The sequence below is a fragment of the Metabacillus sp. GQ13 genome, from assembly GCF_059758525.1.
Window position 1 is genome coordinate 173,014 of record NZ_JCAXET010000007.1, and the last position, 57,671, is coordinate 230,684.

The following is a 57,671-nucleotide window of genomic DNA, read 5'->3' on the forward strand; positions in this document are numbered from 1 at the left end:
GATAGTATTCTCAATATTTCAGCACAGCAACTAGAGGCTACATTCCGGACAAATATATTTGCTTTCTTTTACATGGTTAAGGCATGCTTACCTAGTCTGAAAAATGGAAGTAGTATCATTAATACGACGTCAATTACTGCTTATGAAGGGAATGAGAAATTACTCGATTATTCATCTACAAAAGGCGCAATTACATCGTTTACCAGGTCTTTATCTATGTCTTTGGTAGAACAAGGAATTCGAGTAAATGCAGTAGCTCCTGGACCTATTTGGACCCCGTTAATTCCAGCATCTTATCCTGCGGAAGATGTTTCAACGTTTGGAGCGGACAACGAAATGAAACGAGCTGGTCAGCCTTTCGAACTAGCTCCATCCTATGTCTATTTGGCTTCAGATGATTCAAGGTATGTGACAGGACAGGTGCTCCATGTTAATGGAGGAGAGTATCGAACTTCATAATCTGACATCGTTAAATAGTATACTAAGAATAATGTCTTATCACGTCAAATTTGAAAAAAAGTTGTCGAGTGACTGTGCATAACCTGTGGATAGTGGGTATAGTTTATCATATATATTGTGGCGAACGTGTGTACCTACACAAAATGTGGATAACAAATGTGGATATGTTGATAACTATTGTGGATAACTTGTTGCTAACTTTTCGGTAGGTTGTTAATATCTAAATTTTTAGAGCTTATTATAAATATAGATTTAATATAATGATTTTTTATAAGTGAAGTGATAAGTTATCCACATGTGTAAAAGTTAAAAGATTTAGTTAGTGCCATTTCAAAAGAATCATAAGAGCCTGATCCCTAACTAGAAGGCTCTTTTCTAAACGTAAGTTGCTCAAGTATTAATGAAAATCAACTTTTGGATTTTTATGAAGTAAATTCAAGCAATCTCCAGTGGGGTATCAGAATAATTTAGCGAAGAGAGCACGATGATAAACTTAAAACGTGTACATTTGTACTTTGTACGGAAAATAACAATCCTTGCGAAAACAGCCAATTAGAAAGAAGTCTGTATGAATGATGCTATCCATTTTGACACATTCTAGAATTTGAACCGGTTTTTTGGTCATTTATGATAGAAGCTAGTTTTCGGGCTCTTTCCGCTTAGTTACTTTGTTATATTCTCTGAGGAGAGCTCCAATTGTTACTATAAAAAACCAAAAAGTCGATTTTTATAAGTGTTGAGCTACAAACTTTTTAGAAAAGAGCTTAAAAGGACGTGTTTGGATGGAAAAGGAACAATATGATTGTATAATTGTTGGTGCAGGCATTGCTGGGCTGCAGGCCGCGATTCAAATGGGACGTTATCTTCATGATGTACTTGTAATTGATAGTCAAAATGGTAGGTCAAACATATGTCGGGGCTACCATAATATCCTTGGCTACCCTGATGGTGTAAGTGGACAAACACTTAGAGAAATAGGGCATAAACAAGCAAAGGATTTAGGAATCAAATTTTTAAAGGATCGAGTCAATGACGCAGAGAAACAAGACAAGTTGTTCCTCCTTCGAACGAACCAGGGATTAGAATTTGAGGCAAAAACACTGTTATTATCGACAGGTATCAAGGATAATATCCCGAATATAAACAATATCGAACCATGCTTAGGTATATCGATCTTTATTTGCCCCGATTGTGATGGTTATGAGGTAAGAGACAAGCATGTTTTGTTATTGGGTTCGGGGAAAGCAGGGGCTAACCTTGCACTAACGCTAACCTATTGGACAAAGCAGATTACCTTTATTAATCATGATTCAAAGGAATTCGATCAAACACTAAAAGATAAGCTTTCTAAGCAAGGTATTACCACAATAAATGAACCAATCGAAGCGGTTATTGCAGAAAATGGTTCATCGTTTAAAGGGGTCACCTTGAAAAATGGTCAAACTGTTAAAGGGGAAAGTGGATTTATCGGCTTTGGAGGTAACATCGTCCACTCGGAACTCGCTTCACAACTAGGTGTTGAACGAATGGAAAATAAACATGTCCTTGTTAATCCAAGAACGAAGGAAACGAATATAACCAATGTCTGGGCTGCCGGAGACATCGTTGCTCACTCAGAACAAGTAACAATCGCCATGGCTGACGGCTGTCAAGCAGCAATTTGGATACATAAAAGACTGTTAAATCAAAAGCGCAAGAGCCCGAATAGCGACGTATGAACTGGAGCACAACGCAATAAGATAAAGGAAACTTGATGACTTATCGTAAGGAGAAGGGTGAAGTTCACTAGACGCTGGGATCTGGAGCTAGATGCCGACAAAAGCGCAAAAGCCCGAACAGCGACGAATGATCTAGAGACAAATGATTTAAAAAGGGAGCAGGAGAAAATGAAAAAAGAAATAGAGGATTTATATGATGAGGTGTATGAGAAGATCGCCGATTATCATCAAAAATCACAACAATATACTAAACAGCTTTCAAATAGAGGTGAGGAACTAAGTGAGCAGGAGACGGAAAAGCTAGAGAGAATCGAATTTGCTCTTCAATCAGCAAAGGATATTCTTGAAAATATGATGACACCTGGAACGACGATGACGATCATGCATCAAAAAGGAACGATCCAGATTGATTTAACAAAATAAGCAAATGGTTATCTTGCCAATTTGCTTATTTTGTTTCCTCTTGTCTTATTTGACCAGGTGATTTCCCGATAAGTTTACGGGTCACTTTATTTAAATAGTTTGCATTTTTATAGCCAACTAATTGGGCGATTTCATCAACCGTGTATTTAGTGTGTTGTAATAGTTCAGTCGCTTTTTGAAGACGGATTGTTGTTAAGTATTGTACAGGTGTCAGACCTGTTTCTTTCTTAAATAGTCGTGTAAAGTGGTATTTTGATAATTTAGAGGCTTCAGCCATTTCTTCGGAACTAATATCATCTTGATAATAATTTCTGGCAAATAGCGCTGCGCTAATGACACCTTCTGACCAATCCTCCATAAGCTTATCAATATTTGATAGGTAGACATATAGTTCCATTATAAAATTGTAAGCAATACTTGAACCTTCATAGGCATTTGTGATCTTCTTTTCCTTCGCATTATCATAAATTTGCTTGATAAGCTTAATAGGAGTAGACTCCGGGTGAAAACGGACAATTTGATTCCCACATTTTTTAACGTGTTCCCAACAACGTTTTGCCTCATGTCCATAAAGAGTTAAATAGATGAATTCCCATTTTTCTGAGTTAGTTGGTAAATAATAATGATAGTTGCTAGGACTGCTAACAATAAATGCATGCCCAGCTTTTAAGGTATGAACATTTCCATCAATGTTTATTTCACCATGCCCGGCTATCGTGTATTGAAAAATGTATTTCCCCTGATCCTTTCGCTCTGTCCCACTCCAATGATAAAGAGATGATTGTTGTTCATCCCAACCTACAGACCAGATTTGCGCAACTGAATTGACATCATCAGTAAATCGAAAGGCAATAGCTCCAGTTTTTTTATCCATAGCAAATTAATCCCCCTTTCGTACCCTTTTTAGAATAGTAAAGCAAAAAAAGGGTGATTACCCCTAGTCTAACCTGTTTAAAAGAATAACAAAACCCTGAATAACGTAAAAAATAACAGCAAAAATGTACTGCTTATTAAATTTATTTTTACCATTGTATCGAAGCGATCAGGAATTTACAATGAAACTAACATCATTAAGGTTGGGAAATTGAAATCAAACAAGATTTACTAGTAGTCGGTAAGAGGGATCAACTCAAGAAGGACGAATATGGAAGATAAATTAGTAAAATGAAGGGTGACTAATATGAAAGAACAGATGTTGGAACAATTTATCAAGGTATTTAACAAAGACCATGACATTCGCCGTTTTTTTGCACCAGGTCGAGTTAATTTAATTGGAGAGCACACAGATTATAATGGAGGGCATGTTTTTCCATGTGCATTAACATTTGGAACATATGCTTATGTTTCTAAAAGGAATGATCGAAAGGTTCAATTGTATTCAATGAATTTTCCTGAGGTAGGGGTTATCTCGGTTTCTCTTAATGAACCATTAGAATTTAACAAAGAGCATGATTGGGCGAATTACCCAAAGGGAGTTATCAAGGAATTCACTGATAAAGGCATCCATTTAGATCAAGGATTTGATATACTATTTTATGGAAATATCCCAAATGGTGCAGGGTTATCCTCTTCGGCATCGATAGAGCTTGCGACAGCTGTGACACTACAAGCCCTATACGATACAACTTTTCCGAGGGTGGAATTAGTAAAAATGAGTCAACATGCTGAAAATGAGTTTATCGGAGTAAGCTGTGGGATTATGGATCAATTTGCGATTGGTATGGGCAAAGAAAATCATGCCATTTTGTTGAACTGTCAAAGCTTGGAGTACAAATATAGTCCGATTGAGCTTAAGGATGCTTCACTTGTAATTGCCAACACGAATAAGCGAAGAGCATTAGCTGAATCAAAATATAATGAAAGACGCTCTGAATGTGAGCGTGCGCTTAAAGACTTGCAAACAAAGCTTTCAATTAAATCATTAGGGGATTTAACAACCGAGCAGTTTGACAGCAATCAGCACCTTATCGAAAACGATATTGATCGCAAGCGTGCTAAACATGCAGTTTACGAGAATGTACGGACGATACTTGCAGTTGAAAAACTCAATAAAGGTGATATAGCAAGCTTTGGTCAGCTAATGTGTGATTCTCATTCATCATTACGAGATGATTATGAAGTGACTGGCGTCGAATTGGATGCCTTGGTTGAAGCGGCAATGAATCAAGAAGGTGTAATCGGCTCACGAATGACTGGAGCGGGCTTTGGCGGTTGTACAGTTTCAATCGTTGAAAATAAAAAAATAGAAATCTTTATCGAAGAGGTTGGTAAAAGCTACAAAGAAAAAACAGGTTTAACAGCAGAATTTTATGTAGCAAATGTAGGGGACGGAGCAAAAGAAATACAAGAATAAATAAACTGGGAGGGAATAACATGGCCGTTTTAGTATGTGGTGGTGCAGGATATATTGGTAGTCATACAGTATCTGAGCTTTTAGATCGTAATGAGGACGTCATCGTAGTAGATAATTTACAAAAGGGACATCAGCCAGCCGTTTTAGCAGGAGCAACACTATATACAGGAGATCTCCGTGATGAAGCATTTCTAAAAAATGTTTTTCAAGAAAATGAAATTGAAGCAGTCATTCATTTTGCAGCAGATTCACTTGTAGGTGAAAGTGTCGAAAAACCTCTTCAATACTATGAAAACAATGTCTATGGAACAATGTGCCTGTTAAAGGTGATGACGGAATTTGGTGTAAAGAAAATTGTCTTCTCCTCTACGGCAGCTACCTATGGGGAAGCAGAACGTATGCCAATCGTTGAAACAGACCCAACGATCCCGACAAATCCATATGGAGAGACAAAGCTTGCTGTTGAAAAAATGTTAAAGTGGAGCGAGCAAGCATATGGCCTAAAGTATGTCGTCCTTCGATACTTTAATGTTGCGGGAGCTCATATGGACGGAAAGCTTGGAGAAGATCACGATCCAGAGTCTCATTTGATCCCAATTATTTTACAAGTAGCATTAGGTGATCGAGAAAAGATCATGATATTCGGTGATGATTACAACACAGAAGATGGTACATGTATCCGTGATTACATCCACGTAACTGATTTGGCGAATGCCCATATTCTAGCGATTCAAAAATTACGAAAAGAAAATAAAAGTGCTACCTATAATCTTGGTAATGGTAATGGTTTCTCTGTTAAAGAAGTAATCGAATCGGCTAGATCTGTAACAGGACATCCAATTCCAGCAGAAGTAGCACCACGACGAGCAGGTGACCCAGCTATCTTAATTGCTTCATCAGAAAAGGCAGTCAAAGAGCTCGGCTGGAGTCCCAAATATGCTGATCTTCATACGATGATTGAAAGTGCTTGGAAGTGGTTCCAAAAGAACCCTAAAGGCTATTCAAAGGCAACAAACATTTTTAAATAGGATATCTAGAGAAATCGGAGTCTACCCTACTAAAGGTCTTGTAAGATTCAACATATAGGTCATGGGAGGCTCCTTTCTTTTAACTAGTTGTAGTTGAAAGTAAGATGTGAACTATAAAGAATATCAGTTAACGACCTTTTGTTCATCAAGTCTTCGAGGGGATGATAATATGTCTATCAATATCGAGTTAGAAATTGAACGATTACTACAATACGGACGGAAGAAACAATTATTATCCGAGTGGGATATAGATTTAACCCGTAACAAACTTTTAGAGGCGCTGGAATTAACTGAAGGTAAAGCAGTTGTCATTGATGATGAGGATCTGGATTCACCTGTTGCTATTTTAGAGAATATGTTAGAATGGTCGGCGAATAATGATCGCTTAACAGAAAATACTGTAACATACCGTGATTTGCTTGATACGAAATTAATGGGGTGTTTAGTTCAATCTCAAGGTGAAATTATCCGTTGGTTCCAAGAAGTCGTTGCTAAACAAGGTCCAAAAGCGGCTACGGAATCCTTTTATCAATTTTCACAGGATGTTCATTATATTCGAACCAATCGTATTGCTAAAAATGAAAAATGGCTAGTTAACACAGAGTACGGTGATATGCAAATGACAATTAATCTCTCAAAGCCTGAAAAGGATCCTGCCGCGATTGCAGCTGCACGCCATTTGCAAAAAAGTGAATACCCAACATGTCTGCTTTGTAAGGAGAATGTAGGCTATGCTGGAAGAGTGGATCACCCTGCAAGACAAAATCACCGGATCATTCCAGTACCATTAAATAAAGAGCAATGGTTCTTACAGTTTTCACCATATGTTTATTATAATGAACATGCAATCGTCTTTTCAGGTGTCCATAAACCGATGAAAATTTCCAAGGAATCTTTTACAAAGCTCTTACATTTTGTAGAGCAGTATCCACATTATTTCCTTGGCTCAAATGCAGACCTGCCGATCGTTGGCGGCTCGATTCTTAGTCATGATCATTTTCAAGGTGGACATCATACCTTCCCGATGGAGGTAGCCGAGATTGAGTACTCCTTTAATCTAAACAACTATCCAAATGTGAAATTTGGCATAGTGAAGTGGCCAATGTCGGTAGTGAGACTACAGGGAACAAATCAGAAAGAATTAATTGACGCTGCCGATGAAATTTTGCGGGAGTGGAAGAATTATAGTGACGAATCCATTGAGATCTTAGCATTTTCCGGTGAAACTCCGCATAACACAGTGACGCCGATTGCTAGACGAAGAGGAGAGCTTTACGAGCTAGATTTAGTACTGCGTAACAATCGTACTAGTGAAGAACATCCTTTTGGGATCTTTCATCCACATCAAGAGGTTCATCATATTAAAAAAGAAAACATCGGCTTAATTGAGGTAATGGGCCTAGCCGTATTACCTGGAAGACTGCTGGATGAGTTGCAAAAATTAGCTAGTATGTTAGCTGAAGAAAAAGGACTTGCACTTATTATCGAGGATATCGAGGTAAAAAAGCATTATGATTGGGCTTTGAAAATAAAAGAAAAATACCCAGATTTTAATCACCCGAATGGCTATGAGATATTGCTTGAAGAAGTAGGACAAGTATTCGCAACAATCTTAGAGCATGCTGGTGTATTTAAACGTAACAAAGCAGGTAAGCAAGGATTTTTGCGCTTTATTGAAAGTCTTCAAAAATAAAATTCAATTTGCTAGTATAGGATAATTGTAAAATGGTGATAATACTAGTAATCCCCCCCTAATCTTTATATATTGTATGTGCCTCCTTACTTGTAGGGAGGTCTTTTTTTGCTTTTTCCTTTATTTAGGCTCTTTTCTAAAAGTTTGTTGCTCTAGTACGAATAAGAATCGGCTTTAGGATTTTTATGATCTAAATTGAATCGATCTCCAGACGGATATCAGAGTTATTTAACGAAAAGAGCACGAAGATAGGCTTAATTCGTAAAGATTTACTTATTACGAAAAACAACAATCTTTGCGAAAACAGCCTTTATTTAAGTTAGCTAATTTAAGGTAATCTTCTAACGGTAAATAGTGGTTTTATGGTAAAAAATTTGAATTGAATGAATTTTACTTTTAATTTGTAAGGAGTATCCGTTACAATGGAAATTATCTTTAAAATAGCTCTCCTTTGAATAACTTAGTGGAAAGAATATAACGACAGAAGAAAGTCGAGCTATATAGAAAATGACAATCAGCTGAGAAAAAAGCCTATAATAGATGATTAGTGAATGAATGCAGGGGGAAACAATGAACGTAGAAAAAATAAAGAGAAGAGGATTAAATCCGATCTCTCCAGCCTTTACCACATATTTTAAAAAGATGAAGGGTGAATCTAAAAACAAATCCGAGTTAAACTATATGGATTTGGTAGTTTCGGCGATGGGTTGTCTTATTGCGATGAGTTTGTTTAGTTTTATAGCCTTCTCTCTTAATTATCCAATGGTATTGGGACCCGTTGGGGCTAGTTGCTTGCTTATCTTTGGTGCTCATAAAAGTCCATTTTCACAGCCAAGACAAGTCATTGGTGGACATTTTATTGCTACATCTGCAGCTATATTGATATCTGACCTCTTTGGGAAAAGTTCATTTACATTAGGGCTTACCTTGGGAACTGTGATTATTTTAATGGTGTTATTTAATACCATTCATCCACCAGCAGCTGCCAGTGCGATTGTAGCCATCAATACAGGTGTCGACTGGGGATTTATCCCTTGTATTCTTCTATGTATCGTTCTTTTAGTAGGGATGTCGTTAGTATATAATAACTTATTTCCAGATAGACAATATCCAAAACATTGGATTTAAGGCTGCCATTTGGCAGCCTTAAATCGTCATAATAAACATTGTAAATGTCATTTAAAGAAAGTTTCCCTTACTGAGTGACAATAACGACTTTACCTCGATCTAACTCTTCCTCTAGACGATTTGCCTCTGATTCAGGGACACCTAATGATGTCATTTTCGAACGAAGTTCATCACCGCGTGAACGGAAGGTATTTGCCATTTTATCAAATAAGCCTTCCTCTTTCATACCAACGTTTTTTGTATCGGTATTTTCTGTTAAATGCTCGGAGCGATCGGTATCATGAGCAAATAAATAGATGTCATCTTTGTTAAAGCCTTGCACCTCAAGATTGTTAATTGTATCTGTTGCTTGTACACCATTTTCAACTACATATGTTTTCATGATCTTCTTCATCTCCTTTTTGTATGATAGTTATGTATTACCCGTAGGTTGCAAGTTAAAACGTTTTTTATGAAAAGTTAGCTAGATAGAATGATGAAATTTTTAGGATATACTTTTTGCAAAACGCGAGGGAAATAAAAAGAAAGAAGACAAAATGCCTTCTTTCCTTTTGATCTGTAGATACCCTTTACCACCTATGAGCCTTAGCGTTACTTCTCAAGATAATGTTAGTTTGCGACATTTCGGTATGTCCGTTAACTTGTGATTTAGAACGTTTAGGTCTTGTCCAATTATGGTGAAATTTCTGAGAATGTGGATCTAAATGATCTTTATAACTCATTTTTTATCACCTCATAGTAGGATTGAATATCATTTAAAAGTATTTGTTATCTGGCAGAAAAAATACATGTTAAAGAATCCTAATCGAAAGGAATAGGTTTGCCAAAAGAAATATAGAAGCTTACATCATATATAGGAGCAAAGATTCCTTCTATGATAAAATAAATGAAGCATAAGAGAAATAGGTGAAGTTGATGAACATATCCGTCTTAATTGTAACGTATAATAGGCTACCAGAACTGGCAGAACTACTTGAATCAATTCTCAAGCAAACAGTGACTCCTTATGAAATTATTATTGTTAATGATGGTGATCAAAGTGTCGACTCATTAATTGAGTTATATAAGGAACTACCAATAAAGCTAGTAGATCTAGTGGAAAATGTTAAGCATGTTCATGCACGTAATATTGGTGTAAGTTATGTAACAGGAGATGCCATTCTTCTTTGTGATGACGATGATTTCTTTACAAATCAACATATCGAACATATACAAAGAGAGTTAGAGCATGCTGATTTTGTCTATTCAGATGCAGAAATTGTTAACTTTGAAAAAAGGGGAAATACCCGTTATCCTATTGATAGAAGAACATTTGCTTACCATTATGACACCAAAGAAATGAGAAAGTTTTCAACCTATATTCCATCTGGGAGTGCTTATAAAAAAGTGCTTCATGATCAAATTGGTTTATTTGACCCAGATGTTCATAATTACTGGGACTGGGATTTTTTCTTAAGAGCTTCTAATGTATGCCAAGTAAAAAGGCTACCAATAGCAAGTGTCATCTATGCATTTTTAGAAAACGGCAATAACCAATCAGCCGAATTAAATCAAAAAAGAAAACAATACTTAGACAAACTATGTGAAAAGCATCGGCTAGGAGATTTACCGACAAAAAACTTCTTTGTTTTATTAGATGAGCCTGAAATGAAGCAACGGGAGGCAAAAACAGAAATCGTTTGGGATGGTAAACCTATTAAGTCGCGACTAACATAATAGGAGGCATTAACATGCAACAGTTATTGAAAAACGATTGGTTACCATTACTAACCGAGCAGTTCAATCAACCGTATTTTAAACAACTTACTCAGTTTTTAAACAAGGAATATAACGAAGGCATTATTTTTCCTAAGCGTGAACATGTCTTTGAAGCACTAAATAAAACACCTTACAGCTCTGTCAAGGCGGTGATATTAGGCCAGGATCCATACCATGGAGATGGACAAGCACAAGGGTTGAGCTTTTCAGTACAGCCAGATGTGAAAGTCCCTCCTTCACTACGAAATATTTTTATTGAACTCCAAGCGGATCTCGGTTGCCAGCCACCTGAAAATGGTTCATTGATCAACTGGGCAGAAGAAGGTGTCTTATTATTAAATACGGTGTTGACCGTTAAAAAGGGCAATGCCAACTCTCATAAAGGGATCGGCTGGGAGCAACTAACCGATGAAATCATCAGACTGCTCAATGAGCGTGAACAACCAATAATCTTTATATTATGGGGAAAACAAGCTGGAGAGAAAAAACAATTTATAACATCTCCACAACATCTAATACTTGAATCCCCACACCCGAGCCCTTTCTCCGCTAGAAAAGGATTCTTTGGGAGCAAGCCATTTTCAAAAACAAATCACTTTTTAAAACAACATAATAGTAAAGAAATCGATTGGTGTTTAAAAAAGGATTAATTTTTAAGGCTGTTTTATTAATTGTTGTTTTCATGTATTAAACGAAAAAAACAATTAATAAGCAAACTGCATTTATAAAAGGAGATCATAAAGATGAATGAAACACCGGTAAACTGTTTGAAATGTCAGTATTTTTATGTGACATGGGAAAAGAGATTTCCAAATGGTTGTCGTGCGTACGGTTTCAAGTCAGCAAGCAGACCTAATATAATGGTGAAAAAATCATCTGGTACCGCGTGCCTTAAATATCAGCCTAAGGTAAATAAACCCTAAACGGAGGTCTTTTTTGTGAATATACATGTGTCAAAGCTCCTTCAAAAAATGGAGGGTGAACTATTCAAAGCAAAAAACAGTCAATCAGACAAAGAAATGCGAGAAAGGCTTGTCGTTATTCAATCCTTATGTGAAGTTATCCTAGAGGAAGAAGCAACGTCATTAAAAATATCGTCGCAACCAGTGAGTGAAATAAACCCAACTGAGCTACAAAAGATGATGGGAACTAGTAGTCGTCCAGCTGTTGTAAAGTCAACTACCTCATACGAAGAGAAAGATGCAAATGGTGAGTCATTATTTGATTTTTAAGAGGGCTCGATGTATCTAAACTGGAATAATTAATCATAATCCGATAAGTTAACAAAATGCACCAATGAAATCCTTCATATTATTAGCTATCGAGGAGACAATGATAGTAAGTTTTTAAATGGAGGTTTTAACGATGGTATATGATAACTTGTTTAGTATGGGTAGAGGAAGATTCGATATGGATTTCTTTAATCAATCTACCAATGACACAAAATTAACGCATGATCGCTATGATGTCTATGTAAATGAAGACTATATAGGTCAAAAACAATTATTATCAGCACAAGAATCTGTACAGGATATTGATGATTTCTTAATGAACGAAGGATATAGCAATTTTCAATCCTACCTAGACGGAGATCATTATCACATAAGAGCAATAGACAAAGAACAAGATGTAACAAATGTCTTAAAAGTATACTTGCAAAATCGCTAAGGGCCAATGTTCTGGCTCTTTTTTTGTGCCGTTTTGTTTGTGATTGGGCAATAAATTTGAGCAGTGGTTCAATTAGTACGGAGAGTAGATCAATCATGCCGTGGAGTGGTTCAAAAAAAGAGAAAAGTGGTTCAATCACGCTGGAGAGTGGTTCAATTATCGGAGAAAGTGGTTCAAAAAAGGGAAAAGGTGGCTCAATCGAAGTGGAGTGGTTCAATAAAAGGGAAAAGTGGTTCAATCACGCTGGAGAGTGGTTCAATTATCGGAGAAAGTGGTTCAAAAAAGGGAAAAGGTGGCTCAATCGAAGTGAAGTGGTTCAATAAAAATGAAAAGTGGTTCAATCATGCTGGAGAGTGGTTCAATTATCGGAGAAAGTGGTTCGAAATAGGGAAAGGTGGCTCAATCGAAGTGGAGTGGTTCAATAAAAGAGAAAAGTGGTTCAATCACGCTGGAGAGTGGTTCAATTATCGGAGAAAGTGGTTCAGTAAAGGGAAAAGGTGGCTCAATCGAAGTGAAGTGGTTCAATAAAAGAGAAAAGTGGTTCAATTAACAGCGAGTATGGTTTAAGCAATATAAAATCCTTTAATTCGTCAATAAAATGACATTGAAAAGAGCGAATAGTAAGGTAAGATGGTAAAGTATACAAATAAGGGAGGTGTTTTACATGAAGCTTTTTCTTATTTTAGGTGCGATTAATGCCTTTATGGCTGTTGCGCTAGGAGCATTTGGTGCACACGGATTAGAGGGAAAGATCCCAGAAAAGTACATAAAAATATGGCAAACTGGTGTTACGTATCAAATGTTCCACGCTGGTGGTTTGTTTGTGATTGCCTTTTTAGTAGACAAATTGTCGAATGTTGGTTTATTAACAACAGCAGGATGGCTATTTTTGGTGGGAATTATCTTGTTTTCAGGAAGTCTATATGTCTTAAGTGTGACTCAAATTAGCGTCTTAGGGGCAATTACGCCATTAGGAGGACTAGCCTTTTTAGCTGGTTGGTTACTTTTAGGTTATACAGCGATTCGATATTTATAAGCCTTTTCGTACACAGGGTCTGTCTCTTCGGATAGTTTAACATTGTCAGTTTATGGTAAAAATATTTATGATTAGATTGTAAAAAGGAGGCATATTGCCTCCTTTTTAATAGGCTTTTTTCTAAAAGTTTGTTGCTACCAAACCAAAAATGGGTCATTGGATTTTTAATACAATTATCAGCTGTTTTTAAGAGAATAGCTGATAAAGAGCACGAAGATAGTTAAATACCTAAAGAAGTGCTAGTACGAAAAGCAACAATCTATGCGAAAATAGCATTTTATTATGGTTATCTAGGTGGATAGGCAGCTAAATTAAATTGAATGTCATATTGTAGCTCTTCATCAAATGTCACATAATCCAGGTAAACCATTAATAATAAATAGCGCATACCAGTCTGAGGATCGCTAAGGATAAGATGATCACGACCAGCAGCTTCAATGACACCTTTAAAGATTTTTGCATTCCACTCTCGATTGTTTTCGAATGTCATATAAACAGTTGCGGTTTTTCCTCGATTCAGACGCAAAATATTTTCAATGTACGACTCTTCTATTGGCAACATCCCTGGAATGTTTTGTGCAGAACCCTGTTGTTGTTGTTGTGGAAATGGTTGACCAGGTTGTTGACCATTTTGACCAGGATAAGGATATGTACCGTATGGCTGATAACCCATTCCTTGTTGCATTTGCATTGGCATAGGTTGAGGCTGAGCACTTTGTACCCCTTGTACACCGGGCATTCCTTGCATGTCAAATCCGTATGGTTGTGGTTGAACTTGATTCTTTTTGTTAGCCATGTAAAACCCTCCTCAAAATTGATAAAAATGATTGGGTTGGAGATTAAAAGCAGTATGACGTACCCTTTTGCAAAAAACCTTTTGATTTTTGATAAGTTGTAGCCCCTTAAAAAAAGTGATGATTATTACTATTAAAACAGAGACAGCTTCAATGACTCCTACTCATTCATACGTATGTAATAAAGGAGAAAATAATGACCTATTTTATCTGAAGAATTAACTGTCCGAGGATCGTTCATATAAAAAAGAAGGGATTTCTGTGGAGTATGACTCAGTTTGGTACAAATCAAAGTTATAAAAATCTACAAAATAAAAAACTGACAAGTATCGTTGCATCCCTCTATCGAGAACTTCACGGTACTTATCAGTTTATTAAAGTTTTTAAAATAAGGTTTTCTAGTTCACATAAAGGAATGAATTTAGTTTAGACGCACTTAATAGATTTCCAACAAAGAATGAACCGAATTCTCCGTAGCGTGCACTTACTTCATCAAAACGCATTTCATAAACGAGCTTTTTGAATTGGATAACATCATCTGAAAATAGAGTGACTCCCCATTCGTAATCATCAAATCCAACTGAACCAGAGATAATTTGCTTCACTTTACCTGCATAAGAACGGCCGATTAACCCGTGGCTCTTCATTAAATCACGACGTTCTTCCATTGGAAGTGAGTACCAGTTATCATTTCCTTGGCGACGTTTATCCATTGGGTAAAAGCATGAGTACTTAGATTGAGGAAGCTTTGGATATAACCTAGAACGAACATGCGGATTCTGATAAGGATCCTCATTGCTTTCACCAGCTAAATAATTGCTAAGCTCTACTACAGAAACGTAAGAATAAGAAGGGACAGTGAATTCTGCGAGCTTTGTTTTATTAAACTCAAGCTCTATCGCATTTAGTTCTTCCATGGTCGGACGTAAAATCATCAACATGAAGTCTGCCTTTTGCCCAACAATCGAATAAAGACTGTGGCTACCTTGATCAGAGTCCTCTGTTACATTCCATTTTTCAAGAAGACCTAAAAATTCATGGATGACAGCTTGGCGCTCATCACTTGTTAATAGCTTCCATGCTGACCAATCGATTGAGCGGAAATCATGTAAACAAAACCATCCTTCTAGTGTTTGTGCTGCTTCACTCATTTATATTCACTCCTATTAATTAATTGGCTCTTTTCTAAAAGTTTGTTGCTTATAACTTATAAAAATCGGCTTTTGGATTTTTATCGTACTCCTTTAAACAAATTTAAGAGAAAGGACTAGGTATATAAGCGAAAGGAGCACGACGATAGTCTATATCCGTCAAGTAAAGTTATATACGAAAAACAACAATCATCTATTGCGAAACAGCCATTCGTTATGTACACATTTACTATATCATAGTTTGTCCATTCAACCCTGTGAATAAAACTTGAACAAATGTAATTTAATCTTCATACATTTAATTCGCCATGTTTATAAGGAAGCGACGTTTTAATTCACTTTTTTTACTAGGGATAGATGTGAAAAAGTGGTGTAACTTAACTAGATGTAGGGAAACAGATAATTGTAAGAAACCTACATAAAATCTCAAGGTTAAATAGTTAGTTTATTTAGAAAGTAAAGACTTTTATCTGTAAGCGTTATTATCTGTTTGTATAGTTTGAAATTGCCTATAAGTGGAGTATCCTTAAAGAAAGAGGCAATATACATATAATTCTAGGAGGTTTTTTTGTGTCAGATTTATTTACGACATTAACAGAAAAAGTGAGCGGACAGAATGTTAAGATTGTTTTTCCAGAAGGATTAGATGAGAGAATCTTAACGGCTGTCAATCGATTAGCTAGTGAAGGAGTTATTCAACCAATTCTAATCGGTAATGAACAGCAAATTACCAATAAAGCGAAAGAATCGAACTTAACATTAGATGGTGTTGAGATCTATGATCCTCATACGTATGCTGCTATGGATGAGCTAGTTGCGGCATTTGTTGAACGTCGTAAAGGAAAAGCAACAGAAGAGGATGCTAGAAAAATTCTCTTAGATGAAAATTATTTTGGGACAATGCTTGTCTACCTTGAAAAGGCACACGGACTTGTGAGTGGTGCAGCGCATTCTACTGCTGATACTGTACGTCCAGCACTGCAAATTATTAAAACAAAAGAAGGAATTAAAAAGACTTCTGGCGTGTTTATTATGGTGCGCGAAGATGAGAAATATGTGTTTGCTGACTGTGCAATCAATATCTCACCAGATAGTCAAGATCTCGCAGAAATCGCAATTGCTAGTGCAGAAACAGCAGACATGTTCGGTATCGACCCACGTGTAGCATTATTAAGCTTTTCAACAAAAGGTTCTGCTAAATCGCCTGAAACAGAAAAAGTAGCAGAAGCTGTCCAAATTGCCAAAAAGTTAGCTCCAAATTTAGTATTGGACGGTGAATTCCAATTCGACGCAGCTTTTGTTCCATCAGTTGCTGAAAAGAAAGCACCAGATTCAGTCATTAAAGGTGATGCGAACGTATTCGTATTCCCAAGTCTAGAATCGGGAAACATTGGTTATAAAATTGCGCAACGCTTAGGTAACTTCGATGCGGTTGGCCCAATTTTACAAGGACTAAATAAACCTGTAAATGACTTGTCTCGTGGTTGTAACGCAGAAGATGTTTATAAATTAGCCATTATTACTGCTGCACAAGCGTAATTTTTGAGTGGGACTGACTTAATGTCAGTTCTTTTTTTGGGTTAATGGGATCATGCTATAATAGATATGAAAAAATAATGATAAAAAAGATATCAAGAGGAGTAATCGTGTATGAATCTATCTTCAGAACAATCGTTAATAAACCAAAAGCAATGGCGTTTTATTGATCATTCTAGTTTGGGGACCCAGTTTGATGCTAAGCAGTCGTTTGCAATGGATGATACCTTGTGTACGAGTGTTGGGTTGGCAGAGTCACCTGCAACTGTAAGAACATGGGTGCATCATAACACGATTGTCCTTGGGATTCAGGATACGAAGTTGCCTTTTCTTAAAGATGGTGTGCGTCTTTTACAGAGTAGAGGCTATCATGTGATGGTTAGAAACTCTGGTGGACTTGCCGTTGTTTTGGATCAGAATGTCTTAAATATTTCGCTTGTTTTCCCAGATAATGAAAAGGGGATAAACATTAATCGTGGGTATGATGCGATGCTTGATTTGATGAAAGAGATGCTATTTGAGTACAATGTGGAGATTGAGGCCCGTGAAATTGTTGGATCCTATTGCCCAGGAAGCTATGATTTAAGCATTGCCGGGAAAAAGTTTGCAGGTATTTCACAACGGAGACTTCGAAAAGGAATTGCCGTGCAAATTTATCTATGTGTGTCTGGGAGCGGTGAGGAACGTGCAGAATTGATTGGTCAATTCTATCAAAGCGGCCACAAAAATCAACAAACCAAATATGTATTCCCAACGATAGTACCTGAAACGATGGCATCATTGAGTGATCTTCTTCAGGTTGAATTGACAGTTGAATCCCTATTATTCAAACTATTAACAACTCTGAAGAATCATAGTCAGCAATTGATACCCTCATCGTTAACGGTAGATGAGCAACTGCTGTTTCAGCATAATTTAGCAAGAATGACTGATCGTAATGAAAAGGTATTTGTTGAAATGGACTAACTAATTCTAGTAAGTTTCGGATAGTCCCAACAAAAACAACCTGTAATGTGTCCACATTACTACTTAGATCCTTTATCATCCACTTCTGCTAATCGTTCTAGTATTCTTCTTTTTCGATAAAGCATAATCGCAGTCTCTGCCATATCATGGATCATAGATCGGTTTGTGAGGGCTCCAAAAACCATTCCTGCCACTGGCACCATTTGTAAGAGTTTTTTCCAGCCAAATTGATCACGATAGGTGTAAACAACCTCACGCCAACCTTGGAGCTGGGAGACCATCTCATTGCTTTTAGATTCATCGTTCTCATAAAAGGTTGATAATTCATTTAAGATCGCTTGCTTTCCCACCACATCTGCTGATGAAAATTGCAGGCATTTGACGATGAAAATTCGCTCATCGCGATCATTTGGATTATAGCCATATGCGATGGCGATTTCCTGTAGTGTTTTTAAGGAAAGTCCTAGTAACACAGGAATATCTACGGCCAACGTGAAAATTCCTCCAAACCCTGTTGTTGCCCCTTGTATGGTTGCTAGCTGACTCCGGTTTGTTTTTAATTCATGGCCAACAGTATCCATCGTTGAGATTGGCAGGCTAGAAACATCGGATAATGTGAGATCTTCCATTTCGGTATGCTTCCGTAGTTTTGATAAAATGGCTTTTTCTTGAGTCAAATACTTTCCACCAGTTTGGACAAAGGATCCTAGTTCATCTAGTAAAACACCAATTTTCTTTTGAATAAAAGCAGGAGTTACTTTATCTAATAGCTTAAAAGGAAGTCTCCCTAGTTTTTCCCAAATCCATAGGCCATTCTGATCTTGTTCCCACTTTTCAATTCCTTGTAATTCGGTTTGTAACCACTTTCTTGTCTCCATGTATTCCCAACCTTTTTTATTTAATTCTGTTCCGTTATCAAATGGTTCTTTTTCTTAAAACGTTTGCATTTTCTTGTTGATATCTCTTAGTACGTATAAAAATCAAATAGGTTCCTAAAAATTTACGTCTGTGTATCGGAATATAGGGAAAGGGGTTCGCGTTTTCGTTTATGTCCACTCTATGAAAAAAAGACGTGGGATCCTTCTCACGTCTTAGGAAATACTAGATTACTTTATTGGTTTTCTGTTATTCGGCCATTTTTTCTAGGTTCCCATTACGATCCATTTTAAAAGTGGTGGTTGATGAATGGTCTTCCTCATCGAATAATACTAGTTTTCTTGCGCGGTTCATGATTTTCATTAAGGTTTCATAATCTTCTTGGACTGTCACAGTGTCTTGTTCAAGTCTCGCAACCTTTTTAGCTAACTCTTCATTTTGTTGAGCTAAATCGTGATTTTCACGTTTAAGTCGTTTGTTTTCACTCATTAATGCTTCTGAATATTCATTGTTCGATTTATATGAATGTAAGAATGCTATAACTTGATCCATAGATAAAGTGTTAGGAGAAACTCGTTGTTTTTGTACACTTGGAATAGTGGGTGCTACTGTTTCTCGTATTTCATGATTCAAGTTTGTAGATACATCCTCGTCATCGGGCATTACTTCTGCCATATGATTCTCTAAAGCTGACAACATTGTTCGTTCTTCTTCCTCATCAAAATCAACAGAATTAGTAGGAACAACATCTGGTGAATAGAGTAGCTGTTTTTTTACAGGTTGTCCTTTTCCTAATGCTCTCATTCGTTGTTTCCGTTGCTTTTTAGCTAACTGTAGAGCCTTTTCATAATCATGGCGTACAACTGCATTCCAGCGGAAACCACATGCTGCTGAGGTGCGATTCAACTTGTCTCCTACCTCTTCAAAGGCATTTAATTGGGTGCTTCCTTCGCGTACATGTCGTAAAACAGTTTCTGCTAGTAATAAATCATTCTCTTCAGACCAAGCATCTTGTCGTTGTTTCATATTTTTCCAACTCCCTATTTAAATAATTTATGTTATTGACTATTAGTAAGCATGGACAAGTAATTGGGGTTTTATACAAAATTTCTTAAGAGGATAGTAGACTTTTCTCTTAAGTATGGCTATAAAAAGAGTTGCATGTACTGTCGTTGACATTTCTGTTAGTTTTGAGAAATTAGTAGGAATAAATTCAATTGGTTTTAGTCCAAATCATCCCCTATTTGCTTACTTGCAATGAAATTGGATAAAGAGTAAAATGTTTTTTAGTGTAAATGGCAGATTAAACAACTTTTATATGAGTATAGAAGAGTTTTAACTTATCTTTTCCAATAGAGAAAGCAAAGTTTTAAATAGTAGAAAGGACTTGTACCTATGGCAAATGAATTTAGAATTTGTGATGATTGCCAAGCAACAAACTGTAATACGCTAGTTCCTCGTTTGAAAAAAATAGATTCAGAAGCAGAGATTGATATTGCCTGCCAATCTTATTGTGGCCCAGGGAGAAAGAAATCATTCGCTTTTGTCAATAATCGACCTTTGTCTGCACTAACTGAAGATGAATTAATTGAAAAAATTATAAAAAAGGTTACAAAATAAAATCACCCTTGATAATCAATGCAATGGTGATTTTTTATTTCGTTTTTTGACAGCTCATCGGCAAGTTTTCCTTCGTTTCAATGATTTACGGTATAAAAGTAGTTTAGATATCGTTATAATAGAGGGGAAATTACGTCAACTGTTATGAAGTACTAGTAGAGTTCTATTTATTGAAAGGACCTAAGATTTGGAAGGTTATTTTGAACTTGCTAGAATAAATAGAGATAAGTCAGAACGGAAGAGGGAAGACAATGAAAAATGGGAAGTTGTCTGAAGAGAAAGTTTTTAAAGATCCCGTTCACCGCTATATACATGTTCGTGATACGCTCATTTGGGATCTAATTGGAACAAAAGAATTTCAACGACTAAGAAGAATACGTCAGCTAGGAACATCATTTTTAACGTTTCATGGTGCTGAGCATAGTCGATTTAACCATTCGTTAGGAGTCTATGAAATTGTTAGACGGATTGTAGATGATGTCTTTAAAGGTCGTCCAGAATGGGATGATGAAGAAAGGCTTCTCTGTCTTTGTGCGGCTTTATTACATGATTTAGGACATGGTCCATTTTCACATTCATTTGAAAAGGTGTTCCATCTTGATCATGAGGATTTTACACAGATGATTATTCTTGGGGATACAGAAGTTCATTCGGTCCTTAAAAATAATGGGAGTGATTTTCCTAAAAAGGTTGCCGAAGTTATTGCCAAAACCTATAAAAACAAACAGGTTGTTAGTTTAATATCTAGTCAGATTGATGCCGATCGGATGGATTATTTGCAGCGTGATGCTTATTATACAGGGGTCAGTTACGGCCATTTTGATATGGAGCGAATCTTGAGGGTGATGCGACCACGTGAAGATCAGGTTGTCATTAAGAGTAGCGGTATGCATGCAGTAGAGGATTATATTATGAGTCGTTATCAAATGTACTGGCAAGTCTATTTTCATCCAGTAACACGAAGTGCCGAAGTCATTCTTACTAAGATCCTTCATCGTGCTAAATATTTACACCAACAATTCTATTCCTTTAAGTTTAATCCCGTTCATTTTTATTCATTATTTGAAGATGAAATTACATTAGCTGACTACTTGAAGCTAGACGAATCGGTTATTTTATTCTATTTTCAGGCATGGCAGGATGAGGAAGATTCAATTTTGAGTGATTTATGTCGCCGCTTTATGAATCGGCAATTGTTCAAATACGTTGAGTTTAATCCAAACTTACAAATGATGACATTAATTGAACTTACCGCGTTATTTAAGAAGGCTGGTATTGATCCCGATTATTACCTAGTTGTCGATTCTTCTTCAGACCTTCCATATGATTTTTACCGTCCTGGTGAAGAGGAGGAGCGTTTACCGATCCATTTACTGACATCAAACGGAGATCTAAAGGAGCTATCAAGACAATCTGAAATTGTTGATGCCATCTCTGGGAAAAGACGAACAGACCATAAATTGTATTTTCCACTTGATATAATTGAAGATTTCTCTACGAAACGAACAGCGAAAAAGAAGATTCTAGAATTATTGATGCCAACGAAGAACTAGAGTTTAGTCGAACGGTAATTTAAATAGAGAAGAATTAAACCTTGGACAAAGAAAGAGTTAGGAGATGACGGGGCTTTGATGAAAGAACATGCTAAGCTGATGAAGGTTATCTCATCGGCTGGGGAAATCATTGGTCGGAAAAAACTACAAAAGATGATCTATATTGCAAAGAAGGTAAATCTACCTTTTTATGAAAAATATAATTTTCACTTTTATGGACCTTATTCTGAGGAATTAACCCTTCGAATTGAAGAGCTATGCAACTTAGGATTCATCGAAGAGGTTCATGAGAAAAAGGGTGGCTATTTTCAATACCGGTATTCACTAACTGAGAGCGGGAGTGAATTTCTAGGCCATTATGATATAGAATTGCCGCCACTTAAAGACTGTATGATGGATTTAAATGAACAGAGCTCAAGGTTCTTGGAGCTTGTTTCAACCGTCTTATATTTTGAAGGCTTAGAACGACTTGAAGTGAAAGAGAAGGTATTTACGTTAAAGAGTAAGCAGCGTTATACTGAAGATGAACTTGATGGAGCTTATCAATATATTGAAAAGATTAAAACGGTCGTAACAAAAGAGCTCGCCAATCATTAAGATGGCGAGCCTTTCTTCCATTTGAAGAGCAAGTACTATTCGTTGTCACTTAGTCTTTTTCCACCAACAGCATAGTGATTTTTCGCCATTTCTTCAATAAAGACAGCGATTTTTTCAGAAGGAGCACCAGTTGTTTCAGATACAGCAGCAGTTACTTTTTCAACTAATGCCCTTTTTTGATCTTCTGTTCTACCTTCAAGCATTTTAACGGTTACGTATGGCATTCTGTTCCCTCCCTTATGTAAAAGTTAGGCTGGTTACTAAATGAATGCTCTTTTCGACTAGTTATTGAGTCGTATTCTTTTGAAGTTTCTATTAATAGCGTAATAAAAGTGTACAAACCAACAAACTTTTAGAAAAGAGCCTAGAGTAAAAAATACAATGATAGCCTGTAAATATAGTATACTTTAAGCAAGTAAGTTTGCATAACATGATAAGCTAGTTATAGGTGTTAAATATGGAAGCACTAGATTAACGGTTCTTCCAGAACTATAATATTAAGTAGAACCTTAACAGTCTAAAGGAGCGAAAGATGGACAATTTAAACGTAGAGAGTTTTTTAGCATTCCCTCTAGAAATGATTCCATATGTCATCATAACTTTAATGGTTGCCTTCACGATTCATGAGTTTGCGCATGCGTATGTGGCATATAAATTTGGTGATCCAACCGCAAAGAGACAAGGGAGATTAACACTTTCTCCATTGGCACATCTAGATCCATTTGGTACGATCCTTATTTTTATTGCAGGATTTGGGTGGGCAAAACCTGTTCCTGTTAATCGCTATTTTTTCAAAAATCCTCGTTTAGCGGGTGTGCTTGTTTCGGTTGCAGGGCCAGTAAGTAACTTGGTGATTGCTTTTCTAGGAACGCTGATATGGTATATTCTTTTATCAACAAATGTATTAACTGGATTACCAAGCATCTATATAAATGGGCTCCAGGACTTTTTCAATATATTTGTGTCGCTTAATGTGATGCTGTTTATTTTTAATTTACTACCATTTCCACCGCTAGATGGGTACAGAATAATTGAGGATCTAGTTCCTGTCCATGTCCGTGCTAAAATGACTCAATATGAGAGCTATGGAATTATCCTTTTTCTAATACTCGTTATTACACCACTAGATATGTACACAATTCAACCGATCTTTGCAGTAGGTAGGGATGTAGTGATGAATGTATTTCACTTTTTATTAAGTCCGATTATGTAAGCTCTTTTCCTGAAAAGTACAAGATGACAGGTTATATACGTAAAACAGCCATTATATAGGAGTAAATCTGAAGGAGGTTCTAAAAATGGAACAGAATAATAAAAAGAAAAAGAGTATTGGTTTTAATATCATTAAAAATGACCCAACCGATGGTCATGGTGGTTTTGGAATAGGTGCACTTAGTCTTGATAATGTATCACCAGTATTTATTGATATTGATGAAGGTGAGGCTTTTGTTGATATTGGTGCGATGCATGCAAGAAGTGTTGTAGAAAAGGGAATCAAATTCCTGAAAACAAAAGAAGAGGTACCAAATGGTAAGCCATATTGGCTAGTTTGGGTCACTATTGACCGCAAAGAAGAGGGCTCTTATTATGCTGGTGTTACTGCATGTGAAATGACGGTTGATCGTGAAATAAGACGAGGTTACAAATCACTCCCAGAACACGTAAACCGGATGGACAAATCAATGAAACGCCATATTATTGTTGAGCATATGGATGACCGTTCAAAAGACATCCTCTGTTCATATTTGAAAAAGCACGATAAACAAATGTGGGAACTATCCGAACAAAAATTAAAAGATGATTTACATACGAACTAAATTATGGCGATAGTGTGACATTTTCGTGAACAAAAGGGTAAATTCTTGTGAAATTGCTGTGAAATATGTAGACTAGGAATAGAATTATAAAGCTAGGACACGAAAAACCCCGGACAATTATGTTCGGGGTTTTTTGTAAGGAAAAAGCGATCTTCTTTTTCTTACCAACTAAATATCCTTTCAATCCAACTTCTTTCTTCTTCCTCTTTTTCATCTGAAGGGTTTTCTGCTTTTTCTTCCGTTTCTTTCGGGTGCTCTTCACAGTATTCTGTGGGTTCTGTACCTTCTATATAGTAGGTTAGCCGTTTGACTGGACAGTTGTCGGTGGCTAGTTTTCCGGTTGCTGGGTTGATGTAGACCCCTGTTACGCCGTCGGGTGGGCGGAATGCTTTGACTGATTGTTTTTCTAGTGATTGTTCCATGAATGATGCCCATATTTTTTTTGCGTAGCTTCGTTCTTGTACAAGGTCGATTGTTTTTCCTTTATCATAGCCTGTCCATACGCCTACTGCTAGTTGTGGGGAGAGGCCAATCATCCAGCTGTCTGTTGAGGTTGTCCCTGATTTCCCTGCGTAATCCCTTGTGAGAGTATTGGCGATGCTATTTCCTGTCACAGAGGTGTAATCATTTAGTGATTGATCAAACATACCAGACATCATATGTGTTGTGACAAAGGCTGCTTGTTCATCTAGGATCTGCTCATTTTTGCGGGGTGCTTGATAGATGACCTCGCCATTAGCTGATTCAATTTTTGAAACAAAGGTCGGTTCAATTTGTTTTCCACCATTGCCTAGTATGCCGTACGCATTAACAAGATCAACTAATCGAACAGGTGACGTCCCTAATGCAGTAGAAGGGACTTTTTTCATTTTCGCATGGAGCCCGAATTGTTCGCCGGTCTTTACAAGCTTATCCATGCCAAGGAGCATATGGGTTTTGACGGCATAGATATTATCTGACAAGGCGATTGCTTGAAGCAATGTAATAAAGTCATTGGCGTAGTAATCGTTATAGTTACTCGGTTTATAGGTTGCCTTTCCATCGTCGTAATCAAAAGAAGTTGGTTCACTTATCATCGGTGTTGATGGTGTAAAACCATTTTTAATAGCTGTGTAATACAATAATGGTTTTATTGATGATCCTGGCTGTCTATTCGCCTGTGTTGCTCGATTGAAGGGACTTTTCTCATAATCACGGCCCCCGATTAGCGCCTTTACGAATCCTGTCTTAGGTTCAATTGCAACAAATCCAGCTTGAATCTCTGACTTCATATCCACGGTGTTGTTGATAAGATCTTCCGCTATTTCTTGCATGCGTGGATCTAGTGTCGTATAAATTTTTAATCCCTTTGTTTGAATCGCATCCTGGTCAATTTTTAGTAGGTTTGCTACTGAGCTCATGACGGCATCTTGAAAGTAGGGTGCAGTCCCCTTGTTTACCTTATCAACGCGTTTTTTAAAAATAAGCTTTTCACTTAACGCATCGTCTAATTGCTTTTGAGTAATATAGCCTTCCTGTTCCATTGATTTCAAAATGATCGATTGTCGATTCTCAGCCCGCTTAGTATTTACATACGGAGAATATAAATTAGGGCCTTTGGGTATGCCAGAAAGCAATGCGGATTCGGCGAGTGTTAACTGACTTGCGCTCTTACTAAAATAGTATTTAGCAGCTGCCTCGATTCCATAGACACCATGACCATAATAAATCGTATTTAAATAACCTTCGACAATCTCATCCTTACTATAATTTTGCTCCAGACGTATTGTGTAAAAGGCTTCTGTAGCCTTTCTTTTCCATGTTTTATCGTGCTCTAAAAAGAGATTACGAGCATATTGTTGTGTGATTGTACTGGCACCTTGGACTTTGGCCATTGCTTTTAAGTCTGCTAAAGCGGCGCCAACAATCCGTTTATAGTCAAAACCATGATGGTCATAAAAACTACGATCCTCAATAGCAATGGTTGCTTGAAGGACATAATCAGATATCTCATCTAAATTCACCCAATAACGGGTTTGTCCATTATGGTATTCACCAATTTTTGATCCATCATCTGCATAAATGAGCGTTGATTGTGGAACCGTTAATGAAGGAGGACCCTGCCATTTCGCATATAAAACAATACTAAGAATAATCGAAGAAAATAGCACTAATAATAGTAAACTAATAAAGGTAATCGCACGAATGGTTTTCAAGGTAATCCGAATTCGTTTAGGTGTGATTGCATCCATCTTGTTCACCTCCGTTATAGATAGACTGTTTTCGCACAAGTATACTGTTAGCCATTATGAGTTCTTTTGGTGCTTTTTAAACATTTCAATAAAAAATCTCTAGTTTTTCCTTGCAATTTTGCTAGATTCATCTATACTTTTTTTAGGTTTGCATGCATAAGCGAAAGCTGTAGGTAGATGTCAAATCCTATCAAAATCGAATAAAATTTTCCGGGATGATCTAGCATCTACCGGTTAAAATAAGAAAACAAGCTAAATACAGGAATACTTCCCCTTTAGGTTTGACCAAGAGGCTAAAGGATAAATGTATGTATAGTAGAAGCTTTAGGTTGAAAGGATGGTTTACAGATGAGTGAATTATGGTATACCGAGAAACAAACAAAGAATTTTGGAATTACGTTGAAAGTTAAACAAACGTTACATACTGAACAGACAGATTTTCAATACTTAGAAATGGTTGAAACAGAGGAATTCGGTAACATGCTTTTCTTAGATGGAATGGTGATGACCTCTCAAAAGGATGAATTTGTTTATCATGAGATGGTTGCACATGTTCCATTGTTTACACATCCAAACCCTGAAAACGTACTTGTTGTTGGCGGTGGCGATGGTGGTGTAATCCGTGAAGTGTTAAAGCATCCGAGCGTAAAAAAAGCTACACTAGTTGATATAGATGGTAAGGTTATAGAGTATTCTAAGAAATTCCTTCCTGAAATTGCAGGTAAGCTTGATGATCCACGAGTGGATGTAAAAGTAGGAGATGGCTTCCTTCACATAGCTGAAAGTGAAAATGAATATGATGTGATTATGGTTGATTCAACTGAACCAGTTGGCCCTGCGGTTAACTTGTTTACTAAAGGCTTCTATGCAGGAATCTCAAAAGCACTTAAAGAAGATGGCATCTTCGTCGCGCAAACGGACAACCCTTGGTTTACACCAGAGCTAATCACAAATGTTCAACGTGATGTAAAAGAAATCTTTCCAATTACACGTCTATACACAGCGAACATTCCAACTTACCCAAGCGGTTTATGGACGTTCACAATCGGTTCAAAGAAATACGATCCATTAGAAGTAAGTGAAGATCGTTTCCATGAGATTGAATCGAAGTATTACACAAAAGAATTACACAAGGCATGCTTTGTTTTACCGAAGTTTGTAAGTGATTTAATTAAATAAACGAATAGACAGATCAAAGTGAGGGAACATTCTCTCACTTTTTTACGAGGAGGAAAAAAGATGAAATTTGATGAAGCATATTCAGGGAATGTATTTATCAAAAGTCACCCTAGTTATGAGGAAAGTGAAGCGGTAATCTACGGGATGCCAATGGATTGGACAGTAAGCTATAGACCGGGTTCTCGTTTTGGTCCGGCCCGTATTCGTGAGGTTTCGATCGGATTAGAAGAATACAGTGCATATTTAGATCGTGAATTAGAAGAAGTAAAATATTTTGATGCTGGAGACATTCCACTTCCATTTGGTAATCCGCAGAGAAGTATTGAAGAAATTGAGAAGTACATCGACCAATTACTTGCAGATGGAAAATACCCACTAGGTATGGGCGGAGAGCATTTAGTATCATGGCCAGTTATGAAAGCTGTGTACAAAAAATACCCAGACTTAGCGATTATCCATATGGATGCTCATACCGATCTACGTGATGAATATGAGGGCGAAGTGTTATCACATTCAACACCAATTAAAAAAATTGCAAACTTAATTGGACCTTCGAATGTTTATTCATTTGGAATCCGTTCTGGAATGAAGGAAGAATTTCAGTGGGCAAAGGAAAATGGCATGCACATCGCAAAATTTGAAGTGCTGGAGCCTTTAAAAGAAATACTACCAAAGCTTGCAGGTCGTCCTGTCTACATCACAATAGATATTGATGTGTTAGACCCTGCCCATGCCCCAGGCACAGGTACCGTTGACGCTGGTGGAATTACATCAAAGGAGCTTCTTGCCTCTATTCATGAAATTGCCAAATCAGACATCAAGGTTGTTGGTTCTGATTTAGTAGAGGTAGCCCCAATTTATGACCAATCAGAGCAAACCGCAAATACAGCTAGTAAAATTATTAGAGAAATGATCTTAGGCTGGGTACAAAAGAAAGACTAATCAAGCTGAAAAAATAGTGATGACTAGAAGGGTCTGACCACTCTAAATCCCAATACATAGTGCCTTATATTAGAAAGGGTTCTATATATTGTGATAGAGGTGGACGGACTCTTTTTTATAGGGAAAATTGAGTATCGGCGTGGAATTATTCGTTTGTAAGGCTCGTTTTTAGTCCAATGATAGATATTAGCATGTCAAAATAGTAGAAATGAGAAGAATTTTAAAGTGATAGAAAAGTAACCACAACAAATTTAAAAGGTGGAAATAGTGATGGTAGGAAAATATAACTATAAAATCAAAAAAGAAAATAGGACTTTAATCCCCATTTGTCGTATAATGAAATATGAAATTATTTTACTATTTTTTAGGAGTGAACATTATGGCAAAAGTGAAGCTGAAAAACACTGCAGGAGTTGTAAAAGAAGCAAAAGTAGGATTTTCATGGACAACTTTCTTCTTTGGTGGATGGGTGGCATTATTTAGAGGGCAATGGGGCGAAGTTCTTAAATGGTGGTTATTAAATCCTATCACTATAGGCATATGGGGTATTTGTCAATGTTGGACTGCAAATAAAAAACACGTTATTAGTTTGATAGAAAAAGGTTATGATCCAGCATCTGAAAATGATAGGAATTTATTAGTTCAGAGAAATATTGTTGCTTAATTTATAAAGCTTATTACTAACAGAAAACCTCTCCCATTAAGGAGTGGTTTTTTTGTGTATATTTCTATTAATAGTATTAAATCTTAATAAAAGAGATTTACAAAAGTGTCGGTACAAGTATAAGAGATACTTAAGTAACCATAATTGTGTTTTTGTGTAATTAAATAGAGAAAAAACTGTAAATAAAGGTGTAACTCATCCTTAAACTTTGTAACCTTCTAGTCAAATTCGTCATAACAAACACCATTCGAAAAACTGTCAATAGGAAAATAATACTGAGATATTGGATGAAATTCCATTTTATTGAAATGAATTAATTTCTCTTAATTAGGGATATGTAATCTATTAAGTCTAGTTAAACCCTTACCAATAGTAACGTCACAGTAGCTAGAGATTGAATAAAGTTATATGACCTTATCCAGGCTGTTAAATCCTTCCTCAAATATTACAAAAAAAGGCATGGTACGATAGCTTCGTAGCAAGCAAACAATAGGGAGGATGAACCGAATGAAGAAAAAAATGATCGCATCGGTCGTTATGGGGGCTGCCCTATTAATGGCCAATCCAACTGCAGATAAAGCAGATGCTGCTTCAAATTCAACTGATTCACAAGTGAAGATGTATGAATACAAGTTTAGTAAAGTAGAAGTTGAGCAGTTTAAACAAAAATTAGAGAAATACCTAGAAACGCATATGAATCAGAAGTCAACAAGTCAATCATCTAAGGTACAGACACCGAAAGAGGATGCAACGACTACTAAACAACCAGTAGCCAAGCAACCTACTGAGCAACAGCCTGCACAAACAAGCAAAGAAACAACAGATCAGGCAGCTTACAAATTAAGTGAGTATGAACAACAAGTAGTGGATCTAACAAATCAAGAACGTGCTAAAAGTGGATTGCCTGCATTGAAGGCAGATCTTGAATTAAGTAAAGTTGCTCGTGAAAAGTCACTTGATATGCAGAAAAATAACTACTTTTCACATACAAGTCCTACCTATGGTTCTCCATTTGATATGATGAAAAAATTTGGAATTACCTATAGAGCAGCGGGTGAAAACATTGCTATGGGCCAACGTTCACCAGAAGAAGTGGTCAATGGTTGGATGAACAGTGAAGGACACCGTAAAAATATCCTTAGCTCAAACTTCACTCATATAGGTGTAGGATATGTAGCAGAAGGTAATTATTGGACTCAACAGTTCATTGGAAAATAAGGAATCAACAGATAGAAAAAAGCGAGCAGTGACTAGAAGTATTCAGTCGCTGCTCGCTTTTTTTATAGTGAAATATTAGAAGTTTTGCATCGTTTGGTTTAACTCATCCGCTAACTCCGCTACTTTTGAAGCTGATTCGCCAATATCTGCTATAAGTCCAGAAAAGGCTTGAATGTCCTTGTTATTGCGTTCATTCTGTTCCGTACTAGAGTTGCTTGCAGAGAGAATTTTTTCAAAGCTTGATACCGTTTCGTTTACATTGTGATTGGCTGAAATCGCTTTAGAATCAACATCATTAATTTGTTGAACAACATTTTCAATTTGGTTAATCGTTGAACCAACCAATTCGGTAATGCTATTTGATGAGACCTTTGTTTGTTCAGCAAGTTTTCTTACTTCATCTGCTACGACTGAGAAGCCTTTGCCATGTTCGCCTGCTCTTGCTGCTTCAATCGCTGCATTTAATGCTAATAAATTGGTTTGGTCTGCAATCGAAGTGATCACAGCTACAATGTCACCAATTTCTTTAGACGTGGTCTCAAGTGAACCTATGCTGTTCTTGATGTGATTCACACTGTCCTTTAAAGAGATCGTTTGTTCAATAACGATATCTAATTGCTTTCTTCCAGTAAGAGAGCTTTCAGTTGTTAAAATAGAAGACTGTAATCCTTCATTTAGATTTTCCTTCATCAATTCTGATCGGTGAATAACATCCTCAACTGTGGCACCCGTTTCCTCTGACATCGCTGCCAAATCCTCTGTAATGACACCAATCGTTTCCTTTATTTCATGTTTCGCTTCAGCCGTTTTTTCCACAATGATTTGATTTTGGAGATCTTGAAGAGCGGAAAGGACCAATTGCATCTCTAAATTAAAGATCTTTGTAATAACTTTCATGGCAAGTTCATAACTTTCGATATCACTTGTATACTTTTCTTTGACAATATCGATGATATGATTCATTAAAATTTGATTCGTACTTAGATACCATTTAATTTCTACGCCGACCTTAACATAGAATCTACCTAAATTTTGTCTTTTTTTCGTGTAATCTTTGTCAATCACACCCGAAAATAAGTCAATGAGATACTGCTCTGAGGCTTGTTGTTTTACTCCTATGGAACTCATATCAAAAATTTTACTTATTCCTTCAAATGAATGGTTGTAAATAGGGTCATAAAATGCCCCGAAACGTTCCTGTATTAACGGTTGAAGTGCCTTTGCTACCGCAAGATCTTCAAGAGTTAGATTGATGAGCGAAAGTTGGAATTCTAAATCCTTATTTCCACCAGTATCCATTGATACGTTCTGCTTGCTTGCTAGTTCTGATAATGTCTCTATTTTAAGCTTCTTAGTGAACATGGCCATGTCTTATCCCTCATTTTCTTTGGTGCTATTATTACTTATATCGTCAGCTCTTTTATAAAATTAAGTAGATTTACTTACATAGCTAAAATAATATTCAAACAGGCACCTCTTGCTTAGTTTTAAATGGTTCTTTATACTAATAAAGTTAAGGAGCTTATTGAAAAGGGAGTGTCTACATGTCAGAAAGCACGCCTGTTCAAATACATGTTTTATCAACCATTCGGAATCAACACGATCAGGATGAAGAGACGATAGAAAATCGTACAACTGGAGAGTATCTTTTAAAGGGAAAAACGAGTTATTTGCGATATGAAGAGGAGCATGAGCTTGGGTTTGTGAAAACAACTGTTAAAATATCTCAAAAAGAGGTTGTTGTCATGCGTTCAGGTGCAGTTTCGATGAAACAACGCTTCATTGAAGGAATCCAAACGATGACAGACTATAACACACCCTTTGGAAAACTTCAGTTAGAAACAATGACCGAATCCCTATCATATAAAACAACGGACCGAGAAGGAACGCTTGCTGTTTTATATGGTTTGCAAATAGATGAGCAGGAAAAGCATGTACATAAATTATTGATCAATTTTAAGGAGGAACCAAAATGAATATCGTTGAACAAATGAAGGAGCAGCTAAAGGATGAAATCAAAGCAGCTGTTATTAAAGCAGGACTTGCAGAAGCAGCACAAGTTCCAGATGTTCTATTAGAACTACCAAAAGAAAAAGCACATGGAGATTATTCAACAAATATGGCGATGCAACTTGCTCGCGTTGCCAAAAAAGCTCCGCGCATGATCGCAGATGATATCATTGCGAATTTTGATTCAGCGAAAGCATCAATTGATAAAATTGAAATTGCTGGACCTGGGTTTATTAATTTTTATATGAATAATAGCTATTTAACGGATTTAATCCCGTCTATTTTAAAAGCAGGTGCTAGTTATGGTGAAACGAACATCGGCAATAATGAAAAGGTTCAGATCGAATTTGTTTCAGCTAACCCAACAGGTGATCTGCATCTAGGGCATGCTCGTGGTGCTGCAGTCGGTGATTCATTGAGCAATGTCTTGGCAAAAGCAGGCTACGATGTGTCACGGGAATACTATATCAATGATGCAGGGAATCAGATTAACAATCTCGCTCGCTCAATTGAAGCACGTTACCTACAAGCGTTAGGTGAAAACGCGGATATGCCGGAGGATGGCTATCATGGTGCAGATATTATAGGAATTGGTAAAAAACTTGCCGAGGAATTCGGAAATAAATTTGTTCAACAGGATAGTGATGAACGGTTAAGCTTCTTTAGAGAATATGGGCTAAAGTACGAAATGGGCAAATTGAAAGATGACCTTGATGAGTTCCGTGTTCCATTTGATGTCTGGTATTCAGAAACGTCTCTTTACCATAATGGGAAAATAGATGAGGCACTAGCGACATTAAAGGAAAAGGGCCATATTTATGAAGAAGAGGGAGCAACATGGTTTCGCTCGACAACCTTTGGTGATGACAAAGACCGCGTATTGATCAAAAAGGATGGCTCTTATACGTATTTAACACCGGATATTGCGTACCACAAGGACAAGCTCGATCGCGGCTTTACAAAATTAATTAACGTATGGGGAGCAGATCATCACGGTTATATTCCTCGTATGAAGGCGGCTATTGAGGCGCTTGGTTACAGTAAAGGAACACTTGAAGTTGAAATCATCCAGCTTGTTCACCTCTATAAAAATGGTGAAAAGATGAAAATGAGTAAGCGGACAGGTAAAGCTGTAACGATGAGGGATTTAATTGAAGAGGTTGGTCTTGATGCTGTTCGTTATTTCTTCGCGATGAGAAGTGCTGACACGCATATGGATTTTGACCTTGATTTAGCTGTTTCTAAGTCAAATGAAAATCCAGTCTACTATGCACAATATGCACATGCGCGTATTTGCAGCATGCTTCGTCAAGGAGACGAACAAGGATTATCATATGAAGGCAATATAAAACTAGACGAGATCACTTCAGAAAAGGAAATTGATCTGTTGAAGAAACTTGGTGAATTCCCTCAAGCAGTAACAGAAGCTGCTCAAAAGCGAATTCCACATCGAATTTCTAATTATATTTACGAATTAGCAACAACTTTGCACAGTTTCTACAATGCAGAAAAAGTATTAGACCCAGAAAATACCGAGAAAAGTCGGGCAAGACTTGGTTTAATGAAAGCTACACAAACGACTTTACAGAATGCTTTAACATTAATTGGTGTCTCAGCACCTGAAAAAATGTAGGGGAAGAGGACTCAGGTGAGATCAACCTGAGTCCCTTCGTTGTTTACGGGATAAAAAGCGCGCTACATTGCACAGTTCTAAAAAGCCCGATTTTGAAAAACTTCTCCCTCTTTTTTAGGTCATAAGCTTTCCTTGGGAACCCCATATATTTATGAGCATATTATGGTTGTCAACGCTCTACACGTTTGTTCGATTTACCCGAATGCCCTCTTATTTTCCCAATATAATTAGTACCAACAACCCCGACTATAATAACAATTGATCCAATGATATGATAAAAGTGAATCGTCTCATTTAAGAACAATACACCCGCCATGATAGTAAGTAAGGTTGCTAAATTACTAAATACACTCATTTTTGAAGCCTCTAGTTTTGATAAAGCATAATTAGATAAAAAAGAAGTACATAGAGATGACAGAGCACCTAAATAAACAACAGAGATAAAAAACTCTAAGTTTGCAAAAGGTGAGAAAAAGCTATTTAGTGTTTTATTAATCATATGGTCAGTAATCGACAGGCCATTAAATACAACAAAGCCAAAGAAAGTCATCACAAAAGTTAACGTAAAAAGAGAATAGTGTTTTGTTAGTTTTCTAGCTAAGACATTGTAGAGAGCAGAAGCTAAAGCAGACAATAGAATGAGCACTGTTCCCATAACACTATAATTCTCCATATTCAAATCGTTCATCACAAAGATAAAAATGACGCCAGTCACAGAGAGAATAATAAAAAACGTTTGCCATTTACTAGCATATTCTTTGAGAATAAATGCTGCTAAAATCAACGTGAAGATCGGAATTGTTGCTTGGATTATGCCTGCTTCAGAAGAAGAGGTATAGACTAGACCAAACACTTGAAACATAAAGAAGAATGTAGGGTAAAATAGTGCCAATGAAAAAATTTTAATGGCATCTTTAAATGTAATTTTTACAGGAATTCTTTTGGAAAGCATGATAATAGTTGCTAGTAGTAAGGCAATGGTAAATCGATGTGCTAAAGTATCCAACGGACTTGCTACCGATAGTGCTAATTTCACAAACATAAATGAAAGGCCAATAATCAAGGTATAGGATATAGCAGCAATGTATGCCCTTTTCGTTTCATTATGGATAATAATTCCTCCTATCTTTTAACCGGCCGGTTACTTAGTATAGTAATAAGATAAGGGAAGCAATACAATATCAATAAAACCAATCTGTATCGGTACAGTTGGAAAAGAGGAAGTAAATGTTTAGATATATGTCTTTGCTAAATAAATTAGAATCAAAGATTGATACAGGGTTTTACATAGAAGGAACAAAACTCCCATCGATTAGAAAACTCTCCGAAACCTACCAATGTAGCAAAAGCACAGTCATCAAAGCACTGCAGGAATTAGAAAAAAGACATATGATCTATTCGATTCCAAAGAGTGGGTATTATGTTATTAAGAAAAGAACTAATTTTTCAGAAGATAATAAAGATGAGTTTGATTTTGCAACTTCTTCGCCGGCGTGGGATCAATTTCCTTATCTCGACTTTCAGCATTGTATGAATAAGGCCATTGATACTTATCAACAAAACTTGTTTGTTTATGGAACGCATAAAGGATTGCCTTCGTTAATAAAAACCATAAAGACACTACTTGAAACCTATCAAGTATTCACACAGGAGGAAAATATTTTTATAACCTCTGGTATTCAGCAAGCCCTGTCTTTATTAAATAGCCTTACATTTCCGAATAATAAATCGAAAATTGTCATCGAACAACCAGGATATCACTTATTTATTGAACATTTACTCGTACATAAGATACCTGTCATTGGAATAAAAAGAACAGCAGGAGGCATTGACCTAGATGAATTGGAATTGATTTTTAGTAGTAATGAAATCAAATTTTTCTATACGATGCCAAGGTTTCAGAACCCTTTAGGAACTTCTTATTCCAGAATTGAAAAGGAAGCGATTATCAAACTAGCAATAAAATATGATGTCTATATTGTTGAGGATGATTATTTAGCAGACTTTGAACGAGATAGTAAGATAGATCCAATATTCTCCTATGATATGAATGATCGAGTTATTTATTTAAAAAGTTTTTCTAAAATAATGTTTCCAGGGTTGCGAGTGGGAGCTGTGGTGGTACCTAAAGCATTAATTGAACGTTTCCAGCAATATAAGAGAATTTCTGATATTGATAGTTCGATGATATCACAAGCAGCCTTAGAAATTTACATAAATAGTGGCATGTTTGAACGTCATAAACAGAAGGTGAGTCTTTCGTATCTAGAACGTGCAAATATCATGTATAAGTCATTTGAGAGTAGCGATAATTCCCCATTGATTATTCGCCCTAAAACCTTGTGTATGAAGGCACATATACCATTACCTAAATCAATAAATGTTCCCGCCCTTATGGAAAGGCTATCGAGGGAAAAAGTTCGAATTGATCCAATAAATCGAAATTATTTACCAGGTTTTCACCAAGAAAAGATCCTTAAATTAGACGTATCCAAAATAGATAAATCTAAAATTAAAGGAGGGGTAGAGATCATTGTAAAGGAAATAAATAGGCAGGAGAATTATTTCATCTAATTTGGAAAGGGATCGATCCTGTCTAGAAATTGACTTTTCTAATAGATAATTAATTTCTATCGCACAAATAGTGGCCGAGGTTGAGGTTAAACGTAAGGGTACAAATCCCTTATGGTCAACCTCATCACCATTCAATCGTTGCCCCACCAATCCGTTTTACACCACGGATTTTAGCAAGATCCTCACAAAGCTTGAGGGCCGCTTTATCCTTTTGTTTAGCCTCAATCATAAAATCGATATCCATGTCTATTTCCTTTAAAACCTTTACTAGTGGTAATAAAAATTCAGCATCTACATAGTCCGAATGACTTCTAAATTCACTAGCCGATTTAGGAGAAGACACATGAATCTTTGGTTTCAACCCAATCGATGCCCATGTTTTAAAAATGTCAGGTAACAGGTCTTCAATACACTCATCTTCGTCTTTGTTTGCAATGAAATGATGATAATCAAACATTAGTGGGATGTGTTCCTTTTGACAAATGGCTAATGTCTCAGTTGCTGTATAGGTTTTGTCGTCATTCTCTAGTGTCATTCGTTTTTTGATGGTAGAGGGAAGCTTTTTTAAATTCGAATGAAATCTAGTTATCGCGGTTTGTTTGTTTCCATAGGCACCACCTACATGTATGTTAATAATCGCTTCATCGGCAAGTCCCATCGCCTCTAATAACTGATAGTGATAGGTCATGTCACCAACTGCATTGATCGTGATAAGTGGCTTGTCACTAGTAAATAACGTGAACTGATTAGGATGGAAACTAGTCCGCAGTTTATGTTTTTTTACGAGCGAACCTATTTCAGTTAGTACCTCCTGAAACGGTGTCCGATAATCCCAAAGCACATCAGGGTGTGTTGCTAAAGGTACGATGGAAGATGAAAACCGATATAAAAAAATTTCTTGAGAGATATTATAATGAATCATTCGTAATGTATGTTTAAGGTTTTGTTCTGTAACATATAATAGCTGATCTTTACGCGCTTGTTCATCAAGCTTCTTCCAGCGAGTAAACGTTAATGTTTTAGCTGGTGAACAATCCCAAAGAGAAAGCGCATGAGAAACATAGCCGAGTCGAATAATCATTCATTTCCTCCTGTTGCAAAGGAATTATAAAAAATGCGAAACAATGGTTGCCAAAATCTCTTTACCGCGCTGGCCAAAGGGGCGGTTTTTATAAACTTCATACGTTAACAATTCTGAATGCCGGAAGTCTTTATAAATATGTTCTTTTACATTTCGAATAAATTCACGATCATAAATTAAACAATTCATTTCATCATTCAAATACATACTTCGTTTATCGAAATTTGCTGTACCAATATCACATAAGTTATCGTCAATCACAATCACCTTTGAGTGGTAAAATCCATAATGAAAACGATAAATTTCACAACCAGCTAGTAGCAATTTTCTAAAGTAAGGAAAGGAGGCTTCCATTACTAGTGGATGATCAGGCTTCAGTGGCACCATTATTTTCACCTGCACGCCATTTGATAAAGCGTTTAATAATTCATTTAAGATCTCTCTACCAGGAATAAAATAGGGTGAGCAAATAATAATTTCCTGTTTTGCGTTTCTAATAAATGCTGTAAAATGATCCTGCAAATGTTCGCCATAGGTTGAAATGAACATCTGCTCGATGGAGCCCTTTTTTAGCGATGGTTGATACTTTGAGAAATCGAGATCATTCACGCCTGTTGAATCATACCAATCCTTTAAAAACTGTTGCTGCAGGTCGAAAGCACCTTCACCTTCAACCTTCAAGTGATAATCTCTCCAAAAGCCAAATTTAGGGTCTAGTCCAAGATATTCCTTTCCAATATTGAAACCACCTAGATAGCTTATCTTTCCATCAATAACTGTGATTTTTCGATGGTTTCTCGCTTGTAATGTATAAAAGAAATAGGGGAAACGTGGTTTATGTGATTGAGAAACCATCACACCGCTATTTTTTAGTTGTTGGATCTTTTTCTTTTTTAGCTGAAAGCTCCCGATATAATCGAGAAATAAACGTACTTCTACACCTTGTCCTGCTTTATCACTTAATAAGGTGAGGAATTCTTCACTTATTTTGTCATTTTTGACGATATAAAAAAGGATATGAATACTACTTTTACTGTTTCTAATACTGTCGAATAAATCTTTATAAAGATTCTCTCCGTCAGTAAAAAGCTCTATTGCACTTTTTCTAAGGGGGAATTTGGTGTACTTTGATCGTGAAAGATGTTCTTTTCTTCCTAATTTATAGTCAATAAAACACCAACAAATGATTGCTACTACGATAAGACAAATAATGATCAATACATTCAATCGTAATTCCTCCAGTAGCCTCTTTTTTGTAGTTTTTACAAAGACAAGGTTTTTATGTACCTGTCCCTGTTCAGAGAATAATTGGTCAAACAGAGAATATAGTTGAATATCTAGGTATAGTTAGTCAAAAAAATATTGACTGAATGCTCATTCATTTATTAAGATGGGAGTATAGAATATGAACGATAGTGAAAAGAAGCTGGTTCTAAGGCTTGTTAAACTTGTACTGTAAAAACCAAGTTACTAGTTGGGATAGGGGGAAACAGGATGGCTACACTGTTGTGGTTGAATGCGATAGCATTTCTAATTGTAACCGCTTACGCAATTTATTTGTTTGTTTATTTAATCCGTACGAGACTAAGCTATATTAAATTAGGAAAAAAGATCGAGTTTGACAGTCGAGTGAAGGAAAGACTACAAAAAATTTGGGTCAATGTATTTGGACAAAAGAAGCTTTTAAAGGATAAAAAGAGTGGGGCAATCCATGTGATGTTTTTTTATGGTTTTATTCTCGTTCAATTAGGAGCCATTGATTTTATTATAAAAGGCTTAGTACCAGGTGCTCATTTGCCTCTTGGCCCACTTTATCCAGCATTCACCTTTTTTCAAGAAATTGTTACATTGATGATTTTAATTGCTGTGGTATGGGCATTTCATCGTAGATATGTCGAAAAACTAGTCCGTCTAAAAAGAGGGTTTAAAGCGGGGCTTGTCCTGATCTTTATAGGTGGTCTAATGGTTTCCGTCCTGCTTGGTAACGGAATGGCAATAATCTGGCATGGACATGAGTTAACCTGGACTGAGCCAATTGCCTCCTCACTGGCAGCAACGCTAATGTTTGTTGGAGAAACAGGTTCAATAGTTCTTTTCTATGTTGCTTGGTGGGTCCATTTATTATTTTTACTAACATTTTTAGTGTATGTTCCACAATCGAAACATGCTCACTTACTTGCTGGTCCAGCAAATGTTTATTTTAATCGACTAACAAACCCTGGTAAGCTCGAAAAAATAGATTTTGAAGACGAATCCCAAGAAACATTTGGTGTCGGGAAGATCGAAGAGTTTACGCAACCGCAATTAATCGATTTATATGCGTGTGTTGAATGTGGTCGTTGTACCAATATGTGTCCAGCGACAGGGACAGGGAAAATGCTATCGCCAATGGATCTCATTGTAAAACTGCGTGATCACTTAACATTGACAGGTGCAGCTGTGACACAAAAGCAGCCATGGGTACCAGCAGTAGCCTTTAATCATACAAAAGGGAATCAACTAGCAACAATGGCAGCAAGTGCTGGGGCACAGGAGTCTGCAGCAACGGCTATTGACTATCATCCTTCATTAATTGGGGAGGTCATCACAGAAGAAGAAATATGGGCTTGTACGACTTGCCGTAATTGTGAAGATCAATGCCCTGTGATGAATGAGCATGTCGATAAGATCATCGATATGCGTCGTTATCTTGTATTAACAGAAGGAAAACTTGATTCAGATGCACAGCGAGTTATGACAAATATTGAACGACAAAGCAATCCTTGGGGACTGAATCGTAAAGAGCGTGAAACATGGCGCGAGGCTCGCGAAGATGTTGTCGTTCCTACAGTAAAAGAGTTGAGTAAGGCAGGAGAAGAATTTGATTATTTATTTTGGGTTGGTTCAATGGGATCTTTTGATAATCGTAGTCAAGCTATAGCCCTTTCATTTGCAAAACTACTAAATAAAGCTGGCGTTAAATTTGCAATCTTAGGTAATAAGGAAAAGAATTCTGGTGACACACCTCGTCGCTTAGGAAATGAGTTTTTATTCCAAGAGCTTGCAACAAAAAATATTGATGAGTTTGTTAAAAATGGAGTAAATAAAATCGTCACGATTGATCCACATGCTTTCAATATATTTAAAAATGAATACCCTGATTTTGGACTAGAAGCAAAGGTCTATCACCATACCGAATTGCTTGCAGAGCTATTGGCAGAAGGACGTTTAAAACCAGAGATACCAGTAAATGAAACAATCACCTTCCACGATTCCTGCTATTTAGGTAGATACAATGAAGTGTATGACGCACCACGAACGATCTTAAAAGCAATACCTGGTGTCAAACTTGTTGAAATGGAACGCAATCGCGAAAATGGTATGTGCTGTGGTGCAGGCGGGGGATTAATGTGGATGGAGGAAGACACAGGGAGTCGAATAAATGTTGCACGGACGGAACAGGCATTAAAAGTAAATCCAACTGTGATTAGTTCAGGCTGTCCTTACTGCTTAACAATGCTAAGTGATGGAACAAAGGCAAAAGAAGTAGAGGAGCAGGTAGGAACCTATGATGTTGCTGAGCTTCTTGAACAGTCAGTATTTGGCCAGCAAAAACAAGTTGTTTCGTAGGGGAAGTGTTTTCGATCCCCTTATTCCTTTTTAAGTGAGATAAGAAAGGATAAGTTTTGTACTTAATTTTGTGTCTAGCTCCAACAGTCCGACTTTGAAAAAGTCGGACGCCTAGCCCCTCTAGTGAAAAAGGTAAACCACTTTTTCCTAGGGAAAAAAGTAAACCTTATTTTCCTATGGCATAAGATAAGCCACTAATTGAATTTAAGGACAGGACACCTTCGTTTATTCAGTCTCTAATGCTTGTCGGGGCTGTTCGAGGCGCTTGCGCTTTTCTTAGTGAGAAATGAGGGAATCCTAGGACATTCCAGATCGAGCATAGGATAAAGGGGAGAGTTAGATGGGGAAAACAGTCATTTTAAGTGGAGTTCGAACACCGGTGGGCAAACTTGGCGGGAGCTTGTCGACTTTAACAGCTGCTGAACTAGGCGGTATAGCCATTAAGGAGGCGTTAAATAGAGCAAATGTGACGGGAGACCAAGTAAATGAGCTCATTTTTGGAAATGTCCTTCAAGCTGGGCAAGGTCAAATTCCGTCACGACAAGCGGCGAGGCTTGCAGATCTTCCTTGGGATGTAAAAACAGAGACGATTAATAAAGTATGTGCATCAGGACTCAGAAGTGTCACCCTAGCAGATCAAATCATCCGTGCAGGGGATGAAGAGGTGGTCGTTGCTGGCGGAATGGAGTCAATGAGCAATGCACCATATAGTATCCCAAAGGCGAGATGGGGCTTGAAAATGGGTGATAGTCCTGTGAAGGATTTGATGATCCATGATGGGCTAACCTGTAGTTTTACGGGTGTGCATATGGGCACATATGGGAACAGCACAGCTTCAGAGCTACAGCTAACACGTAAGCAACAGGACGAATGGGCGTTAAGAAGCCATCAGCTGGCCACTCAAGCACAAGAGTCTGGAAAAATCAGTGAAGAGATTGTGCCGGTGACTGTTCCAATGCGCAAAGGTGAACCACTATTGGTTGAAAAAGATGAAGCGCCACGTAAAGACACGTCGATTGAAAGGCTGTCTAAGCTTGCTCCTGTGTTTGATCATGATGGCACAATTACAGCTGGTAATGCCCCAGGTATCAATGATGGTGCAGCTGCGCTCGTCTTAATGAGTGCTGAAAGAGCCGAAAAAGAGGGTAGAACCCCGTTAGCAACAATCATTTGTCATACGGCGATTGCAGTGGAAGCGAAGGACTTTCCTAAAACACCTGGTCTAGTCATAAACGAATTACTTAAGAAGACTAATAGACATGTAGATGAGATTGATTTATTTGAAATTAACGAGGCATTCGCAGCAGTAGCAATAGCTACGAATCAGCTTGCAAACCTTGATCCGGAAAAAGTGAATGTAAATGGCGGAGCGGTTGCAATTGGTCATCCAATTGGCGCGAGTGGGGCTAGAATTATCATTACACTAATACATGAGCTCAAACGAAGAGGTGGTGGAATTGGAATTGCCGCTATTTGTAGCGGTGGAGGTCAAGGAGACGCGATCATGGTGGAAGTATAAGAACGGGGGGATGGAATGAACATTGAAAGGATCATGGTCATTGGAGCAGGGCAAATGGGCTCCGGTATTGCCCAAGTGTGTGCGGTAGCTGGTTTTGATGTCATTCTTCACGACATTCAATCAGAACTTGTTGAGAGAGGCTTGAATACGATTGAACAACAGTTTCAAAAACAAGTGGAAAAGGGGCGCTTCAGCCTTAAAGAAAAGCTAGATGCAATCATAAGGATCAAGCCTTCAGTCGATCTTGCAGATGCTTGTTCTGTAGACCTTGTCATCGAGGCGGTAGTCGAAAAAATTGAAGTGAAAACAGCATTGTTTCAAAAGCTAGATCAGCTAGTAACTTCCAATACCATTTTAGCGACGAATACATCATCATTACCCATCACAGAAATTGCCGCAGCAACAAAACGGCCAGAAAAAGTAATTGGCATGCACTTTATGAATCCAGTTCCAGTTATGAAATTAGTTGAAATTATTCGTGGACTAGCGACCAATGACGATGTTTACCAAACGATTCACGATGTCACGAAGAAACTAAACAAAGTACCAGTGGAAGTCAATGATTTCCCTGGTTTTGTTTCTAATCGAATTTTAATGCCAATGATTAATGAAGCCATTTTTACCGTATACGAGGGTGTAGCTTCACCTGAGGCAATAGACGAGGTAATGAAGTTAGGAATGAATCACCCGATGGGACCACTTACTTTAGCTGACTTTATTGGTCTAGACACTTGTTTATCCATCATGGAAACACTCCACACGGGCTTTGGTGATGATAAATACCGGCCTTGTCCACTACTTCGTAAATACGTTAAAGCTGGTTGGTTAGGAAGAAAAACTGGTAAGGGATTTTACAACTATTGATTCTAGTTTTCAAAGACGAACTGACGAAATCGTTTCGAAAAATGACTAGTAAAAAGAGGATTTAATCTGGGGTGAACTTGAAACCTGCCGACTTTGTGAGTATCCTCTTTGTCATCTTAGACCATGATTAACAAGGGTTCTTAGCTCATTTAAAGGGGTGCATCTAATGAATTTACATTTAACGGATGAACAACGAATGATGCGGAAGATGGTTCGTGAATTTGCAAAGTCGGAGGTAGAGCCATTTGTAGCTGAAATGGAAAAAGGAATCTTCCCGAGACCCATCCTCAAAAAAATGGCTGAACTAGGGTTGATGGGCATTCCAATCCCAGTGAAATATGAAGGCGCTGGAATGGACTATATCTCATATGTGATTGCAATTCATGAATTATCAAAGGTTAGTGCAACACTAGGTGTGATCCTATCTGTTCATACATCAGTGGGGACATTTCCAATACTCTCATTTGGAAATGAGCAGCAAAAGAAAAAGTATGTTACGAAATTGGCGAAGGGTGAAAAGCTGGGAGCGTTTTGTCTCACAGAAGCTAGCTCTGGTTCAGACGCCGCCGCTATGAAGTCGAGAGCAGTAAAGAAAGCGGGAAATTATCTTCTAAACGGATCAAAGATGTTTATAACAAATGGCGGTGAAGCGGATACGTATATTGTATTTGCCCGAACAGGTCTGGGAATTTCGGCATTCATTGTTGATAAGGAAACACCAGGGCTCATCATTGGCAAGGATGAACACAAAATGGGGCTGAATGGCTCAAGAACTGTTCAACTAATTTTTGAAAATGCAGTCATACCACAAGAAAATCTCCTCGGGCAGGAAGGGCAGGGTTTTAAAATTGCCATGGCAAACCTTGATGCCGGAAGAATTGGAATTGCTGCTCAGTCGCTCGGAATTGCCGAAGCTGCCTGTGAAAAAGCTACTCAATATGCCAAACAACGGCACCAATTTGGAAAACCAATTGCAAATCAACAAGGGATTTCTTTTAAGCTAGCTGATATCGCAACAAAAGTAGAAGCTGCTAAACTATTAGTCTATCAAGCTGCCTATCTAAAAGGAAACAGCCTTCCCTGCGGCAAACAAGCAGCCATGGCTAAACTATTCGCCTCAAAAACAGCAATGGAAGTCACCACAGAAGCCATCCAAATCTTTGGAGGCTACGGCTACACAAAAGACTACCCAGTAGAAAGATATTTCCGCGATGCCAAAATCTGCGAAATTTATGAAGGGACTAGTGAGATACAGAGGATTGTTATATGTAAAAAGCTTTTTTCAAATTAGTATGTAGAACAAAACTAGTAAAAATCGGCACTTGGATTTTTACATTCACATGGAGTCTCTTTTAAAAGAAAACAACAAAATACTATATCGAAAAAAGCCATAAGTTAAGCTAAGACATAATCATACCACTTTTTCAACACTGGCCACTAACACAATCCCAAACACCCAAAAGGAGGTCACCCCCTATGTACTTCAAACTATCAAACGAACATGAAATGATCCGGAAAATGGTAAGAGATTTTGCGCGGAAAGAAGTCGAACCAACAGCGGCAGAACGGGATGAACAAGAGCGGTTTGATATGGATATTTTTAAAAAAATGGCAGGTATTGGACTGACGGGTATCCCTTGGGCAGAAGAATATGGTGGAATTGGCGGCGATTATTTATCCTATTGTATCGCCGTTGAAGAGCTTTCAAGGGTTTGTGCATCCACAGGTGTGACGATCTCTGCCCATACATCTCTGGCTGGCTGGCCATTACACAAATTCGGAACAGAAGAGCAAAAGCAAACGTACTTAAAACCTATGGCACTAGGTGAAAAAATAGGTGCTTACGGGTTAACTGAGCCTGGATCTGGTTCTGATGCAGGAGGGATGAGAACAAATGCAAGAGTTGAAGGTGATAACTATGTTTTAAACGGTTCGAAAATTTTCATTACAAACGGTGGCATAGCTGATATTTATATTGTCTTTGCCGTAACAGATCCATCGAGTAAGCATAACGGGACAACAGCCTTTATTGTTGAAAAAGACTATGAAGGCTTTTCGATTGGTAAAAAGGAACGTAAATTAGGGATTCGATCCTCACCGACCACCGAGATTATTTTTGAGGACTGTAAGGTTCCAAAGGAAAATGTGTTAGGTAGTGTTGGCCAAGGCTTTAAAGTAGCTATGATGACCTTGGATGGCGGACGTAATGGGATTGCAGCACAGGCTGTTGGGATTGCTCAGGGAGCATTAGATGCAGCTGTTGCCTATGCAAAAGAACGCGAACAATTTGGAAAGCCAATTGCAGCTCAGCAAGGTATTAGTTTTAAACTAGCAGATATGGCAACATCTATCGAGGCGGCGCGGCTATTAACCTATCAAGCGGCATGGTTAGAGTCTGAAGGCTTACCATATGGAAAAGAATCAGCGATGTCAAAATTATTTGCTGGAGATACAGCAATGAACGTAACAACTGAAGCTGTTCAAGTATTTGGTGGTTATGGTTATACAAAGGATTATCCAGTTGAACGGTATATGAGAGATGCAAAAATCACTCAAATATATGAAGGAACACAGGAAATTCAAAGACTGGTCATTTCTCGAATGCTTACAAAATAAGAAAATGTTCAAGTGAATCTATGAATCTATTTTAAGGGGAGTGAAACATGGAGATGACAACAACCATCTACAAGCCGAAACATTCCGTACGCTTTATTACAGCTTCCAGCCTGTTTGATGGTCACGATGCATCGATTAATATTATCAGAAGAATTTTACAGTCAAGTGGTGCAGAGGTTATTCATCTTGGCCATAACAGATCGGCAAAGGAAATCGTATCAGCTGCTATCCAAGAGGACGCACAAGGGATCGCGATCTCCTCTTATCAAGGGGGACATGTTGAGTTCTTCAAATACATGTATGACCTCTTAACGGAAAAGGGAGCATCACAAATTCGTCTTTTTGGTGGTGGAGGAGGTGTGATTATTCCCCGTGAAATAAATGAATTACATGAATATGGGATTGCGAGGATATTTTCACCTGAGGACGGGAGAGAACTCGGATTGCAGGGGATGGTTAATTTCATGCTGAAGGAGTGTGATTACCCGTCTGTTATTGATGATGGGACCATCCTTGAACTAGGAAAAATAACTAAGCCAAAAACAGTGGCAAAACTCATTTCCTATGCAGAGGGAAAGGTGCAAACAAACAGTACCGCAAAAGAAATTGAATCTTTTTTTGAGCTACCTCACATGCAAAAATCGGTGATACCTGTTATTGGGATGACAGGAACTGGTGGAGCAGGAAAAAGCTCATTAACAGACGAATTAATCCGCAGGTTCCTTACGGAAGTTCCCGATCTAAAAGTAGCGGTTCTTTCTGTTGATCCTACTAAGCAAAAAACAGGTGGTGCCCTTTTAGGAGATCGGATTCGAATGAATGCAATCTTTTCACCAAGAGTATATATGAGAAGCTTGGCGACAAGACAATCTAAGACCGAGCTATCGCTAGCGATAAACGATGCGATATCCGTCGTAAAGGCTGCAGGTTATGAATTGGTTATAGTCGAAACGAGTGGGATTGGTCAAGGAGATGCCGAGGTGACGGAGATCTGTGATCTTTCAATCTATGTGATGACAAGTGAATTTGGGGCACCGTCACAATTAGAAAAAATCGAGATGATCGACTATGCAGATTTAATCGTGATTAATAAATTCGAACGCAAAGGATCTGTTGATGCAAAGCGCCAAGTCCAAAAGCAATATCAGAGAAGTCGAATGCTATTTGATGCACCATTAGAAGCAATGCCTGTATATGGCACAATTGCTAGTCAATTCAATGACTTAGGGACAAATACTTTATTTGCAAAGCTTATAGATTTGCTCAATCAAAAGACGAAAACAAAATGGACATCAAGCTTACCGACCGTGAAAGATGTTGAAAAACAAAACGTGATCATCCCAACTGATAGGCGGTATTATTTAAGAGAAATTAGTGAAACAGTTCGAACCTACCATCAGCATGCAGTGGAACAAGCAAACACTGCAACAAAGCTTTTCCAGATAAATGGAACACGAAAGATCCTCAATGAGCAGGCAGATAATGAGGAGATCACACAATCCTTACAGGTTGTTCATTCAAAACTTGAAGATCAGCTAACCCCACAATCAAGAACATACCTCACACAATGGCAGGAAATCAAAGAAAAGTATACACAGGATGAGTTTACGACCGTGATCCGAAATAAAACGATCACCACTAAATTAAAAACGATCTCACTTTCCGGATTATCGATCCCGAAAATTTCCTTACCAACCTATAAAAATGATGGCGATCTTCTTTTATGGCTGTATAAAGAAAATCTCCCAGGTGCTTTTCCATATACAGCCGGAGTATTCCCATTTAAACGTGAAGGAGAGGATCCTAAGCGACAATTTGCTGGAGAAGGAACACCAGAACGGACGAATCGCCGGTTTCACTATTTATCAAAGGATGACGAGGCAAAGCGTCTTAGTACAGCATTTGACTCTGTCACTTTATATGGTGAAGATCCCGCACACCGCCCTGATATTTACGGGAAAATTGGTGAGAGCGGTGTAAGTGTATGTACATTAGACGATATGAAAAAGTTATATGAAGGTTTTGATTTATGTGCACCATCGACCTCTGTATCGATGACGATCAATGGTCCTGCACCAATTCTGTTAGCGATGTTTATGAATACAGCAATTGATCAGCAAATCGCCAAAAAAGCAGGTAAGCTTGAACGGTCATTAACAGAAAAAGAACAGCAGGAAGTGAAAATAGGTACCTTGCAAATGGTCCGTGGAACAGTCCAAGCAGATATTCTAAAAGAGGACCAAGGGCAGAATACATGTATTTTTTCAACTGAATTTGCTTTAAGGCTAATGGGTGATATCCAGCAATATTTCATTGATCAAAAGGTAAAAAACTACTATTCCGTTTCAATTTCGGGCTATCATATTGCCGAAGCGGGAGCCAATCCTATTTCTCAGCTGGCCTTTACGCTATCAAATGGCTTTACCTATGTGGAATATTATTTAAGTAGAGGGATGGATATAAATGCGTTTGCGCCAAATCTCTCATTCTTCTTTAGCAATGGGCTTGATCCAGAGTATACGGTTATTGGCCGAGTCGCTAGAAGGATATGGGCAATTGTTTTGCGTGATAAATATCAAGCAAATGAACGAAGTCAAAAGCTAAAATACCATATCCAAACATCTGGTCGCTCGTTACATGCCCAAGAAATTGACTTTAATGATATTCGAACAACATTACAGGCCTTAATGGCATTACATGATAATTGTAATTCTCTTCATACAAATGCTTACGATGAGGCGATCACAACACCTACAGAGGAATCAGTCAGACGAGCAATGGCAATTCAAATGATTATTACCAAAGAGCATGGCTTAACAAAAAATGAGAATCCCCTACAAGGATCGTTTATTATCGATGAATTAACAGATTTAGTAGAAGAAGCAGTTCTGCAGGAATTTGAGCGAATCAATGACCGTGGTGGTGTATTAGGTGCGATGGAAACTCAATATCAACGAGGTAAAATCCAAGATGAGTCGATGGTTTACGAAATGAAAAAACATACAGGCGAACTGCCGATCATTGGTGTAAATACGTACTTAAATCCTAATCCAATATCAGAAGAAACAATGGATAATATGGAACTAGCACGTGCAACCAAGGAAGAAAAAGAACGACAGATCAGTCAACTCCAAAACTTCCAAAAGCGAAATGGAAAAAATGTAGAGCTGGCATTGAAGAAATTAAAAAGAACCGCAATTGAAGATGGCAACATATTCGCAGAGCTAATGGAGACAGTAAAGGTTGCTAGTCTTGGTCAAATCACACAGGCGTTATATGAGGTGGGAGGACAGTACCGTCGGAATATGTAAGGCATACTTTTGGGAGGCATTCATTACCTGACTTCCTCCTTTTTGGGTCATGTCATCACCCTATAATAAAGAACAATCTATCAGAAAATAAGCTTAATACATTTTATACGTGATTATTGTGGCATAAACTGCTAGAATTTGTTTATAATGAATGGTATGATTTGCAAGCTCGACTTTTTACATAGTAATGAACGTTTTATAAATGGCTGTTATCGCAAAGATTGTTGTTTTTCGTATAAGTACTACTTTACGTATTTGGCCTGTATTCGTGCTCTTTTCGCATGATTACTCAGCTAGGTTTGATAGCAACAAACTTTTAGAATAGAGCCTAATAAATAGATGTATGACCAAGAAAGGGAGTGCTGTACATGAGTTTAAAGCAGTTAACAAAAGAACAAATTAGAGAAATGGCGATGGTAGAAGTTGCCTACGAGCTATTCTTAGAAGGTAAAAAGCCGTATGTTTTCAGTGATTTAGTTAAAGAAATTGCATCTCATCTTGGCCTAACAAAAAAACAAGTTGAAGAGAAAATTGCTCAATTTTATACGGATATAAATATAGATGGCCGTTTCATTTGTGTAGGCGAAAATATGTGGGGATTACGTACTTGGTACCCTTATGAGCAAATTGAAGAAGAAATTGTTCCAGCTGCAAAGCCTAAAAAGAAAAAGGCGAAAAAGAAAGCTGCTAAAGCGGATATTGAAGACTTCGATGACGTTGAAGAAGTCGTATATGATGAACTAGAGGGCTTTGATGAAGCAGACGAAGAAGATGATGATGATGATTTCGATGATCTTGATGATACTGATTTAGATGATGATGACGATGATCTTGTTGAAGATGATGATGACTTCGATTTAGATGATGACGATGACGACGATGATGATTTAGATGAAGAAGAGGAAGAAAAATAAAGATTAATCATCTTGACTTTCTTTTTTTTACTAGGTAGAATCTATTTTGGGCTCTTAAAAAAGCAAACGTTATGTATATAATACATTTACAGCTCCCTTTCAACTTGTTTGGAAGGGAGCTTTCTATTTTTACGTAGTTAATACTACTTTTTTTATTATTATTTAGCTTTATTCGTTGTGATCTATTAGCATGTTGGGTTCGCAAGGATTATTAAGAGTGATTCTATGTATGTAGCGTAGGAAGTGATCTTTTAAGAAAAGACTGTTGGATGGAAAGAGCCAAGGAGATATTATGAATTTAAGTTAATGAAGTGCTCTTTTCGTTTAAATATCTTGTTATTCTCTTTGAAAATAGAATCATTTCATACGAGAAAAATTCCAAAAGACGATTTTTCTAAGGCATAGAGCAACTTACTTTTATGAAAAGAGCTAGCACCCAAATGATTTCGATGTTTTTTGTGCAAAATAAACAAATATAAGTGAGTGTTTCAAAAATAGAGGACAAAAACAGCCAAGAAGTTCGAGGTAGCGTGAAGTTATTAGGTGAGGAGAATAGGGATTTGTTTTCCTAGTTTTCCTAAGGATGGCTGTCATTGAACCTTCGACTGGACAGGCTAATATCCAGATTTTTTTGAACAATCTTTATAAGCTTCTGAGGGGGAAGATCATGACAAAGTATATATTCGTAACAGGTGGAGTTGTATCATCCTTAGGTAAAGGGATTACAGCTGCTTCATTAGGTAGATTACTAAAAAACCGTGGCATGAGTGTAACAATTCAAAAATTTGATCCTTATATCAATGTGGATCCAGGAACAATGAGCCCTTATCAGCATGGTGAGGTGTTTGTAACAGGTGACGGCGCTGAAACAGATCTTGATTTAGGCCACTATGAGCGTTTTATCGACATTAACTTAACAAAGTTTAACAACGTGACAACAGGTAAAATCTACTCAACAGTCCTTAAAAAAGAACGTCGTGGCGATTACCTTGGTGGAACCGTACAAGTCATTCCACACATCACAAATGAAATCAAAGAACGTGTTTTCCGTGCGGGTAAAGAAACTGGTGCAGATGTGGTCATTACTGAAATTGGCGGAACAGTAGGGGATATCGAATCATTGCCTTTCCTAGAAGCAATTCGTCAAATAAAAAGTGATGTTGGCCGTAATAATGTTATGTACATTCACTGCACACTTATTCCATACATTAAAGCTGCTGGTGAAATGAAAACAAAGCCTACACAACATAGTGTAAAAGAACTTCGCAGCCTTGGAATTCAACCAAATGTAATTGTCGTTCGAACAGAATTACCTGTTTCACAAGACATGAAGGATAAAATCGCTTTATTCTGTGATATCGACACGAACTCAGTAATCGAGTGCCGTGACGCTGAAACACTTTATTCCATCCCATTAGCATTACAAGACCAAAACTTAGACACAATTGTGTGTAATCATTTAAAACTTTCATGCAATGAAGCTGACATGACTGAATGGAAACAGCTAGTTGACCGTGTAACAAATCTTTCAAAAACAACGAAGATTGGTCTTGTCGGAAAATATGTTGAATTACAAGATGCTTATATTTCTGTAGTTGAAGCTCTCCGCCATGCAGGCTATGAATATGATTCAGATATTGAGATCAAATGGATCAACGCTGAATTGCTTTCAGAAGAAACCTTGAAGGATGAGCTCGAAGATGTCGACGGCATTTTAGTCCCTGGAGGATTTGGTGATCGTGGAGTAGAAGGAAAGATCCTTGCGACAAAATATGCTCGTGAAAATAAAATACCATTCCTAGGTATTTGCCTTGGTATGCAAGTAGCTACCATCGAATTTGCACGTAACGTATTGGGATTAAAAGGAGCTAATTCTTCTGAAATAGATCCTAACACATCATACCCAATTATTGATTTACTTCCTGAACAAAAGGACATCGAAGATTTAGGTGGAACATTACGTCTAGGACTATCTCCAAGTAAACTTAGTCTGGATTCACGTGCATACGAAGCGTACAAGGAAGAAGTAGTCTATGAACGTCACCGTCACCGTTATGAATTCAACAATGAATATCGTCTAGCAATGGAAGAGGCAGGGTTCACTTTCTCTGGAACAACTCCTGATGGACGACTTGTTGAAATCATCGAAATTAAAGATCACCCATGGTTTGTGGCATCACAATTCCATCCGGAATTCACGTCTAGACCAACTAAGCCACAACCATTATTCCGTGATTTCGTTCGTGCATCATTATCAAATTCAGAAAAAATGTAATATCTAAAAAAAGCTAACTTTCAATATGGAAGTTAGCTTTTTTTATAGTGAAGTAGCCTTTATCGTTATTTGTCGAATAATCGATGAACCGTAGGAGATAATCTAATTAGCTGGTACTTCAGTATCGATGTGGTAATAATTGAACCACTGGATCAACTAAATGAATCAATCCACCTAAAATGTTCCCGCATTCACCAGCATTAAACCACTCTGTCAACTAATTGCACCACAATCTTAATTAATTGAACCACTTTGTCAATTAAATGAACCGCTTAGTACAATAATTGAACCACTCTACGAATTAAATGAACCACAACGCTAATCTTTATACTCTTAATCAATCCAATTAAACCTTCTCAACAAAAAAAGCAATTAGTCACAGCTAATTGCTTACAAATCATCTTCATATTCAGTTAATATTTCTTTTATGGTAAAACTTATTGCGTAATACACATATAAAGATGTCATCAATGCGGGAAAGCCATATCTTAGCCCGTCATCACCTGGTATAAGCGGCTGACGTAGTTTTGCATCAACATGGAAATCTGTTATGGTATCTAGACCAGCAGTATCTTTCATTAACGCTGATACACCAACTGTTTGAATGCCTTGATTTGCTAAGTCCTTTGCAATAGAAATCACGTCTTCATCAGATGAGCGATAAGTAAAAAGTAAGGCACGATCTGCAGGAGTGAGCTTCTTCATTTCACCATTATCATCGAAAAGCGGTTGAGCACGTTTTAAAGGCTCAGTGCTCATCATTGCCTCCAATACCACTCCATTTAATTCTTGGTAACCATATATATAAATAGTTCCTTCGCCAATAAGTGCTTGAGCAAGAAGTCTTGCACTATCTTCAATTGCTTCTACCTCTTTGTCTAAAATACGATTAAGAAACCCAGTTAATTGGGTTGTGAAAATTTTCATCATAAAAATTGAATCCTTCCTTCCTCATTTCCTTTGTTTAAGGTATTATAACGAAAAGAACGACAATGATAAAGAAATGTCGATTTATATCAACGAAACAGCAGAATTTGTCGACAAATGATTATGACAAATTAGCAGGAGAACGCGACTGTAAATAGAATTATACATGTAACGGACCGGTGTAGGTTATTTAGTTATGTATCTATGTGCGAGTAACTAAATAACTTGAAGGGATCCACTATGAAAAGAACGGGATTTGGTTCTAGTGTTTTTAAAAAAGGATGGAATCTAATCGATTTGATTAGTTAGTTGAAAGCTATGTAAGCGGAACCTTTCTGTACTCTTATTCCGTTTAGGCCCTTTTCTATAAGTTTGTTGCTTTAGTGAATAAAAATCGGTTTTTGGATTTTTATGATGTAAATTGAAGCTATCTCTAGAGGGATATCAGAGTAATTTAGGGAAAAGAGCACGAAGATATACTTAAAACGTGTACATTAGTACTTTGTAAGGATAACAACAATCTTTGCGAAAATAGCCTACTTTTAAAACGAACTTAAAATGATAAACCAGAGGTGTATAAATCATGTTGAAAGAAAAAATCTTAATAGTTGATGACCAGTATGGTATACGAATTTTATTAAATGAGGTTTTTCAAAAAGAAGGCTATCAGACCTTTCAAGCGGCCAATGGATTTCAGGCTTTAGAAATTATTGACCAGCATTCTCCTGATTTAGTGCTATTAGATATGAAAATCCCTGGAATGGATGGGATTGAAATTTTAAAAAGAATGCGAATGGTTGACCAAGACATATGTGTGATCATTATGACGGCGTATGGGGAATTGGATATGATCCAAGAAGCCAAGGATTTAGGAGCACTTACTCATTTTGCGAAGCCTTTTGATATTGACGAAATTCGCGAAGCTGTTAAGAAATATTTACCTCTAAAAGCAAATTAGCAACAATTTACGACCGAAATAGCTGTCGAATTGTTGCCGTTTGTCCAAGAAATTGGTATGCTATAGAAGTGAAAAGTGATCATGCAGACTCTACATATTAATATTTTATCTGGTCATGCTAGGTATGATAAACTTTTCTGTATCAGAAAATTAGGTTCATTAGGAGGATTTTTCGACATGCCTTTAGTTTCAATGAAAGAAATGCTGTTAACAGCAAAAGACAAAGGATATGCAGTAGGACAATTTAACATCAATAACCTTGAGTTTGCTCAAGCAATCCTACAAGCAGCAGAGGGAGAGAAATCACCAGTTATTCTTGGTGTTTCTGAAGGTGCAGGACGCTACATCGGAGGATTCAAAACTGTTGTGAAAATTGTTGAAGGTTTAATGGAAGACTACAATATCACAGTACCAGTTGCGATTCATCTTGACCATGGTTCTAGCTATGACAAATGTAAAGAAGCAATTGAAGCTGGATTTACATCTGTTATGATCGATGCTTCACATCACTCATTTGAAGAGAATATTGAAATTACTTCTAAAGTTGTTGAATATGCTCATTCAAAGAATGTTTCAGTTGAAGCTGAATTAGGAACTGTTGGCGGACAAGAAGATGACGTTGTTGCAGAAGGCGTAATCTATGCAGATCCACAAGAATGTGATGAACTAGTTAAACGTACTGGTATTGACTGTTTAGCTCCAGCTTTAGGTTCTGTTCATGGACCTTACAAAGGTGAGCCAAACTTAGGATTCAAAGAAATGGAAGAAATTGGTAACCTAACAGGTATGCCATTAGTACTTCATGGTGGTACTGGTATCCCAACAAATGATATCAAAAAAGCTATTTCTTTCGGAACAGCTAAAATTAACGTTAACACTGAAAATCAAATTGCTTCTGCGAAAGTAGTTCGTGAAGTGTTAGCTGCGTTACCAGACGAATATGATCCACGTAAATACTTAGGACCAGCTCGTGACGCAATTAAAGAAACAGTAATCGGTAAAATGCGTGAATTTGGTTCTTCAAACCAAGCGTAAACATAGAAATGGATTAATAACCGTCTTTTAAAGGCGGTTATATTCCAGATTAAAAGAAAGCGCTAACAATTGTAATGAACATAACCTAGCTGACCAGCTATCTATTACTAGAATAATAGAAAAGGGGCTGACCATTTGAGTCAACCTCTTTTTACATTCAATTCCTCGCATAGGAAACAAAACCAGACCTATTGACCTCATCTTCTTTCTCGTGAATTTCCATAAGAATTTTAAAGATTTCTTATAGGCTCTTTTCTAAAAGTTTGTTGCTTAGTGCTATTGAGGCTATCTCCATAGGGATATCAGAGTAATTTAGCGAAAAGAGCACGAAGGAATCCTTAAAACGTGTACATTAGAACTTTGTACGGAAAACAACAATCTTTGCGAACATGGCACTTATATTATTTCATAATCTCTTTTTAAAAGGTTTGTAGCCTTTACTTTTAATAGAAAAAGTGCAAAATACCAATGGATGCTATACGTTAATAGCTGTTTTTTTCGGTCTTTTGGATCATCTTTTAAAGTTGATTCTTTGAGTTAAACATTGTTGTCCTGCTTAATAGATGGTTTAATAGAGGAGAACCCATTATAAGAAATAAATCGCGAAATAATGAATGGTAAGAGCTTCTTTTATAAGAAGTTTTTATTATCTGGTTTTTATTATGTATTTACTAGGGCATATAAGGAAATAAAAGAGGTAAACAGCTTATGTCCTTTTTTCTATAGAATTGGTTGTCAAAAAGGGGTAAAAGGTACTAAGAATTCAAGTTTTTTGTCAAAATCGTTGACAGAAAACGAAATCGACATCATTTTTCCTCATCTTTAGACAATCTCTGCAAAAGAATACTTGTTGACAAGAAATGTTTTTATTCGGATAACATGATGGCTAATGAAAGAATGCGTGTTTCGTTTAAATAAAACTTAATGTGCGAAATTAAGGTTAAGCTTATCCTCCATGTTCATTCCGAAAAAAGTCAACTTCATAAGAAGGGAGACTATCATGGAAAAATTAAAAGTAGCAGGTGGAGATTTACTGAAAGGTACTGTAAATATCAGCGGTGCAAAAAATAGTGCCGTTGCTCTAATACCTGCAACAATATTAGCTGAATCACCTGTCACAATTGAAGGATTACCAACTATTTCTGATGTAAACATACTTGGAGATTTATTGGAGGAAATCGGTGGTAAAGTCATTTTAAAAAACAATGAAATGATAGTTGATCCATCATCAATGATTTCAATGCCATTGCCAAATGGAAAGGTTAAGAAACTGCGTGCATCCTATTATTTAATGGGTGCAATGTTAGGTCGATTTAAAAAAGCTGTTATTGGATTACCAGGGGGTTGCCATTTAGGTCCACGCCCAATTGATCAGCATATTAAAGGCTTTGAGGCCTTAGGTGCACAGGTAACAAATGAACAAGGTGCGATTTATTTACGTGCGGAAGAACTGAGAGGCGCTCGTATTTATTTAGATGTTGTTAGTGTCGGAGCAACGATTAATATCATGTTAGCAGCGGTGCTAGCAAAGGGTAGAACGATTATTGAAAACTCAGCTAAAGAACCTGAAATTATTGATGTAGCTACATTGCTTACAAGCATGGGTGCGAAAATAAAAGGTGCAGGTACGGATGTCATTCGTATTGATGGTGTCGAAAAGCTCCACGGATGCCGTCATTCAATTATTCCAGATAGAATTGAGGCAGGAACCTATATGATTATAGGTGCTGCAACAGGAAGAGAAGTCATGATAAATAATGTGATTCCCCTTCACTTAGAGTCACTTATTGCTAAGCTGAGAGAGACAGGGTTACATATCGAAACGAGTAATGATCAGGTGTTAATTGTTGGCGGTCAGAAGGAACTTAAGGCAGTCGATATCAAAACTCTTGTCTATCCTGGATTTCCAACTGATCTGCAACAGCCGTTCACCTCAT

Annotated in this window: 52 protein-coding genes (2 of these 52 only partly in view); 38 read left to right on the forward strand and 14 right to left on the reverse strand. The window is 37.3% G+C overall.

Annotated elements, in window-relative coordinates:
- The 3 genes from AC6CHR_RS10680 to AC6CHR_RS10690 form a co-directional block, all read left to right on the forward strand.
- Window positions 1–459: the 3' portion of an SDR family oxidoreductase gene (locus tag AC6CHR_RS10680; RefSeq protein WP_498248814.1), read on the forward strand. 447 nt of this gene lie to the left of the window's left edge; 459 of the gene's 906 nt are visible here — the last part of the coding sequence; its start codon lies beyond the left edge, outside the window; it ends in the stop codon at window positions 457–459.
- A gap of 782 nt (window positions 460–1,241) precedes the next feature.
- On the forward strand, window positions 1,242–2,177 hold the full coding sequence (locus AC6CHR_RS10685) for an NAD(P)/FAD-dependent oxidoreductase (RefSeq protein ID WP_498248698.1): 936 nt from the start codon (window positions 1,242–1,244) through the stop codon (window positions 2,175–2,177).
- A 57-nt stretch (window positions 2,178–2,234) separates the two neighbouring features.
- Window positions 2,235–2,600: a hypothetical protein gene (locus AC6CHR_RS10690; protein ID WP_498248699.1), complete on the forward strand. Its 366-nt coding sequence runs from the start codon at window positions 2,235–2,237 to the stop codon at window positions 2,598–2,600.
- A 25-nt stretch (window positions 2,601–2,625) separates the two neighbouring features.
- Here the strand turns inward: AC6CHR_RS10690 and AC6CHR_RS10695 are convergent, their stop codons facing one another.
- On the reverse strand, window positions 2,626–3,474 hold the full coding sequence (locus AC6CHR_RS10695) for an AraC family transcriptional regulator (protein ID WP_498248700.1): 849 nt from the start codon (window positions 3,472–3,474) through the stop codon (window positions 2,626–2,628).
- Window positions 3,475–3,780: 306 nt separating this feature from the next.
- Between AC6CHR_RS10695 and AC6CHR_RS10700 the strand changes: the two genes are divergently transcribed.
- The 4 genes from AC6CHR_RS10700 (at window position 3,781) to AC6CHR_RS10715 (ending at window position 8,802) form a co-directional block, all read left to right on the forward strand.
- Entirely contained in the window at window positions 3,781–4,953 is a 1,173-nt protein-coding gene (locus tag AC6CHR_RS10700) for a galactokinase (RefSeq protein WP_498248701.1), read from the forward strand.
- Window positions 4,954–4,973: 20 nt separating this feature from the next.
- The gene (galE, locus tag AC6CHR_RS10705; RefSeq protein WP_498248702.1) at window positions 4,974–5,981 is read left to right on the forward strand and encodes a UDP-glucose 4-epimerase GalE; all 1,008 of its coding nucleotides are present in this window, start codon (window positions 4,974–4,976) and stop codon (window positions 5,979–5,981) included.
- Between the two features lie 175 nt (window positions 5,982–6,156).
- Window positions 6,157–7,674: a UDP-glucose--hexose-1-phosphate uridylyltransferase gene (gene galT, locus AC6CHR_RS10710; RefSeq protein WP_498248816.1), complete on the forward strand. Its 1,518-nt coding sequence runs from the start codon at window positions 6,157–6,159 to the stop codon at window positions 7,672–7,674.
- A gap of 570 nt (window positions 7,675–8,244) precedes the next feature.
- Window positions 8,245–8,802, forward strand: coding sequence for an HPP family protein (locus AC6CHR_RS10715; RefSeq protein WP_498248703.1), 558 nt, complete (start codon window positions 8,245–8,247; stop codon window positions 8,800–8,802).
- Window positions 8,803–8,869: 67 nt separating this feature from the next.
- Here AC6CHR_RS10715 and AC6CHR_RS10720 read toward each other — a convergent pair whose 3' ends face one another.
- On the reverse strand, window positions 8,870–9,184 hold the full coding sequence (locus AC6CHR_RS10720; RefSeq protein WP_498248704.1) for a YflT domain-containing protein: 315 nt from the start codon (window positions 9,182–9,184) through the stop codon (window positions 8,870–8,872).
- A gap of 187 nt (window positions 9,185–9,371) precedes the next feature.
- Entirely contained in the window at window positions 9,372–9,524 is a 153-nt protein-coding gene (locus AC6CHR_RS10725; RefSeq protein ID WP_498248705.1) for a YpzG family protein, read from the reverse strand.
- Between the two features lie 193 nt (window positions 9,525–9,717).
- Here AC6CHR_RS10725 and AC6CHR_RS10730 point away from each other — a divergent pair, with 193 nt between their 5' ends.
- The 6 genes from AC6CHR_RS10730 (at window position 9,718) to AC6CHR_RS10755 (ending at window position 13,264) form a co-directional block, all read left to right on the forward strand.
- Window positions 9,718–10,518, forward strand: a complete 801-nt coding sequence (locus tag AC6CHR_RS10730; protein WP_498248706.1) for a glycosyltransferase family 2 protein — start codon at window positions 9,718–9,720, stop codon at window positions 10,516–10,518.
- 14 nt (window positions 10,519–10,532) lie between these two features.
- Entirely contained in the window at window positions 10,533–11,210 is a 678-nt protein-coding gene (locus AC6CHR_RS10735; RefSeq protein WP_498248707.1) for a uracil-DNA glycosylase, read from the forward strand.
- A 288-nt stretch (window positions 11,211–11,498) separates the two neighbouring features.
- On the forward strand, window positions 11,499–11,792 hold the full coding sequence (locus AC6CHR_RS10740; protein WP_498248708.1) for a YwdI family protein: 294 nt from the start codon (window positions 11,499–11,501) through the stop codon (window positions 11,790–11,792).
- 133 nt (window positions 11,793–11,925) lie between these two features.
- Window positions 11,926–12,228, forward strand: a complete 303-nt coding sequence (locus AC6CHR_RS10745) for a hypothetical protein (protein ID WP_498248709.1) — start codon at window positions 11,926–11,928, stop codon at window positions 12,226–12,228.
- Window positions 12,229–12,375: 147 nt separating this feature from the next.
- Window positions 12,376–12,756: a hypothetical protein gene (locus AC6CHR_RS10750; RefSeq protein WP_498248710.1), complete on the forward strand. Its 381-nt coding sequence runs from the start codon at window positions 12,376–12,378 to the stop codon at window positions 12,754–12,756.
- Between the two features lie 136 nt (window positions 12,757–12,892).
- A complete protein-coding gene (locus AC6CHR_RS10755; RefSeq protein ID WP_498248711.1) occupies window positions 12,893–13,264 on the forward strand; it encodes a DUF423 domain-containing protein in 372 nt (123 codons plus the stop codon).
- A 286-nt stretch (window positions 13,265–13,550) separates the two neighbouring features.
- Here AC6CHR_RS10755 and gerQ read toward each other — a convergent pair whose 3' ends face one another.
- Window positions 13,551–14,060 carry a spore coat protein GerQ gene (gerQ, locus tag AC6CHR_RS10760; RefSeq protein ID WP_498248712.1) on the reverse strand — a complete coding sequence of 170 codons (510 nt, stop codon included), beginning with the start codon at window positions 14,058–14,060 and terminating at the stop codon, window positions 13,551–13,553.
- A gap of 396 nt (window positions 14,061–14,456) precedes the next feature.
- Window positions 14,457–15,209 carry a hydrogen peroxide-dependent heme synthase gene (hemQ, locus tag AC6CHR_RS10765; protein WP_498248713.1) on the reverse strand — a complete coding sequence of 251 codons (753 nt, stop codon included), beginning with the start codon at window positions 15,207–15,209 and terminating at the stop codon, window positions 14,457–14,459.
- Window positions 15,210–15,779: 570 nt separating this feature from the next.
- Between hemQ and pta the strand changes: the two genes are divergently transcribed.
- A complete protein-coding gene (gene pta / locus AC6CHR_RS10770) occupies window positions 15,780–16,748 on the forward strand; it encodes a phosphate acetyltransferase (RefSeq protein ID WP_498248714.1) in 969 nt (322 codons plus the stop codon).
- A gap of 111 nt (window positions 16,749–16,859) precedes the next feature.
- The gene (lipL, locus tag AC6CHR_RS10775; protein ID WP_498248715.1) at window positions 16,860–17,711 is read left to right on the forward strand and encodes an octanoyl-[GcvH]:protein N-octanoyltransferase; all 852 of its coding nucleotides are present in this window, start codon (window positions 16,860–16,862) and stop codon (window positions 17,709–17,711) included.
- Between the two features lie 59 nt (window positions 17,712–17,770).
- Here lipL and AC6CHR_RS10780 read toward each other — a convergent pair whose 3' ends face one another.
- A complete protein-coding gene (locus tag AC6CHR_RS10780) occupies window positions 17,771–18,589 on the reverse strand; it encodes an EcsC family protein (protein ID WP_498248716.1) in 819 nt (272 codons plus the stop codon).
- A 247-nt stretch (window positions 18,590–18,836) separates the two neighbouring features.
- Complete coding sequence (locus tag AC6CHR_RS10785; RefSeq protein WP_498248717.1) at window positions 18,837–19,613, reverse strand: RsfA family transcriptional regulator; 777 nt, start codon at window positions 19,611–19,613, stop codon at window positions 18,837–18,839.
- Between the two features lie 369 nt (window positions 19,614–19,982).
- Between AC6CHR_RS10785 and AC6CHR_RS10790 the strand changes: the two genes are divergently transcribed.
- The 3 genes from AC6CHR_RS10790 to AC6CHR_RS10800 all read left to right on the forward strand — a co-directional run bounded on the left by AC6CHR_RS10790 (window position 19,983) and on the right by AC6CHR_RS10800 (window position 22,357).
- Window positions 19,983–20,207: a YuzB family protein gene (locus tag AC6CHR_RS10790; RefSeq protein WP_498248718.1), complete on the forward strand. Its 225-nt coding sequence runs from the start codon at window positions 19,983–19,985 to the stop codon at window positions 20,205–20,207.
- Between the two features lie 251 nt (window positions 20,208–20,458).
- Entirely contained in the window at window positions 20,459–21,760 is a 1,302-nt protein-coding gene (locus tag AC6CHR_RS10795) for an HD domain-containing protein (RefSeq protein ID WP_498248719.1), read from the forward strand.
- Window positions 21,761–21,835: 75 nt separating this feature from the next.
- Entirely contained in the window at window positions 21,836–22,357 is a 522-nt protein-coding gene (locus AC6CHR_RS10800) for a YwgA family protein (protein WP_498248720.1), read from the forward strand.
- 35 nt (window positions 22,358–22,392) lie between these two features.
- On the opposite strand, the gene thmT is transcribed toward AC6CHR_RS10800, so the two are convergent.
- Window positions 22,393–22,581: a 2-hydroxymuconate tautomerase gene (gene thmT / locus AC6CHR_RS10805; protein WP_498248721.1), complete on the reverse strand. Its 189-nt coding sequence runs from the start codon at window positions 22,579–22,581 to the stop codon at window positions 22,393–22,395.
- 308 nt (window positions 22,582–22,889) lie between these two features.
- On the opposite strand from thmT, the gene AC6CHR_RS10810 reads away from it, so the two are divergent.
- Complete coding sequence (locus AC6CHR_RS10810) at window positions 22,890–23,570, forward strand: site-2 protease family protein (RefSeq protein WP_498248722.1); 681 nt, start codon at window positions 22,890–22,892, stop codon at window positions 23,568–23,570.
- Window positions 23,571–23,655: 85 nt separating this feature from the next.
- On the forward strand, window positions 23,656–24,174 hold the full coding sequence (locus AC6CHR_RS10815) for a YwhD family protein (protein WP_498248723.1): 519 nt from the start codon (window positions 23,656–23,658) through the stop codon (window positions 24,172–24,174).
- 161 nt (window positions 24,175–24,335) lie between these two features.
- Here AC6CHR_RS10815 and AC6CHR_RS10820 read toward each other — a convergent pair whose 3' ends face one another.
- On the reverse strand, window positions 24,336–26,405 hold the full coding sequence (locus AC6CHR_RS10820; protein WP_498248724.1) for a transglycosylase domain-containing protein: 2,070 nt from the start codon (window positions 26,403–26,405) through the stop codon (window positions 24,336–24,338).
- A gap of 348 nt (window positions 26,406–26,753) precedes the next feature.
- Here AC6CHR_RS10820 and speE point away from each other — a divergent pair, with 348 nt between their 5' ends.
- The 4 genes from speE to AC6CHR_RS10840 all read left to right on the forward strand — a co-directional run bounded on the left by speE (window position 26,754) and on the right by AC6CHR_RS10840 (window position 30,408).
- Window positions 26,754–27,584: a spermidine synthase gene (speE, locus tag AC6CHR_RS10825; protein WP_498248725.1), complete on the forward strand. Its 831-nt coding sequence runs from the start codon at window positions 26,754–26,756 to the stop codon at window positions 27,582–27,584.
- Window positions 27,585–27,644: 60 nt separating this feature from the next.
- A complete protein-coding gene (speB, locus tag AC6CHR_RS10830; RefSeq protein WP_498248726.1) occupies window positions 27,645–28,526 on the forward strand; it encodes an agmatinase in 882 nt (293 codons plus the stop codon).
- A 379-nt stretch (window positions 28,527–28,905) separates the two neighbouring features.
- Window positions 28,906–29,190, forward strand: a complete 285-nt coding sequence (locus AC6CHR_RS10835; protein WP_498248728.1) for a hypothetical protein — start codon at window positions 28,906–28,908, stop codon at window positions 29,188–29,190.
- Window positions 29,191–29,697: 507 nt separating this feature from the next.
- Entirely contained in the window at window positions 29,698–30,408 is a 711-nt protein-coding gene (locus AC6CHR_RS10840) for a CAP domain-containing protein (protein ID WP_498248729.1), read from the forward strand.
- 75 nt (window positions 30,409–30,483) lie between these two features.
- Here the strand turns inward: AC6CHR_RS10840 and AC6CHR_RS10845 are convergent, their stop codons facing one another.
- Window positions 30,484–31,776, reverse strand: coding sequence for a methyl-accepting chemotaxis protein (locus AC6CHR_RS10845; RefSeq protein ID WP_498248730.1), 1,293 nt, complete (start codon window positions 31,774–31,776; stop codon window positions 30,484–30,486).
- 176 nt (window positions 31,777–31,952) lie between these two features.
- Here AC6CHR_RS10845 and AC6CHR_RS10850 point away from each other — a divergent pair, with 176 nt between their 5' ends.
- Window positions 31,953–32,384 carry a YwiB family protein gene (locus AC6CHR_RS10850; protein WP_498248731.1) on the forward strand — a complete coding sequence of 144 codons (432 nt, stop codon included), beginning with the start codon at window positions 31,953–31,955 and terminating at the stop codon, window positions 32,382–32,384.
- Window positions 32,381–34,051 (forward strand): arginine--tRNA ligase, encoded by a 1,671-nt coding sequence (gene argS, locus AC6CHR_RS10855; protein WP_498248732.1) that lies wholly within the window; start codon window positions 32,381–32,383, stop codon window positions 34,049–34,051. The genes AC6CHR_RS10850 and argS overlap by 4 nt, the downstream gene beginning before the upstream one ends.
- 169 nt (window positions 34,052–34,220) lie before the next feature.
- Here argS and AC6CHR_RS10860 read toward each other — a convergent pair whose 3' ends face one another.
- Complete coding sequence (locus AC6CHR_RS10860) at window positions 34,221–35,162, reverse strand: DMT family transporter (RefSeq protein ID WP_498248818.1); 942 nt, start codon at window positions 35,160–35,162, stop codon at window positions 34,221–34,223.
- Between the two features lie 116 nt (window positions 35,163–35,278).
- On the opposite strand from AC6CHR_RS10860, the gene AC6CHR_RS10865 reads away from it, so the two are divergent.
- The gene (locus AC6CHR_RS10865) at window positions 35,279–36,625 is read left to right on the forward strand and encodes an aminotransferase-like domain-containing protein (RefSeq protein ID WP_498248733.1); all 1,347 of its coding nucleotides are present in this window, start codon (window positions 35,279–35,281) and stop codon (window positions 36,623–36,625) included.
- A gap of 124 nt (window positions 36,626–36,749) precedes the next feature.
- Here AC6CHR_RS10865 and uvsE read toward each other — a convergent pair whose 3' ends face one another.
- Both uvsE and cls read right to left on the reverse strand, forming a co-directional pair.
- Window positions 36,750–37,706 (reverse strand): UV DNA damage repair endonuclease UvsE, encoded by a 957-nt coding sequence (gene uvsE, locus AC6CHR_RS10870; protein WP_498248734.1) that lies wholly within the window; start codon window positions 37,704–37,706, stop codon window positions 36,750–36,752.
- A gap of 24 nt (window positions 37,707–37,730) precedes the next feature.
- Window positions 37,731–38,924, reverse strand: a complete 1,194-nt coding sequence (cls, locus tag AC6CHR_RS10875; RefSeq protein ID WP_498248819.1) for a cardiolipin synthase — start codon at window positions 38,922–38,924, stop codon at window positions 37,731–37,733.
- Between the two features lie 276 nt (window positions 38,925–39,200).
- On the opposite strand from cls, the gene AC6CHR_RS10880 reads away from it, so the two are divergent.
- The 8 genes from AC6CHR_RS10880 to pyrG all read left to right on the forward strand — a co-directional run bounded on the left by AC6CHR_RS10880 (window position 39,201) and on the right by pyrG (window position 52,814).
- Entirely contained in the window at window positions 39,201–41,315 is a 2,115-nt protein-coding gene (locus tag AC6CHR_RS10880) for a (Fe-S)-binding protein (RefSeq protein WP_498248736.1), read from the forward strand.
- 340 nt (window positions 41,316–41,655) lie between these two features.
- A complete protein-coding gene (locus tag AC6CHR_RS10885) occupies window positions 41,656–42,834 on the forward strand; it encodes an acetyl-CoA C-acetyltransferase (RefSeq protein WP_498248737.1) in 1,179 nt (392 codons plus the stop codon).
- Between the two features lie 15 nt (window positions 42,835–42,849).
- Complete coding sequence (locus AC6CHR_RS10890) at window positions 42,850–43,698, forward strand: 3-hydroxybutyryl-CoA dehydrogenase (protein WP_498248738.1); 849 nt, start codon at window positions 42,850–42,852, stop codon at window positions 43,696–43,698.
- 166 nt (window positions 43,699–43,864) lie between these two features.
- Window positions 43,865–44,989 carry an acyl-CoA dehydrogenase gene (locus AC6CHR_RS10895; protein ID WP_498248740.1) on the forward strand — a complete coding sequence of 375 codons (1,125 nt, stop codon included), beginning with the start codon at window positions 43,865–43,867 and terminating at the stop codon, window positions 44,987–44,989.
- 185 nt (window positions 44,990–45,174) lie between these two features.
- Complete coding sequence (locus AC6CHR_RS10900) at window positions 45,175–46,314, forward strand: acyl-CoA dehydrogenase (RefSeq protein ID WP_498248741.1); 1,140 nt, start codon at window positions 45,175–45,177, stop codon at window positions 46,312–46,314.
- A 53-nt stretch (window positions 46,315–46,367) separates the two neighbouring features.
- Complete coding sequence (gene icmF, locus AC6CHR_RS10905; RefSeq protein WP_498248821.1) at window positions 46,368–49,625, forward strand: fused isobutyryl-CoA mutase/GTPase IcmF; 3,258 nt, start codon at window positions 46,368–46,370, stop codon at window positions 49,623–49,625.
- A gap of 368 nt (window positions 49,626–49,993) precedes the next feature.
- On the forward strand, window positions 49,994–50,539 hold the full coding sequence (gene rpoE / locus AC6CHR_RS10910) for a DNA-directed RNA polymerase subunit delta (protein ID WP_498248742.1): 546 nt from the start codon (window positions 49,994–49,996) through the stop codon (window positions 50,537–50,539).
- A 667-nt stretch (window positions 50,540–51,206) separates the two neighbouring features.
- Window positions 51,207–52,814: a CTP synthase gene (gene pyrG / locus AC6CHR_RS10915; RefSeq protein ID WP_498248743.1), complete on the forward strand. Its 1,608-nt coding sequence runs from the start codon at window positions 51,207–51,209 to the stop codon at window positions 52,812–52,814.
- A 390-nt stretch (window positions 52,815–53,204) separates the two neighbouring features.
- Here pyrG and AC6CHR_RS10920 read toward each other — a convergent pair whose 3' ends face one another.
- On the reverse strand, window positions 53,205–53,741 hold the full coding sequence (locus AC6CHR_RS10920) for a DUF2529 family protein (protein ID WP_498248745.1): 537 nt from the start codon (window positions 53,739–53,741) through the stop codon (window positions 53,205–53,207).
- Window positions 53,742–54,324: 583 nt separating this feature from the next.
- On the opposite strand from AC6CHR_RS10920, the gene AC6CHR_RS10925 reads away from it, so the two are divergent.
- The 3 genes from AC6CHR_RS10925 to murA all read left to right on the forward strand — a co-directional run.
- Complete coding sequence (locus tag AC6CHR_RS10925; RefSeq protein ID WP_498248746.1) at window positions 54,325–54,699, forward strand: response regulator; 375 nt, start codon at window positions 54,325–54,327, stop codon at window positions 54,697–54,699.
- Between the two features lie 177 nt (window positions 54,700–54,876).
- On the forward strand, window positions 54,877–55,734 hold the full coding sequence (locus AC6CHR_RS10930; protein WP_498248747.1) for a class II fructose-bisphosphate aldolase: 858 nt from the start codon (window positions 54,877–54,879) through the stop codon (window positions 55,732–55,734).
- 1,000 nt (window positions 55,735–56,734) lie between these two features.
- Window positions 56,735–57,671 carry the 5' portion of a UDP-N-acetylglucosamine 1-carboxyvinyltransferase gene (gene murA / locus AC6CHR_RS10935; protein ID WP_498248748.1) on the forward strand. It continues 353 nt past the right edge of the window, so only the first 937 of its 1,290 coding nucleotides appear in the window; it begins with the start codon at window positions 56,735–56,737; its stop codon lies off the right edge, out of view.

Coding starts and splice junctions, on each gene's coding strand:
- AC6CHR_RS10685 (WP_498248698.1), top strand. CDS start 1,242: ATGGAAAAGGAACAATATGATTGTATAATTGTTGGTGCAGGCATTGCT.
- AC6CHR_RS10695 (WP_498248700.1), bottom strand. CDS start 3,474: ATGGATAAAAAAACTGGAGCTATTGCCTTTCGATTTACTGATGATGTC.
- AC6CHR_RS10700 (WP_498248701.1), top strand. CDS start 3,781: ATGAAAGAACAGATGTTGGAACAATTTATCAAGGTATTTAACAAAGAC.
- galE (WP_498248702.1), top strand. CDS start 4,974: ATGGCCGTTTTAGTATGTGGTGGTGCAGGATATATTGGTAGTCATACA.
- AC6CHR_RS10715 (WP_498248703.1), top strand. CDS start 8,245: ATGAACGTAGAAAAAATAAAGAGAAGAGGATTAAATCCGATCTCTCCA.
- AC6CHR_RS10720 (WP_498248704.1), bottom strand. CDS start 9,184: ATGAAAACATATGTAGTTGAAAATGGTGTACAAGCAACAGATACAATT.
- AC6CHR_RS10725 (WP_498248705.1), bottom strand. CDS start 9,524: ATGAGTTATAAAGATCATTTAGATCCACATTCTCAGAAATTTCACCAT.
- AC6CHR_RS10730 (WP_498248706.1), top strand. CDS start 9,718: ATGAACATATCCGTCTTAATTGTAACGTATAATAGGCTACCAGAACTG.
- AC6CHR_RS10735 (WP_498248707.1), top strand. CDS start 10,533: ATGCAACAGTTATTGAAAAACGATTGGTTACCATTACTAACCGAGCAG.
- AC6CHR_RS10745 (WP_498248709.1), top strand. CDS start 11,926: ATGGTATATGATAACTTGTTTAGTATGGGTAGAGGAAGATTCGATATG.
- AC6CHR_RS10755 (WP_498248711.1), top strand. CDS start 12,893: ATGAAGCTTTTTCTTATTTTAGGTGCGATTAATGCCTTTATGGCTGTT.
- gerQ (WP_498248712.1), bottom strand. CDS start 14,060: ATGGCTAACAAAAAGAATCAAGTTCAACCACAACCATACGGATTTGAC.
- hemQ (WP_498248713.1), bottom strand. CDS start 15,209: ATGAGTGAAGCAGCACAAACACTAGAAGGATGGTTTTGTTTACATGAT.
- lipL (WP_498248715.1), top strand. CDS start 16,860: ATGAATCTATCTTCAGAACAATCGTTAATAAACCAAAAGCAATGGCGT.
- AC6CHR_RS10780 (WP_498248716.1), bottom strand. CDS start 18,589: ATGGAGACAAGAAAGTGGTTACAAACCGAATTACAAGGAATTGAAAAG.
- AC6CHR_RS10785 (WP_498248717.1), bottom strand. CDS start 19,613: ATGAAACAACGACAAGATGCTTGGTCTGAAGAGAATGATTTATTACTA.
- AC6CHR_RS10790 (WP_498248718.1), top strand. CDS start 19,983: ATGGCAAATGAATTTAGAATTTGTGATGATTGCCAAGCAACAAACTGT.
- AC6CHR_RS10795 (WP_498248719.1), top strand. CDS start 20,459: ATGAAAAATGGGAAGTTGTCTGAAGAGAAAGTTTTTAAAGATCCCGTT.
- thmT (WP_498248721.1), bottom strand. CDS start 22,581: ATGCCATACGTAACCGTTAAAATGCTTGAAGGTAGAACAGAAGATCAA.
- AC6CHR_RS10810 (WP_498248722.1), top strand. CDS start 22,890: ATGGACAATTTAAACGTAGAGAGTTTTTTAGCATTCCCTCTAGAAATG.
- AC6CHR_RS10815 (WP_498248723.1), top strand. CDS start 23,656: ATGGAACAGAATAATAAAAAGAAAAAGAGTATTGGTTTTAATATCATT.
- AC6CHR_RS10820 (WP_498248724.1), bottom strand. CDS start 26,405: ATGGATGCAATCACACCTAAACGAATTCGGATTACCTTGAAAACCATT.
- speE (WP_498248725.1), top strand. CDS start 26,754: ATGAGTGAATTATGGTATACCGAGAAACAAACAAAGAATTTTGGAATT.
- speB (WP_498248726.1), top strand. CDS start 27,645: ATGAAATTTGATGAAGCATATTCAGGGAATGTATTTATCAAAAGTCAC.
- AC6CHR_RS10835 (WP_498248728.1), top strand. CDS start 28,906: ATGGCAAAAGTGAAGCTGAAAAACACTGCAGGAGTTGTAAAAGAAGCA.
- AC6CHR_RS10840 (WP_498248729.1), top strand. CDS start 29,698: ATGAAGAAAAAAATGATCGCATCGGTCGTTATGGGGGCTGCCCTATTA.
- AC6CHR_RS10845 (WP_498248730.1), bottom strand. CDS start 31,776: ATGGCCATGTTCACTAAGAAGCTTAAAATAGAGACATTATCAGAACTA.
- AC6CHR_RS10850 (WP_498248731.1), top strand. CDS start 31,953: ATGTCAGAAAGCACGCCTGTTCAAATACATGTTTTATCAACCATTCGG.
- argS (WP_498248732.1), top strand. CDS start 32,381: ATGAATATCGTTGAACAAATGAAGGAGCAGCTAAAGGATGAAATCAAA.
- AC6CHR_RS10865 (WP_498248733.1), top strand. CDS start 35,279: ATGTTTAGATATATGTCTTTGCTAAATAAATTAGAATCAAAGATTGAT.
- uvsE (WP_498248734.1), bottom strand. CDS start 37,706: ATGATTATTCGACTCGGCTATGTTTCTCATGCGCTTTCTCTTTGGGAT.
- AC6CHR_RS10880 (WP_498248736.1), top strand. CDS start 39,201: ATGGCTACACTGTTGTGGTTGAATGCGATAGCATTTCTAATTGTAACC.
- AC6CHR_RS10885 (WP_498248737.1), top strand. CDS start 41,656: ATGGGGAAAACAGTCATTTTAAGTGGAGTTCGAACACCGGTGGGCAAA.
- AC6CHR_RS10890 (WP_498248738.1), top strand. CDS start 42,850: ATGAACATTGAAAGGATCATGGTCATTGGAGCAGGGCAAATGGGCTCC.
- AC6CHR_RS10895 (WP_498248740.1), top strand. CDS start 43,865: ATGAATTTACATTTAACGGATGAACAACGAATGATGCGGAAGATGGTT.
- AC6CHR_RS10900 (WP_498248741.1), top strand. CDS start 45,175: ATGTACTTCAAACTATCAAACGAACATGAAATGATCCGGAAAATGGTA.
- icmF (WP_498248821.1), top strand. CDS start 46,368: ATGACAACAACCATCTACAAGCCGAAACATTCCGTACGCTTTATTACA.
- rpoE (WP_498248742.1), top strand. CDS start 49,994: ATGAGTTTAAAGCAGTTAACAAAAGAACAAATTAGAGAAATGGCGATG.
- pyrG (WP_498248743.1), top strand. CDS start 51,207: ATGACAAAGTATATATTCGTAACAGGTGGAGTTGTATCATCCTTAGGT.
- AC6CHR_RS10920 (WP_498248745.1), bottom strand. CDS start 53,741: ATGAAAATTTTCACAACCCAATTAACTGGGTTTCTTAATCGTATTTTA.
- AC6CHR_RS10925 (WP_498248746.1), top strand. CDS start 54,325: ATGTTGAAAGAAAAAATCTTAATAGTTGATGACCAGTATGGTATACGA.
- AC6CHR_RS10930 (WP_498248747.1), top strand. CDS start 54,877: ATGCCTTTAGTTTCAATGAAAGAAATGCTGTTAACAGCAAAAGACAAA.